Here is a 55,901-nt window from a genome sequence, read left to right as displayed (position 1 = left end):
AGACGAATCAGTATGTCCGCCCCGAGGATGAGATCTATCGGCGCGAGTTCGGCATCCTGCGCCGGGCGTTCGAGGCGGATGGCCGGATCCTGCGCAATGTCGGCCTCGGCGGCGCGGTGATGGGGCTGGAGCGGGCCGATTACGACACGGTGCTGGCGACGCCGAGGCCTCTCCGCAGGTAGGGATCGGCGATGAGCCCTGCTCGTGCCGCGGCCCGGACATGGGAACGTTTTCGGAGGAGGCTTGGAACGGACAGCCGGTCCCTTTTGCCTCGTGGCTGATGGGTTGTCCAAAATATCGATCGGACAAGGATGTCGTCCAAAAATTGGTATCGCCGATACTTGTAGAACCCACTATGCTCGCCGCCAGCCAGGGATGTTCTTAAAAGAAACACATGTCATGACTTTTCGGCCTGCCGGACGCGGGCGCAGGTTCGCCGTGGTAACGACCTGCAACACCGCAGGATATGAAGCCTATGGGCAGCGCATGGTCGAGAGCTTCGATCGCCATTGGCCCGTCGAGGTGCCGCTTCTGCTGTATTGCGAAGGCTTCGCGCCCAAGCTCTCCGGCGGCCGGATCGAGGTGCGGGACCTGATCGCCAGCTCGCCGGATCTGGCCGCGTTCAAGCACCGCCACGCCGACAATCCGCTGGCCCATGGGCTGACCCGGCGTCCGCGCTTCCGGCTGAGCTACGATCTGGCGAAGCTGCGGTTCAAGCTCGGCGAGAAGCGCTGGGGGGAGGGATACCGCTGGAACGCGGTGCGGTTCGCGCATAAGAGCTTCGCCATCTTCCACGCCGCTGCGGCCTCGGACATCGACGTGCTGATCTGGATCGACGCCGATACCCGATTCTTCGCCGATGTCGGCTGGGGGGAGATCGAGGGATTCGTCCCGGCCGACTGCTTCGTCGGCTATCTGCGCCGCCGCATCCATTCCGAATGCGGCTTCGTCGCCTACAATCTGCGCCATCCGGCGACGCGCGAGATGCTTGCGGAATTCGAGCGGCTCTACACCCGGGACGAGATGTTCCACGAATACGAGTTCCACGACTCCTACCTGTTCGACATCGTCCGCAAGCAGACCGAGCGCCGGGGCCACAAATCCTACGACATCGCCGGCGGGCTGGGCCTCAAGGTGCCGCATGTGCTGATCAATTCCCCGCTCGGCCGGTTCATGGACCATCTCAAGGGCGGGCGGAAGGAGGAGGGCCGGAGCCGGGGCGCCGATCTGGTCCTGGAGCGGCAGGAGGCGTATTGGCGCGAATCCGGCTGAGATCAGGTCGCGTGAAAACCCCGGCCATGCCATCGTTGTGCCCTTCTGTCCGTCCGATAATGCGATGCTGTGGCGCTGGCTGGCCGGCGTGGCGCAAAGCGGATGTGATGCCGGGCACAGTGTGGTATTTCTCGTGCCGCTAACCTGCCGGTGAGTGGTGCGCCAGCAGCGGGAGGTGACAGACGATCGCCGCCGCCTCAAAGGAAATAGGATTTCGGGCAAGACATCATGAGCGGTCATTCACTCAAGAGATTGTCCCGATGGTTTTTAAGACGATTGTCCTTTTCTGTTCTTCTGGAGAATTTGATCGACTCGCGGGCCAGGGTTGCCGTCAAGGACTATCGTTTTCGGATTCGCGGCAACACACCGGACATGGGAACACCGGGGGTTCTGTTTTGCGGCTGTGACGACGGCTACTACAAGAAATTCGCACCGAGTTTCCTCTTGTCCGCCGAACAGCTGGCGGAGCCGCTCCACATCCACATCCATCTGTACGGTCCCTGCCAGGAGACCCTCGACCATATCGACTGGATGCGCCGGTCCCTGTGCCATGTCAGGCTGTCCTTCACATGGGAGGATGAGTCCTACCGACGGCTGTCGCTTCCCCAGCCGGTCTATTTCTCGGCGGCGCGGTTCCTGGTCCTGCATCACCTGCTGCTGGCCTGCAAGGCGCCGATCCTGTGCGTCGACATCGACGGCATCGTCCGCCGGCCGCTGGGCCAGGTCTTCAGGATGATCGAGCGGGCCGACGTGACGCTGCATTTCCGGCTCGGCGAGCGCAGGGTCTGGCGCCGGGTGATGGCCGGTGCCGTCGGCGTCAGCCATTCCAAGGAATCGCTCGGCTTCTGCGAGAAGCTGGCGTCCGTCGTCTGGCGGGCGTTGCATATGCGGCCGACCGACCATATCGACCAGCCGGCGATCTATTATCTCTATGTCATCCGCCGGCGGCTCAAGCCGCGGATCCGGTGGCAGCACATGCCGGCCGGCCTCGTCGATGTCGCGTTCGGCGAGGACAGCTTCATCTGGTCGGCGAAGGGGGCGTTGAAGGAGGGGGCGGTGTTCTCGCGCGCGACCTCGGCGGTCGAGGCGGGCTACGCGCTCGATCTCGAACAGCCGCATGCCATCTATGCCGAGGCTCGCGGCGACGGCACGCATGGCTAGGATCTTCGTGTTCTGGGGCGTGACGATCGGCAAGCCCGGCGCGGCGCTCGCCGAAGGCGCGGCCCGTCTCGGCACCGTCCATATGAGCACGCCGGCCCGGTTCGAGCCGGACGACATCGCGATTCTCTGGGCGCCGTTTCGCGGCACCTTCCGCAGCGACATCTATCGCCAGATCCGGGCGGCGGGGGGGCGGGCGATCATCGGCGAGAACGGCTGGCTGTCGCCGGTCCAGGGGCGGAAATACTTCCAGCTCGCGCTGCATGGCTGGAACGGCACCGGCGACTTCCCGTCCGGTGACGGCAGCCGCTGGGACTCATGGAACGTGCCGCTGCGCGACTGGCGCCGCGGCGGCGAGACCATCCTGGTGGTGGAGCAGCGGCCGAAGGGAATCAATCTCGACCCCCGCGCCATGCCGCCCGGCTGGGCGCAGAGCGTCGTCCCCCGAACCAGCCGCAGGGTGGTGCGGCGGACCCGGTTCACCGAATCGCCGCTGGACCGGCAGCTCGACGAGGCCTTCGCGACGCTGACCTGGACCAGCACGGTCGCGGTCAAGTCCCTGATCCGCGGCGTCCCGGCCTTCTACTGCGGGCCGCACATCAATTGCGGCGAGCTGATGCGACGCGGCCTCGACGTCGACCACCCGATCTATCCGGACCGCGAGCCGGTGTTCCGCCGCTATGCCTGGATGCAATGGACCGAGGAGGAGATCCGGTCCGGCGAGCCCTTCGCACGGCTGCTGTCGCTGCCGCATGACGGCCAGCCCGAGATCCTGATCGATCCCGACGCGGTCCCGTCGGCCTGGACCATGGCCGGACGGGTTCGGGCAGCCGTGGCCGGCCGCAAGCCGTTGGACAGGATCGCGGAACGCCTGATCGGGTAGGAGAGGTTTGCGAATCCGTCGCTTCCCGCGGATCAATCGTCCGACCTGCGCGTTATCAGCCCGCCCGAGCGGATGACCTCGGGTCGTCCCGAGATCTCCTGCCGTCCATGCTGTTCAACTCCTACGCCTTCATCCTTCTGTTTCTGCCGCTGACCTATGCGCTGTGGATGGTGGCGCGCCGCTTTGCCGGAATCTCCTGGGCGATCGCCGCCCTCCTGGCCGCCTCGCTGGTGTTCTACGGGGCCTCCGCCCAGCTGCGGCTGCTGTTGCTGCTCGCAGCGATCATGCTCAACCACCATCTGGCCGGGGTGATCCATCGCCACCGGCTGACGCCGCGCGGGCGGGCCTGGATGCGGCTGGCCGTGGCCGGCAACCTGCTGTTCCTGTTCGTCTTCAAATACACCGGCTTCGTCACCCAGACGGCGGCGGACGCCTTCGGCTGGCCGGCAATCGCAATCCATATCGCCCTGCCGATCGGCATCTCCTTCTACACCTTCCAGCAGATCGCCTATCTCGTCGACGTCGCCCGCGGCGAGGGCGAGCCCTGGCCGCTGCCGCGCTACGCGCTGTTCGTCGTCTTCTTCCCGCATCTGATCGCCGGCCCGATCGTCCATCACCGCGAGCTGATCCCGCAATTCGCCAGCGGCGCCAGGACCGCGCGGCTCGGCGATCTGGCGGTCGGCCTCTCGATCTTCACCATCGGCCTGGCCAAGAAGGTGCTGGTCGCCGACAGCTTCGCCCTGATCGCCTCGCCGGTGTTCAACGCCGCGGCGCAGGGGGCGCAGCCCGGGCTGCTGGACGCCTGGGCGGCCGCCGTGGCCTATGCGCTGCAGATCTATTTCGACTTCTCGGCCTATTCCGACATGGCGATCGGCCTCGGCCGGATGTTCGGCATCCAGATGCCGATCAACTTCGCCTCGCCCTACCGGTCGCTGTCGATCATCGAGTTCTGGCGGCGCTGGCACATCACCCTGTCCCGCTTCCTGCGCGACTATCTCTACATCCCGCTCGGCGGCAACCGGCATGGGCCGGGGCGGCGCTATCTCAACGTCTTCGTCACCATGCTGCTCGGCGGCATCTGGCACGGTGCCGGCTTCACCTTCATCCTGTGGGGCGCGCTGCATGGCCTGCTGATCGTCGCCTGCCAGGCCTGGCGGGGCAGCCGGTTCCATATGCCGCTGCCGGCCGCCCTGGCCTGGCTGCTGACCACCGCGACGGTGATCCTGGCCTGGGTGCCGTTCCGGGCCGCCGACATCGCCACCGCCGGCCGGATCTATGCCGGGCTGCTCGGCATCGCCGGGGATCTGCATGCGCCGGCGTTGGACTACGCCCCGTCGGCGACGCTGGAGATGATCCTCGGCGCGCTGCTCCCCGGCACGGCGTGGAATGTCTGGCTGTCGCTCGGCGCCGGGATCGCCGGGCTGCTGGCGTGCCTGTGCCTGCCCAACGTCCAGACGCTGTTCCGGCGCTACGGCGTCGGCCTGCCCACCCGCGGCTATGCCGATGGGATCGAGCCGCCGGCGCTCGGCGGCCTGGTCCCGGCCTGGCGGCCGCATCCGGTCGCCGCGGCCACCATCGGCCTTCTGCTCGCCGCCTGCATCCTCAAGCTGAACGATGTCTCCGAGTTCATCTATTTCCGGTTCTGACGCGCGCCGCTACCTGCTGACCGGCGCCGCGGCCGCCGTGGCGCTGGTGGTGGCGATCTGCGCGCTGTCGCTGTGGGGCATGCAGAACGGCCTGTCGGAATGGCGGGAATCCGAATTGCTGCGGTACCAGATCGACAAGATCGAGGACGCCCGGCAGGTCGACATCCTGCTGGTCGGCGACAGCTCGCTCGGCAACGGCATCGATGCCCGGGACTGGAGCCGCCGGCTCGGCCTCTCGGTCGTGTCGGTGCCTCTTGTCGGCACTTATGGCTTCGAGGGTACGCTGAACATGCTGAAGCGCGCGGTGCGCGAGACCCGGCCGCGCGTCGTCGTGGTGATGCAGACGCTGGACATGATGCGACGCAAGCCGTCCTGGCCCGGCGCGCTCTACACCGCCGAGACGCTGGGCGATCTCGCCGATGTGCCGCCGCGGGAGATGCTGTCTTCGCTGGCCAGCTGGGACATCCCGGCCGGGATGCTGCAGGCGGCGGCGACCGGCGAGGCGATCGACCCCGCCATCGCCCGGCTCGACTATGTGCCGCAGAACCCGGCCCGCTTCGGCGGACCGCTCTATCCCCGGACCTACGGCCCCGGCGCGGTGCGCAAGGACGCGGCCGCATCGCTGCGCCGCATCGGCGATTTCTGCCGCGGGCAGAACCTGACCTGCCTCTATGCCAGCGGCCCCTATCTGAACCCGCAATGCACGGAGTCCCGGGGCTATGCCGCAGCCATCGCCGATGTCGCCCGGCAGGCCGGGCTGATCCCGGTGATCGGAACCCCGGTCTGCATGCCGCGGCCCGATGTCGGCGATTCCGAGGACCACGTGATCCCCTCCCGCAGGCCGCAATACAGCGAGATCCACCGGGCGCTGATCATGGCGGCGATCGAGCGCGCCGGTGTCGGGATCCGGCGGCGCCCCGTCTCCGGCCCCGGCACCTGAGCGCGGGGCTTGCCCCGGCCGGCGAGTTGTCGGATACAAATTTGTAACATGCCAGCCGCGCTTCGTTTCTTCGTCTATCTGCCCCAGGGCGACCGCAAGCCTTGGCGCGAATGCATCGCTGCCTGCGAGCGCTTCGGGCCGACCGCGGTGGAGCTGCCGGAGCGGTTCGGGCCCGACGATGTCCTGATCACCTGGTCGCCGTTCCGGCTGTCCAAGCGCTGGGCGGCGGTCCGCGACGTGCGCGCGGCGGGCGGCCGGGCCGTGATCCTGGAGAATGGCTGGTTGTCGCCGCCGGGCGGTATCCGCTACTTCCAGTTCGCGCTCGACGGCTGGAACGGCACCGGCCGGTTTGCGGATGGCGGGCCGTCGCGCTGGGCCGCCTGGGGCGTGACCCTGCGGGACTGGCAGCGGCAGGGCGCGCATGTCCTGGTGCTGGGCCAGAAGGCGCAGTCGATCAACGATGCCCGGCGCATGCCGCCGGGATGGGCCCAGAGCCTGCGGCTGAAGACCCGCCGGCCGGTGCTGCGCCGCATGCCGGGTGCCGCCCGCCCGCTGGACGAGGATCTGAGCGGCGCCTGGTGCACGGTGACCTGGACCAGCACGGCCGCGATCAAGGGGCTGGTCGCCGGCATCCCGGCCTTCCATTGCGGCCCGAACACGCTGTGCCCGGAGCTGTCGAAGTCTGGCCTGGATGTCGAGGCGCCGATCTACCCCGACCGCCAGCCGGTGTTCGAGCGCCTCGCCTGGTGCCAGTGGAGCCCGGCGGAGATCGCGACCGGGGAGCCGCTCGGACGGCTGCTGGACCTGCCGCATGACGGCGCCCCGATGCGGCTCGAGGAACCGGCGGCGGTCTGCCCGCGCTACACGCTGCTCGGCCGCGTGCGCGACCTGGCCCTCCACCTGCCGGGGGACCATCCGGTCCGCCGGCGGCTCGGCATGTCCTGACGCCGGGGCAGGGGCGCATGCGCATCTTCATCGTCCTCGGCGACCCACCATCCCCCGGTCAGACCAACGTCAAGCCCTATGACGAGGTGGCGGCCGGCGCGCGCCGGTTGGGCCCGGTCACGATCGGCATGCCCGACCGCGACGCTGGCCCGGACGACGTCCTGATCTGCTGGTCGCCCTTCCTCGGCACCGATCGGCTGGCGGCGCTGCGCACCATCAAGGCGGTCGGCGGCCGGGCGATCGTGATGGAGAATGGCTGGCTGTCGCCGATCGGCCCGCGGCGCTTCTTCCAGGTGGCGCTGGACGGCTGGAACGGCGAGGGACGGTTCCCGCCGGGTGGGGCGGAACGATGGCGCGGCTGGGACGTGCCGATGCGCGACTGGAACCGCGGCGGCGAGCATGTCCTGGTGATCGGCCAGAAGCTGAAGGGGGCCGACCAGGATTTCCGGCGCATGCCCGAAGGCTGGGACTACAGCCTGACCCTGGCGACCCAGCGCCCGGTGCTGCGCCGGACGCGCAAGACGGCGGTGCCGCTGGAGGAGCAGCTGCGCGGCGCCTGGTGCACCCTGACCTGGACCAGCACGGCCGCGATCAAAGGCCTGATCGTCGGCGTGCCGGCCTTCTATTGCGGGCCGACCGTGATCTGCCACGAGTTGTGCCGGCGCGGCACCGATGTCGACCACCCGGCCTATCCGGAGCGCGAGCCGGTGTTCGAGCGCCTGGCATGGTGCCAGTGGACGCCGGAGGAGATCGCGACCGGCGAGCCCTTCGCCCGGCTGCTGGACTTGCCGCATGACCGGGTGCCGCAGGCGATCGCGGAGCCCTTCACACTGCCGGCCGTGGTAACGCCGCGCGGGGTGCTGCGTGAGCAGCTGGACCATGCGCGGTGGCGCTGGCGCCGCCGCCTGGCGCGCTGGAAGGGCTGACTACGATCCGCGGCGCTGCCGATCGGCGGCGATCCGCGCGCGAATGATGCCGGCGATGCGGCCGGCTTCGTCCAGCGGCGCATAGGCGTAGGGCTCGATCGCGCCGGTGAAGGGCCGGGTGAGCCCGAGCGTCTCCTGCATGTCGCGGTGGAAGCGGTGGAACTTCTCGAGATAGGGCCCCGGCTTCTCGTCCAGCGGGATCGAGAACACCGGCTTCCCGGTCGAGGCCGCCTCGCAGGTCATGGTGATCGAATCGACCGTCACCAGCACCGCGTCGGCGATCGCCAGGTACTGGAAGTAGGGGTTCTCGCCGGTGCGGTCCCAGATGAAGCCGTGGTCGCCGGCCAGCGCCTGCTGCAGCCGCGACAGCATGGCGGGGTCGGAGCGGCGCGAGGTCGTGACCAGCAGGCTCCATCCCTCGGCCTGCAGCCGGCGCAACTGGGCGGCGATGGTATCGATGCGGGCGGGGGAATAGCCGTAGCCGGGGTTGGGGCCACCGATCATCACCGCCGCCCGGCGGCCGGGGAGGGCGCCGAAGCGCTGCTCCGCCGCGGCGCGATGGCCGGTGACCAGCGCTGCGTCGACGCGGTGCGGCGCGCCCACCATCGGCAGCACGTCGTCGCGGCCGTCGAACTCCGGCCGCCAGTCGTGCCGGCCGACGAAGCACAGGTCAAACCCGTCGAAGCCGACTGTCGGGATCTGCAGATGCACGGTGAAGATCGAGCCGCGGGACCGGCGCGTCGCCGCCATCACCGCGGGCTCCGCCTGGCGGCCGCAGGAGATCGCGAGGTCCGGCCAGGGGGGCCGGATCCGGTTCAGATGGACGTTGCGGATATGGGTCCAGCGGCGGTTCAGGCGCCGGGCCAGCCCGGACTTGGCCGGATCGGGGCGTTGCACCAGCCGGGTCTCGGTCGTGATGCCCAGCTTCTCGGCCACGCCGCGGCACTGGGCAATGGTGCCGGCCTTGCTTTCGCTGACGATCCAGCAGCGCAGCGCGGAGATGTCGGCCGGGTTTGTCATCGCCGCGTGTGCCGGAACGGTCCGAGAGATCGTTTGGAAACGGGGTGGCGTGAGTCGGCTGGTGGTGGCTTCGAGAACCGGAGCGCAGCGGACATTTGGTCCGTGAGCACCGGAAGCGGAGAAACCGCCATCAGACGGCCGCGCCGGCCCGTTTCCAGACGGTCTCTCAACCCCAGTGCTCGGCCACCCAGGGGGTGGGGCGGACATGCTTGGACCAGCGCCCCGGCCAATGGCCGCTGATCGCGTATTCCGGCTTCGGGTCGCCGTGGAACACCACGATGCGGGCCCCGTCCGGGCGGCGCGGGGTCATGAACCAGTTGAACAGGCCGAACGGGCCGCCGGGCATGCAGTGCTTCTTGAAGCTCACGCACCAGGCGTCGGGCCACCAGGTGATCTCGCCGATGTGGTCGGAGACATAGGTCTGGGAGTTGCGGTAGCGGGCGAAGATCTGGCGGTGGTTGGCGACCAGGTTGTCCAGCACGTCCTGATGCGCCCCGATCTCGAACCGGTAGACCGAGGTGTTGCCGACACGGCGGTCCGGATGGGTCCAGTTGTGGATCACGCAGAACCGGCCCGGATGGTCGAAGAACGGGTCCAGGCTGTCGACGATGACGATGTCGAGGTCGAGGAACAGCGTCGGCCCCTCCAGGTCGCCGAGCGGCTGGCCGAACAGCGTCACCTTGCGCCAGGGCAGGTTGCGGTGCGGCTCCGGCACCTGCAGCACCGGCATCGGGAAATGCTCGACATCGGGCGCGAGGCCGGTCGGATCGTCGGTGAAGCACACGAAACGGTGCGGCCGCGCCAAGTTGCGGCTGACCATCGACTTCAGCCGATTGACGTATTCGGGGCCGTATTTCGGGCCCCATTTCGCGCAGATGACATTGACCATCGGGGAGTGTTTTCCGTTCGCTTGACCGCCGGGTTAGCATGCGGGTCCGGTCCGGCTCAAGCGACGTGCCGCCGCGCCCGGCGGACTAGCCTTCTTCGCATGGCTCCCACCTCCCGCCTCGAACTTGCCTTTTTCCAGCAACATTCCCAATTTTCGCGTTGAGCGAATCCAGATCCCCCGATTTCCGCCGATGCGCGAACTACGCAACAGACTGAAACCCCTGCGGAAGGCATGGCCTCGCCTGGTCCGGAGCCATGTCGTCCATCCGCTGCAGGCAGTCGTGGCCTACACCGCCTACGCGCTGCTGCGCTGCATGCCGATCGACGTCGCCTCGAATTTCGGCTCCTGGGCGGCGCGGACCATCGGCATGCGGATCGGCGCCACCCGGCACGGCGACCGCAACCTGCAGCTGGTGATGCCGGAGCTGACGGCTGCCCAGCGGCGCGAGATCCTCACCGGCATGTGGGACAATCTCGGCCGAGTAATGGGCGAGTATCCGCATCTGCCGACGCTTGGCCGGGCGGAGGCACGCCGGGCCGAGCGGATCACGGTGGAGGGCGCCGAGCATTACGAGGCCGCGCGGGCCGGCGGCCGGCCGGTGATCATGGCGCTGGCCCACTACGGCAACTGGGAGGCCGGCCCGATCGTCGCCACCCGGCATGGCGCCCCCCTGGCCATCTTCGTGCGGCCGCTGAACAATCGGCTGGTCGACCGCCTGGTCCGCGGCATCCGCCTGTCGCTGGGGTCCGAACTGCTGGAGAAGCGCATGGCCGGCAACGACGCCCGCCGGGCGCTCGGCATCCTGCGCAACGGCGGGGTGCTCGGCGTCATGGTCGACCAGCGCTACACCGGCGGGCTGAAGGTGCCGTTCATCGGCCAGGACGCGCTGACCTCGCCGGCCGCGGTCGAGATGGCCTACCACTTCAACTGCGCCCTGCTGCCGATGCGGGTGGAGCGCACCCGCGGCGCCCGTTACCGCGCAGTGATCGACCCGCCGCTCGACATTCCCCGCACCGGCGACCGCAAGGCCGATGTGGAACAGGGCGTGATCCGGCTGAACCGGGCGGTCGAAGGCTGGATTCGCGCCCGGCCCGAGCAGTGGCTGTGGCTGCACAAGCGCTGGCGCCTGACTCCGAAGCGGCCGATCAAGCCGCCGCGGGTGATGCGCCAGTCGTCGCCATCGCCGGCCGCATGAGCATGCTGCCGCCCGGGCCGCTTGACAGGACTCGCCTGCCCCTTACAGTGCCTCGCCCTCTCCGGACGAAAGAACGTGGATAGACTTATGGCCGAGCTGTCGAGCCCTGGCGGCATCGCCATCACCCTGCCCGACGGCGCGGTCCGCCGCTTCGACCGACCGATGTCGGGCGCCGACATCGCCGCCGACATCTCCAAGAGCCTGGCCAAGGCGGCGATCGCTTTGACCATCGACGGCAAGCTCATGGACCTGGCGACCGTGGTCGACCGCGACGCCAAGGTCGGCATCGTCACCCGCAGCTCGCCCGAGGCGCTGGAGTTGATCCGGCACGACGCCGCGCATGTCATGGCCGAGGCGGTGCAGGAGCTGTACCCCGGCACCCAGGTGACGATCGGCCCGGCGATCGAGAACGGCTTCTACTACGACTTCGCCCGCGACGAGCCCTTCACGCCCGACGATCTGGAGAAGATCGAGGCGAAGATGCGCCAGATCATCGGCCGCAACGCGCCCTTCACCCGCGAGGTGTGGGACCGGACCAAGGCGATCGAGTTCTTCAAGGACAAGGGCGAGAAGTACAAGGCCGAGATCATCCAGGACCTGCCGGAGAGCGAGAGCATCTCGGTCTACCGCCAGGGCGCTTGGCTCGATCTGTGCCGCGGCCCGCACATGCCGACCACTGGCGGGGTGGGGCAGGGCTTCAAGCTGACCAAGGTAGCCGGCGCCTATTGGCGCGGCGACCACCGCAACGCCATGCTGCAGCGGATCTACGGCACCGCCTGGCGGGACCAGAAGGAGCTCGACGCCCATCTGCACCAGCTGGAGGAGGCGGAGCGCCGCGACCACCGCAAGCTGGGCCGCGAGATGGACCTGTTCCATCTGCAGGAGGAGGCGGCCGGCAGCGTGTTCTGGCATCCGAAGGGCTGGACCCTGTACCGGACGCTGGAGAACTACATCCGGGAGAAGCTGGCCCGGGCGGACTATGTCGAGGTGAAGACGCCGCAGCTGGTCGATTCCAGCCTGTTCAAGGCGTCCGGCCACTGGGACATGTATGGCGACAACATGTTCAAGGTGGCGATTGGTCAGAAGGAGGACGGCTCGCCGGAGCGGCTGTCCGGCATCAAGCCGATGAACTGCCCCTGCCATGTCCAGATCTTCAAGCAGGGCATCGTCAGCTACCGCGACCTGCCGATCCGGATGGCGGAGTTCGGCAGCTGCCATCGCAACGAGCCCTCGGGCGCGCTGCACGGGCTGATGCGGGTGCGGGCCTTCACCCAGGACGATGCGCACATCTTCTGCACCGTGGAACAGTCGGTGACGGAGTCGGCGCGCTACATCGCCCTGCAATACGAGGTCTATCGCGATCTCGGCTTCCCCGATGTGGCGGTGAAGCTGGCCCTGCGCCCCGACGTCCGGGCCGGGTCGGACGAGCAATGGGACGTCGCCGAAAAGGCGCTGCGCGACGCCCTGGTCGCGGCCGGGCTGGAGTTCGAGGAGCTGCCGGGCGAAGGCGCGTTCTACGGCCCGAAGATCGAGTTCCACCTGACCGACGCGATCGGCCGGACCTGGCAGTGCGGCACGCTGCAGTTCGACTCCGTGCTGCCGGAGCGGCTGGACGCCACCTATGTCGGCGAGGACGGGGCCAAGCACCGGCCGGTGATGCTGCATCGGGCGATCCTGGGGTCGCTGGAGCGCTTCATCGCCATCCTGATCGAGAACTATGCCGGCAAGCTGCCGCTGTGGCTGGCGCCGGTGCAGGCGGTGGTCACGACCATCACCAGCGAGGCCGACGGCTACGCTCAGGAGGTGCATGCGGCGCTGCTCGCCGCCGGCATCCGCGCCGAGATCGACCTGCGCAACGAGAAGATCAACTACAAGGTCCGCGAGCACAGCCTGAAGAAGGTGCCGCTCATGCTCGTGGTCGGAAAACGCGAGGCGGAGAACCGGAATGTGGCGCTGCGCCGCCTGGGCGGCGAGGCGCAGGAAGTCCTTGCCCTGGGCGAGGCGCTTCATAAACTTGTGGAAGAGGCGCGATCACCGTTGACATCCAAGATGGGGGAGGTGCAGACGGGGTCGCAGCAATTGACGGAGGCTATCCATAGCTAGACTACCAACGAATGCCCTGCCGACCCGCGACGGGCCCAGGGTGAACCGCGAGATCGACTCGGCGCAGGTGCGGCTGGTCGGTGCGGATGGCGAGATGATCGGGGTCGTGCCCCTGCGCGAGGCTCTCTGGGCCGCCGAGCAGGCTGGGCTGGACCTTGTCGAGATCTCGCCGAACGCCGAGCCGCCGGTCTGCAAGATTCTCGATTATGGCAAGTTCAAATTCGAAGCGCAGAAGAAGAAGAACGAGGCGCGGAAACGGCAAAAGGTCATCGATGTCAAGGAGATCAAGCTCCGCCCGAACATCGACGACAATGACTATAATGTGAAGATGCGCAGCGCGCGGCGCTTCCTCGAGGAGGGCGACAAGGTCAAGGTGACCATGCGCTTTCGCGGGCGAGAGCTGGCGCACCAGGAAATCGGCATGAACGTGCTGGTCAAGGTGCGCGACGAGCTGCAGGACCTGTCGAAGGTCGAGCAGATGCCGAAGATGGAAGGCCGGCAGATGATCATGGTGCTCGCGGCGAAGTAGCCGCGGGCGCGCATGCGGACGGTGCGGTCCTGCGCCCGGGTGCAGGACCCTTTTCTTGGCGAGATGTCGGGTGGAGGCGGGTATGCGGATCGGCGTCGATCTCGGAGGCACGAAGATCGAGGCGATCGCCTTGGACGATGCCGGGACGGAGCTGCATCGCCAGCGCATCCCGACGCCGCGCCACTATGACGGCACGGTCCAGGCGATCCGTGACCTCGTCGGCGCGGTCGAATCCACCGTGGGCGAGCGCGGCACCGTCGGCGTCGGCATGCCCGGCGTGCTGTCGCCGCAGACCGGCCTGGTCAAGAACGCCAACTCCACCTGGCTGATCGGCAAGCCCTTCGACAAGGATCTCAGCGCCGCCCTGAGCCGCGAGGTGCGCTGCGAGAACGACGCCAACTGTCTGGCGGTGTCGGAGGCGACCGACGGCGCTGCGGCCGGCAAGGGGCTGGTCTTCGCCGTGATCATCGGCACCGGCACCGGCGCCGGCATCGCCGTCAACGGCCGTGCCCATCGCGGCGGCAACGGCGTGGGCGGCGAATGGGGCCACAACCAGCTGCCCTGGGCCACCCCCGAGGAACTGCCGGGCCCGGATTGCTATTGCGGCAAGCAGGGCTGCCTCGAGACCTGGATCTCCGGCACCGGCTTCGGCAAGGACCATGTCCGGGTGACCGGGCAGGAGATCTCCACGCATGAGGTCGTGGCGCGGGCCGAGGCCGGCGACCCGGACGCGTCGGCCACGGTGGAGCGCTACATCAGCCGGCTGACCCGCGGCCTGGCCCATGTCGTCAACCTGCTCGACCCCGACGCCATCGTGCTGGGCGGCGGCATGTCGAATGTCGCGCGCCTCTATGACGAGGTGCCGCTCAGGCTGCCGCCGATCGTGTTCGGCCGGGAATGCGCCACGCCGATCCTGAAGGCCAGGCATGGCGACAGCAGCGGCGTGCGCGGCGCCGCCTGGCTGTGGCGCCAGGGCGAGACCGGCTGAGACTGCACGTCGGCAGCGGACGGCCCGCTGCCGAGCGGCGGCAGATTCGCGCTCAGGGCGTCACATCGATCACGATCTTGCCGCGCAGACCGTACGCCGAGCCGTTCTCCATAAGCTCGTGCGCCTGCGCGATCTGCTCCAGCGGCAGCGTCGCGCCGATCACCGGCTTCACCAGCCCGCGCTCGACCAGCGCGGCCAGCCCGTCGAGCTTGGCCCGGTTCTGCCGCGTGAACAGGAAATGGTAGGTGGCGTTGCGGCCCCAGGCCTCGAGCAGGTTCTGCGGCTGCGCGATGTCGACGATCGAGACGACGCGCCCGAACGGGGCGAGGGCAAAGGGGCCGCGCGACAGCGCATCGCCACCGATCGTGTCGAGCAGCACGTCGACGCCGCGGCCGTCGGTCAGCCCCAGCACCGCCTCGACATAGTCCTGCTGCGTATGGTCGATCGCCGCATCGGCGCCGAGCTCCGCGACGAAGGCATGGTGGCGGGCACGGGCGGTCGTCAGCACCCGTGCCCCCAACGCCTTCGCCAGCTGGATCGCGACTGAACCCACGCCGCCAGCTCCGGCATGGACCAGAACCGTCTCGCCGGCCTGCAGTTGCGCGCGAGTGACGAAAGCCTCCCAGACGGTGCCGCCGACCAGAGTCAGGCTCGCCGCCTCGCGATGGCTGAGCCGCGCCGGCTTGCGCGCCACGATCTCGGCATCGGCAACCTGCAGCTCGGCATAGGAGCCGGGCCCGCCGAAGATCCTCGGCGTGTACCAGACCTCGTCGCCCGGCGTGAATTCAACGATCTCGGCGCCGACGGCTTCGACCACGCCGGAAACGTCATGGCCGATGATCGCCGGCAGCGGCAGCAGGTCGGCATAGTCGCCGCGTCGAATCTGGCCGTCGAGCGGATTCAGAGCCGTGGCGCGAATCCGGACGCGCAGCTGGCGCGGGCCGGGCGGCGGGATCGGGACCTGCCTGATCTCGAACACCTCCGGCCCGCCGAACCGGGGCAGGACGGCGGCTGTCATTGTCTTGGACAAGGTTTTCTCCTTCGATAAATCGGGAATTCTCGATGTGTGCGCACGCGTCTCGGCCGATCGGGCTTGGTAAAATGGAATTCTGGATATCGCGATATTCCGAACTTCCAAGACAAAATCAGATCTCCGTTCGCATCAGCTCCGCCAGCTTTCTGATGCTGTCCTCGTCACGCTTGTAGTAGGTCCACTGGCCGCGCCGCTTGACCGTGACCAGCCCGGCCTTATGCAGGATGCCGAGATAGTCCGAGGTCGTCGACTGCGACAGGCCGATGCCCTCCTGGATGCTGCTGACGCAGACCCCATCGATCTCGACATCGCCTTCATCCTGCGGCGGGAAATGCCGGGCAGGCTCCTTCAACCCGGCCAGAATCTTCAGTCGTACCGGATTGGCAAGCGCCTTGAAGGCTGTCAGAGGGTCCATAAATCAGGAATATCGCAATTCTCCGATATGATCAATCATGCTTGCGCCGAGCGAGGGACGGAAGGCATGCGCATTCCGATGTTCCTTAATTGTTCCCGGGTCTCGCGATCTCACAGCCGCTGAGGTATGATCGGCCGCCATCTGCATCGAGGCCGACATGTCGCCGGAACGCCGCCTGACCGCCATCCTTTGCGCCGATGTGGTCGGCTATTCGCGGCTGGTCGGGCGCGACGAGACCGGCACGTTGGCACGGCTGGATCAGGCTCGAGGCATCCTGCGGACGGCGATCGAAGGGCAGGGCGGCCGCGTCTTCAACCTGGCGGGCGACGGGCTGCTGGCCGAATTTCCCAGCGCCCTGGCCGCGGTGCAGGCCGCGATCGCGGCTCAGGACAGGCTCGGCGACTGGGCTGAGGTCCAGCCCGAGGACGACCGCATGCGCCTGCGCATTGGGGTCAATCTCGGCGACGTCGTGGTCAGCGGCAACGATCTGCTGGGCGACGGCGTCAACTTGGCGGCACGGCTGCAGGAGGTGGCGGTGCCGGGCGGCATCTGCCTGTCCGGCGCGGTCTTTGAGCAGGTCCGCAGCAAGATCGAGACCGGCTTCGCCGATCTCGGCCCGCGCTCGATGAAGAACATCGCCGACCCGGTGCGGGTCTATGCCCTGCGCATCGGGCCGGAGGTGCCATGGGCGGACCAGAAGATCCCGCCTGTCCCGGCCGCCCAGCCCGGGCGCGCGATCTTCGACCGGCTGCGCCGCCGGTTCCTGGGCGCGCTTGTGGTCGTCGCCGTGCTGCTGGTCATCAACCTGATGACCAATCCCACCGATCTCTGGGTGCAATGGCCGGCGCTCGGCCTCGGCATCGCCGTGCTGCTGCCGGTGATCCGCCACCTGCTCTGGGGCCGGCCGCTCGACGCCGGCAGCAAGTAGCAGGCCTCAGGCCTCAGGCCAGCAGCAGGGCATCGTCGTCGAGCTGCTCGCCGCGCACCTTGCTGAACAGCTTCAACAGGTCCGGCACGTCCAGGCCGCTGCGGTCGTCATTGGCGACGTCGAAGGCGACCCGGCCTTCATGCAGCATCACCGTGCGGGTGCCGTGGTCGAGGGCGTGGCGCATCGAATGGGTCACCATCAGCGCCGTCAGCCTCTGCTCCTCGATGATCTGGCAGGTCAGCCGCAGCACGAAATCCGCGGTGCGGGGGTCGAGCGCCGCGGTGTGTTCGTCCAGGAGCAGGATCTTCATTCCGGCCAGCGTCGCCATCAGCAGGCTGACCGCCTGGCGCTGGCCGCCGGACAGCAGGCCCATGGAATCGCCCAGCCGGTTCTCCAGCCCCAGCCCCAGCACCGCCAGCTTGTCTCGGAACACCGTGCGGCGCGGCCCGTCGAGCGAAGCGGCGAGGCCACGCGCCCGGCCACGGGCATGGGCCAGGGCCATGTTCTCCTCGATCGACAGGGCCTCGCAGGTGCCGGCCATCGGGTCCTGGAACACCCGGGCGACCAGGCCGGCGCGCTTCGGCGCCGGCCAGCGGGTGACGTCGACGCCATCGATCTCGACCCGGCCGCGCTCCGCCACCGCGTCGCCGCTGAGCACGTTCAAGAGGGTCGACTTGCCGGCGCCGTTCGAGCCGATGACGGTGAGGAACTCGCCGGTCGGGATGGTCAGGTCGAGGCCGCGCAGGGCGCGGTTCTCGAGTGGCGTGCCGCGGCCGAAGGTGACGTGAACGTCCTGGACCTTGATCATCTCAGGCGCTCCGCCGGAACAGGGTCTTCAAGGGATTGCGGACGCCCGGCAGCATCAGCGCGATGCCGACCAGCACGGCGGTCACCAGGTTGAGGTCCGAGGATTGCAGCCCGAGCCAGCTGGTGTTCAGCGCCAGCGCGATGGCGATGCGGTACAGGACGGCGCCGACCACGCAGGCCAGCAGCATCAGCACGATCGAGCGGGTGCGGAAGATGGTCTCGCCCAGGATCACCGCGGCCAGGCCGCTCACGATCGTGCCGGTGCCGACGGTGACGTCGGCGAAGCCGGCGGTCTGGGCGAACAGGGCGCCGGCCAGGGCCACCAGCGCGTTCGACAGCGCCATGCCGACATAGATGTGCAGCTTGGTCGAGATGCCCTGCGCCCGTGCCATCCGGGGGTTGGCGCCGGTGGCGCGCATCGCCAGGCCGAACTCCGAGGTCAGGAAACGGCCGAGGGCCAGGCCGACGATCAGCACGATGATCGCCAGCACCACCACCTTCAGCGTCGCCCGCACCGGCAGGCCGGCGGTCTCGATCACCGGCGACAGCCAGGTGAAGAGATTGACCACCGTGTCCTGGTTGATCAGGGCGACGTTCGGCTTGCCCATGATGCGCAGGTTGATCGAGAACAGCGCGATCATGGTCAGGATGCTGGCCAGCAGGTGCAGGATGCCGAAGCGGACGTTGAGCCAGGCGGTGACCAGGCCGGCCAGGGCACCCGCCGCGACGCCGACCAGCGTCGCCGGCACCGGGTCGAGGCCGCCGACGATCAGGGTGGCGGTGGTGGCGGCGCCGAGCGGGAAGCTGCCGTCGACGGTCAGATCGGGAAAGTTCAGCACCCGGAAGGACAGGAACACCCCGAGCGCGACGAGGGCAAAGATCAGCCCGATTTCGATCGCGCCGAGAAAGGCGAACAGACTCATCAACACGTCCTGCGGAGCGGCCGGCGGCGGCCGCGGAAACGAGAAGGCCCCGATATACGGGCTCCGTCCGGACCTGTCATGTCCGGACAGCCGCATCGGGGTGTCGATCGTAGGTTGGGTTCGCCATGGCGAATCCAACACCTCGCGGACCACCGACGACCGTATTGGGTTCGCCGACGCGAACCCAACCTACGAGCGGTTCGGCGGACTTACTCGATCACCTTCTTGGCGCGGCTCAGCACCGCCTGCGGGACGGTGACGCCCATCGCCGCCGCCGATTTGGTGTTCACGAACAGGTCGGTGCCGCTGGCGTTCTTGACCGCGATGTCGCCGGGCTTCTCGCCCTTCAGCACCCGGACCACGACCGCGCCGGTCTGGCGGCCGACCTCGAAATAGTCGAAGCCGACCGAGGCGATGGCGCCGCGAACGACGCTGTCGGTGTCGCCGGAGAACACGGGGATCTTGTTCTCGGTGCCGACCGCGATCACCGCCTCGAGCGCCGAGACGACGGTGTTGTCGGTCGGGACGTAGATCACGTCGACCTTGCCGACCAGGCTCTGCGCCGCGCCCTGGACGTCGGCCGATTTGGCCGCGGCGGCGGTGACGATCTCGACCTTCCACTCCGGCGCCATCTCCTGCAGCGCCGCGATCAGCGCCGCCGCATTCGCCTCGCCCGGATTGTAGGGCACGCCGATGGTCTTCACACTCGGCACGATCTCCTTGATCAGGTTCAGATGGTCGGCCAGCGGCGACAGGTCGGAGATGCCGGTGACGTTGCCGCCCGGATGCTCCAGGTTCTTCACCAGCTGGGCACCCGCCGGGTCGGTGACCGCGGTGAACACCACCGGGATGTCCTGGGTCGCCGCGACCACGGCCTGGGCCGAGGGGGTGGCGATCGGCACGATCACATTCGGGTTCTCGCCGACGAATTTCTGCGCGATCTGGGCGGCGGTGGCCGGGTTGCCCTGGGCCGATTCAAACTGGAAGACGAGATTGTCGCCGTCCTTGTAGCCGGCTTCCTCCAGCGCCTTCTTGACGCCGTCGCGGGCGGCGTCGAGGGCCGGGTGCTCGACGATCGCGGTGACCGCGACCGTGACCTTGTCGGCGGCGACGGCCGCCGAGGACAGCAGCGCCAGCGCCGCGCCGGCAGCCAATGCCAAACGGCTGATATGCATGAGGAGCCCCCCGTGTTTGTGTCCCCGACTGACGTCGCCGGGCGTCTGTTGCGCATTAGCGCAGGCGGCCGGGGACCCGTCAAGGAACCGCCGCCCGCCTGCGTTTTGTCGGATTTTTGGCCCGTCAGCTCGGGCCTTAGCCGAGGTCGAAGACGATGCCCTGGGCCAGCGGCAGCTCGCGGCTGTAGTTGACCGTCGCGGTCTGCCGGCGCATGTAGGCCTTCCAGGCGTCCGAGCCGCTCTCGCGCCCGCCGCCGGTCTCCTTCTCGCCGCCGAAGGCGCCGCCGATCTCGGCGCCCGAGGTGCCGATGTTGACATTGGCGATGCCGCAGTCGCTGCCCGCCGCCGACAGGAAGGTCTCGGCCTCGCGCACATCGGTGGTGAAGATGCAGGACGACAGGCCCTGCGGCACGTCGTTGTGCAGCATCAGCGCCTGGCCGAACTCCCGGTACTTCATGACGTAGAGGATCGGCGCGAAGGTCTCGTGCTTGACGATGTCGCTCTGCGCCGGCATCTCGGCGATCGCCGGGCTGACATAGAAGCCGCCCTGCGGCACGCCGGACGTGACCTGCGCGCCGCCGGTGACGGTGCCGCCCTGGTCGCGCGCTGCCGCCAGCGCCTTCTGCATGCCGTCGAACGACGCCTGGTCGATCAGCGGCCCGACCAGCGTGCCCTGTTCCAGCGGGCTGCCGATGCGCACGGCACCGTAGGCCTGCTTCAACGCCGGCACCAGCTTGTCGTAGACGCTGTCATGCACGAACAGCCGGCGCAGCGAGGTGCAGCGCTGGCCGGCGGTGCCGACCGCGCCGAACAGGATGGCGCGGACCGCCATGTCGAGATCGGCCGACGGGCAGACGATCATGGCGTTGTTGCCGCCGAGCTCGAGCAGCGACCGGCCAAGGCGCCGGGCGACGCGCGGACCGACCTCGCGCCCCATGCGGGTCGACCCGGTGGCCGAGATCAGCGGCACCTTCGGGCTGTCGACCAGCTTTTCGCCGATCTCGCGGCCGCCGATCAGGATCTCGGCCAGACCGTCCGGCACGCCGCCGAAGCGCTCGGCCGCCTTGCGGAAGATCGCCATGGTGGCGAGCGCCGTGACCGGCGTCTTCTCCGACGGCTTCCAGATCACCGGGTTGCCGCAGACGAAGGCCAGCGCCGCGTTCCACGACCAGACCGCGACCGGGAAGTTGAAGGCCGAGATGACGCCGACCGGGCCCAGCGGATGCCACGTCTCGGCCATGCGGTGGCCCGGCCGCTCCGAGGCGATGGTCAGGCCGTAGAGCTGGCGGGAGAGGCCGACCGCGAAGTCGCAGATGTCGATCATCTCCTGCACTTCGCCCAGGCCTTCCTGCAGGATCTTGCCGGCCTCGATCGAGACCAGCCGCCCAAGCTCGGCCTTGTGGGCGCGCAGCTCCTCGCCGAACAGGCGCACCAGCTCGCCGCGGCGCGGGCCGGGCACGGTGCGCCAGTTCAAAAAGGCGTTGGCCGCGCGCTCGATCGCGGCGTCGGCATCGGCATCCGTATTCTCGTGCAGGCGGGCGATCTCGGCGCCGTCGACCGGCGACCGGACGACCAGCGTGCCGCCGGTCAGGGCGTCGGGATCCAGCCCGATGCCGCGGATCAGATCGTGCAGCTCCATGAAACACAACTCCGGAGAACTTGAGCGCCGAAGGCGCTGATGGGCGGCATTCGTATCGTTGAGCGGTCCGCGGGGCAAGACCAGTGGCGACGGGTGGGCTTGGCGGGATGCTCTACCAAAAATGGTATTGCTCTCATTTGAAAATAGTGTTTATGGTTTGTTCGTATCCTGAAAATGGTGGTGCGGATGGGTGCGACATTCCTCGATGTGCTTCATGCCGAGGCTGCGGCCATGGTCGTCGCGGTGCGGCAGACCCGCAGCGCCCGCAGCCTGCTCGACGGTTCGGCCGGGATCGCGACCTATGCCAACACCCTGCGCGAGGCCTATCACTACCAGCACGCGCTGCAGCCGGCCCTGGCGCTGGCGGCGGAGCGGATGCTGGATCACGGCCGGCACATGCCGCTGGCGCTGGTGCTGCAGGAGAAGGCGAGGGAGGTGGCGGGGCTGGACCTCCGGGTGCTGGACGACCTCGAGGCGCTCGGCTTCAGCCGGGCCGATGTGGTCACCTCGGTGCCGGTGCCGCCGACCCAAGCCTGGATCGCCTGGTTCGGCTTCCTCGGCCGCAGCGACCACCCCGCCGGCTTCCTCGGCATCGCCTATCTGCTCGAATACCTCGCCGCCACCTGTGCGGGGACGGCGGTCGACGGGCTGCTGCGGACGGCGCGGATCGCCGGTATCCGCCGGGCGCTCAGCTTCCTGCGCAACCGTGTCGAGGCGCGGGAGGGCCATGTGCGGACGCTGGCCACAGCCCTGCCGGCGCTCGACGATCCGGCGGAGATCGACGCCATTCTCACCTCGGCCCGGGTGACCCGGACGCTCTATGCCGGCATGCTCCGCGCCGTCGACGGCATGTCGGCGATGCCGGCGCGGCGGACGGCGGGCTGACGCCGTGATCGGCCGCGGCCTCCGGCGTTCAGACGCAGCCCGTTTCCGCATCGGGTCCGCTGCGGCAAAATACATTGTCGCAGCGGTGCAGAGAGAGGAGGGGTGGGAGATGACCATCACCGCAAGGGGCATGATACCCTTGCTGCATGTCTACGACATGCCGCAGTCGCTGGCCTTCTACCAGGAGGTGCTGGGGTTTGCGATCATCGACGCCTCTGCCGTGATCGAGGCGCCGGAGGGGCGCTTCTCGCACTGGGTGTGGCTGGCGCTCGGGCCGGCCCAACTTATGCTGAACACCGCCTATGACGAAGGTCAGCGCCCTGCCGCGCGGGTCGAGGCTCGGCAGCGCTGGCACAGCGACACCTGCCTCTATTTCGGCGTCGACGATGTCGATGCCGTCTATGGGGCGTTCCGGTCCAAGCTGCCGGATCTGAAGCCGCCGGCCGATGCGCCTTAGGGCATGCGGCAGCTGTATCTCAGTGACCCGGACGGCTACAGCCTGTGCTTCCAGATGCCGATCCGGGAGAGAGTCCGTCCCAGGGTTTGATCCGAGGAATCGCAGCCATCGCAAGGTTGGGTTCGCCCAAGGCGAACCCAACCTACGTCTGTTCCCTTTGTGGTAGAAGCCTGGCTCAGACGATGCAGCCTGGGGGAGGAACCGATGCATGAGGGCGTTGCGCTCAACCGGGCCAATTGGGACGAGAGGGTCGCGGTCCATCTCCGCTCCGCCTTCTACAATGTCGACGGTTTCCGGCGCGGCGAGACCGATCTGGGGCCGATCGAGGCGGCGGAGATCGGGGACATCGCCGGGCTGCGCGTGGCCCATCTGCAGTGCCATTTCGGCATGGACACGATGTACCTCGCCCGGCGCGGTGCGCGGGTTACCGGCCTCGATTTCTCTGCCAAAGCGATCGCCGCGGCCCGGGCCCTGGCGGCCGAGACCGGCAGCGGCGCCGAGTTCGTCGAAGGCGACGTCTATGACGCGCCGCGCCTGCTCGGCGAGGGCGTCCACGACCTCGTCTTCACCAGCTGGGGCACGATCATCTGGCTGCCCGACATCGTCCGCTGGGCGCAGGCGGTGGCGGCGCTGCTGAAGCCCGGCGGGCGGCTCTATTTCCTCGACGGCCATCCGGCGGCGCGGGCGCTGGACCAGGCCGGCACCGAGGCGCCGATGTCTATTTCCGCGACGCGCCGATCGAGTTCGAGGGGCAGGGCAGCTACGCCGACCGCGACGCCGTCTTCACCCACACCCGCTCGGTCGAATGGGACCATCCGCTCGGCGCCATCGTCGGCGCGCTGCTGGCGGCCGGGATGCGGCTGACGGCGCTGCGCGAGCATGACGCCGCCGCCTGGCAGATGTGGCCGTGCCTGATGCAGGGAACGGACGGGCTGTGGCGGATGCCGGCGGACCGGCCGAACCTGCCGCTCAGCCTCACCATCGAGGCGGTGAAGGGCTGACGCCGTCGAGGCCGCCTTGGGGAGGAGCCCGGCCGACTGTCGCCATGGCCGGAGCGGCATCTCGCCGGGGCCTTCCGCATCGCCCCTTCTGCGTGAGACCGGCTTCGCTCAGCCCTGCGCCGCGATCCGGGCAGGCCCCGCCGGGGTCGGGATCTCGATGTCGACCTCGAGCGTCGACACGGAATTGCCGCGGTCGAGCTTGACCTGCACCTTCTCGCGGTCGATCGCGATGTGCTTGGCGATCACCGCCAGGATCTCCTCCTGCAGGATCGCCACCAGGTCGGAGCGCCCGCCGATCACCGACCGCTCATGCGCCAGCAGGATCTGCAGCCGCTCCCGCGCCACCGGGGCGGAGTTGCGCTTGGTGAAGAAGCTGAACAGGCTCATGCGACCCTCCGGCCGAACAGCTTGGCGAAGATACCCTTCCTGTCGCTCGGGACCGTCATCTCGAGGGTCTCGCCCCTCAGGCGCTTCGCCGCGTCGGAATAGGCCCGGGCCGGGGCGCTCAGCGGGGCGTTGAGGGTGACCGGCGCGCCCATGTTCGAGGCCCGCAACACCTCCTCGCTCTCCGGGATGATGCCGAGCAGCGGGATCGACAGGATCTCCAGCACGTCCTCGGTCTTCAGCATCTCGCCGCGCTCGGCCCGCGCCGGGTCGTAGCGGGTCAGCAGCAGGTGCTTCTCGACCCGCTCGCCCTTCTCGGCGCGCTCGGTCTTGGAATCGAGCAGGCCGATGATCCGGTCCGAATCACGCACCGAGGAGACCTCGGGGTTTGTCACCACCACCGCCATGTCGGCGTGGCGCATCGCCAGCACCGCGCCCTTCTCGATGCCGGCCGGGCTGTCGCAGATCACCCAGTCGAACTTCTCCTTCAGCTCGCCGATGACGCGCGACACGCCCTCCATGGTCAGGGCGTCCTTGTCGCGGGTCTGCGACGCGGCCAGCAGCGACAGGGTGTCGATGCGCTTGTCGCGGATCAGCGCCTGCGGCAGCTTGGCGTCGCCCTGGACCACGTTGATCAGGTCGAACACCACGCGGCGCTCCGACCCCATCACCAGGTCGAGATTGCGCAGGCCGACATCGAAGTCGACGACGACGACGTTCTGCCCGCTCTGGGCCAAGGCCGCGCCCAGCGCCGCGGTGGAGGTCGTCTTGCCGACGCCGCCTTTTCCGGATGTCACGACCAAGACCTTGGCCATACTTGCCGCTCTCCTCTTTTGTCTCAGTCCAGGGCCGCCAGAACCATGGCGTCGCCGTCCAGCCAAGCCTGCACCGCCCTGCCGCGCAGCTTCGGCTCCATGTCGTCCGCGGTCTTGTAGAGACCGTCGATGGCCAGCAGCTCGGCCTCGAGCTTGCGGCAGAAGATCCGGGCGCGGCCGTTGCCGGTTGAGCCCGCGATCGCCCGGCCGCGCAGCGTGCCGTACACGTGGATCGACCCGCCGGCGATGATCTCGGCGCCCGATGCGACCGACCCCACGACCGTGACGTCGCCTTCGGGGAAGATCACCGACTGGCCGGAGCGCACCGGACGGTCCAGCAGCAGCGAGGCGGCGGGCCGCGCCTCGGCCGACGGCGCCGCGGCCTGGGCGCCGTCCGGCACCTCGATCATCCCGGCGGGGCGGCTGCCGGTCATCAGCGGCGGCAGGCCCCAGGCCTCGGAGCCGAGCCAGGCCGGGTCGGCGCCCTCGATCCCGATCAGGCGGATGTCGCGCTGCTGCAGGTCCTCGATCAGCGCCGCCAGGTCCTGCTTGCGCATCGGCAGGGCCGACAGGTCGACCACCACCGGTCGGCCCTGGAAGAACGCAGGCGAGCGCTGGATCTGGGCGTCGAGCTCGGTGAGCCAGTCGGTGATCGGCGGCTCCGGCGCCAGGACGAGCGCCATGAAGGAGCGACCACGGAAGCGGATGGCGGGGCGGGTGGTGCGGGCTGCTGTTGTCACGGTCAGGGGCGTAGCCGGGCGCGATCCGGCCGTCAACAAAGGGGTTCGCGACCATTCAACCCGGTTCGATCCGGATATGCAACAGGTTGTGGTTCCCAGCGGCCTGAGCCGCCATGTGTTGTGTCGCGGTCCCTTCTATCCCGCCCGGTTTGCAAAGCTTTCGCCACCCGGGCCGCCGGCGGAGTCGCCTCGCCGAGTCCCGGCGCGGGGATCCTCGGGGGACAGCAAGTCAGCGGGAGCGCCGGGCGACTCGGAGCTGACGGGGATGTGTCGGACGCAATCGTGGCGGACGATCAGTCGGCGGCGCCGGCGTCGAAGCGGCGCAGGGTCTCGGCGAGATGGGGCGGCGGCGGCGCCTCGGCGGCGACCGGCGGCTTCTTCGGGTACAGCGGCACCGACACCGCCCGGGCGTGCAGGTGCAGCGGCGGGGCCTCCGGCCCACGGCCGGCGGTACCGTAGATGGCGTCGCCCAGGATCGGGAAGCCGGAGGCGGAGCAGTGCAGCCGCAGCTGATGGGTGCGTCCGGTCAGCGGCCGCAGCTCCAGCCAGGCCAGGCCCTCGGCGCGGCCCAGCACGCGGAACTCGCTCTGAGCCGGCTGGCCGGCGGGGTCGACCTTCATCCACCAGCCGCGCTGCGCCGACCGCTTGGCCAGCGGCAGGTCGATGCAGCCTTCGTCCTCGGCCGGGCCGCCCTCGACCACCGCCCAATAGGTCTTCGCCACCCGGCCGGAGGCGAACAGCTCGCCCAGCGTCACCGTGGCCTTGCGGTGCCGGCCCAGCACCAGGCAGCCGCTGGTGTCCTTGTCGAGACGGTGGGCGAGGGCGGGCGGATGCGGCAGGCCAAAGCGCAGCGCGTCGAGATGGTGGTCCAGCACCGGCCCGCCCTTCGGCCCGGCATGCACCGGCAACCCGGCCGGCTTGTTGAGGATCAGCATCAGCCCGTCGCGGTACAGCAGGCGGGCCAGGATCTCATCATCGGTCGGGGCGGCGATCATCCCGGCGTCATCGCACCGGGAGATGGCAAGCGCAATGGGAGCAGGAAAGGGTGCCGACGATTCTTCACCGTCATTGCGAGCCCCGAAGGGGCGCGGCAATCCATGTCGCCGAGAGAGCGGCGGGATGGCTTGCTTCGCTGCGCACGCAATGAAGGGGAAAGTCCAGAGTATCCTCGGTTAACTTTAAAATAATGCTATAACAATCTGATAAAAAACGATTGTTAGTCTATCGGCTGCCAGCCGTGCAGCAGGCGTCGATTCTCCGCCGTGAAGGCATAGTGGTGGCCGCCCTGGCCCGCAGGCTGGTCGGCCGCGCGGCTGATCGGCCGGCCCTGCAGATGGCACAGCAGCAGCGCCCCGACGCCGCCATGCGAGATGATGGCAATGTCGCCTTCGGCCGGCGCCCGGCGGAGGACCTCGTCCACCGCGGCGACGATACGGCGCTGGGCGTCGGCCGCCCGCTCCCATCCGCGCACGCTCTCCTGCGGCCGTGCGAAGAAAGCGTCGGCCATCGCTTCGAACTCGAGCTTCGGCAGATAACCGGTTGAGGAACGGTCGTTTTCGCTGAGAGTCTCCAGCTCCGTGACCGGCAGGCCGAGCCCCTCGGCGAGGATGGCCGCGCCGTCACGGGCCTTGCGCTCGGTGCTGCAGAACAGGCTGCGCAGCCGTGGCGCCCAGGGTTGCTCCAGCACCGCCCGCATGCGGCTGCGGCCGCGCTCCGACAGCGGCCAGTCCGACACCGGCACGGCCGGGTCGATCAGCACGTCGGGATGGGTGATGACATGGACGTGCCGGGCCATGCGGTCCTCGCTGCGGAAGGCGCGGCATCATCTCCGATTTGCCAGACCGACGAAATTCCTGCATCGATCGTCATGCGCCGCCTCGGCGCGCATCGATCGGGGAGGGAAACGAATGGTCGAGCTGGGCAAGCTGGCGAAGCGGTACCGGATCGAGGACGGTGACGGCTTCCGCCTGAAGGACTGGGACCCGGCGGATACCTGGCTGGACGACAAGGCGGTGGCGCAGGAGGCGCTGGCCCAGAGCGTCGCCAAGCTGGCGGAGATGCAGGACAAGCTCTACGCCCAGGACCGCTGGTCGGTGCTGCTGATCTTCCAGGCGATGGACGCGGCCGGCAAGGACAGCACCATCAAGCACGTGATGTCCGGGATCAACCCGCAGGGCTGCCAGGTCACCTCCTTCAAGCAGCCCTCGACCGAGGAGCTGGACCACGACTTCATGTGGCGCACCACCAGGCACCTGCCGGAGCGGGGGCGGATCGGCATCTTCAACCGCTCCTATTACGAGGAGGTGCTGGTGGTCCGGGTGCACCCCGCCATCCTGGGCGCCCAGCACCTACCGCCGAAGCTGGTAACCAAGAAGATCTGGAAGGAGCGGTTCGAGGACATCAACGCCTTCGAGCGCTATCTGGCCCGCAACGGCACGCTGGTGCTGAAGTTCTTCCTCAACGTCTCGAAGGAGGAGCAGAAGAAGCGCTTCCTGGAGCGGCTGGACGAGCCGGAGAAGCACTGGAAGTTCCAGCCCTCGGACGTGGCGGAGCGCCAGCTCTGGCCCGACTACATGAAGGCCTATGAGGAGATGATCCGGGCCACCGCCACGCCGCACGCACCCTGGCATGTGGTGCCGGCCGACAGCAAATGGTTCACCCGCCTGGCAGTCGCCGCCGCCATCGTCGACGCGGTGGAGGGGCTGGGCCTCGCCTATCCGAAGGTCGAGCCGGAGCAGGCCGACAAGCTGCAGGCCGCCCGGGCGGCGCTGGAGAACGAATAGCCCCATCGTGAACGACCCTCTGTCGATCGCCGTCTGCGGCTGCGGCCCGGCCGGGCTGGCCGCCGCCTGCTTCCTGCACGATGCCGGCCACCGGGTGCGGCTGCTCGAACGCGTCCCGGAGCCGCGGCCGATCGGCGCCGGGCTGATGCTGCAGCCCGCCGGCCTGGCCGCGCTGGCCGGATCGGCGCGCTCGACGCCGCCCTGGCCTACGGCCAGCCGATCGACGGGCTCTATGCCCGGTCCGAGCCCTCGGGCCGGGTGGTGTTCGACCTGAGCTACGCCGCGGTCGATCCGGCCCTGCACGGCTTGGCGATCCATCGCGCCGCGATCTTCGAGGTGCTGTGGCAGGCGGCCGCCGTGCGCCGCGTCCCGGTTGAGACCGGGGTCGAGATCGCCGCGCTGGCGGCCGATGCGGAGGGCCGGCCCGTGCCGGTCACCGCCGCCGGCCGCCGCCTGCCGGCGGTCGACCTGGTGGTCGATGCCACCGGCAGCGGCTCGGCGTTGCGCCCGCTCGCCCGTGCCCCCGTCCGGCCGCGCCCCTACGCCTATGGCGCGGTCTGGGCGACCGTGCCGGCCGCGGGGCTGTGGCTCGACCGGCTGGAGCAGCGCTTCCGCGCAGCGCGCGAGATGCTCGGCCTGCTGCCGGTCGGGCGGATGCCGGGCGACGACGTCCCGCGCGCCATCCTGTTCTGGAGCCTCAGGGTGGCGGAGCATCCGGCCCTGGTGGCGGCGGGGATCGGGGCGTGGCGGCGTCGGGTCCTCGACCTCTGGCCCGAGATCGAGCCGGTGATCGCCGGCATCACCGACCCGGCCCAGCTGACGCTCGCCCGCTACGCCCAGGCGACGCTGCGCCAGCCCTTCGGCGACCGCATCGCCTTCATCGGCGACGCCGCTCATTCGACCAGCCCGCAGCTCGGTGCCGGCGTGACCATGGCGATGCTGGACGGCGCCGCCCTGGCCGATGCGCTGGCGGCCGCGCCGGACATTCCAGCGGCCCTGGCCGCCTATGCCGCGCGGCGCCGGCGGCACATCCGCTTCTACCAGCGCATGAGCGCGCTGCTGACCCCGGCCTTCCAGTCCGACCAGCGCTGGATCGGGACCTTCCGCGACCTGGCCTTCCATCCGTCGACGCGGGTGCCCTGGCTGCGCCGCCGGATGGTCGAGACTTTCGCCGGCCTCGCCCTCGGCCCCTTCGCGGCCGCGACGCCTGCCGCCCTGGCGGGAATGCCGGACCGGATTTCTGGTCGTGCTCTTGAGGTAAGATGATATAATTATCAATCGAATATGACATATTCCTGATGTGATAGGTGAGTATGGTTGAACGGATGATCGACGTCGTGCCGCGGGTGGCGCTCGCCATGGTCACGATGCTGCTGGGCATCCTGCCCGGTTCCGTCCTGGCGGCCGACGCGGTTGTCCTGGCGGCTCCGGCGGGGACATTCACGATCGACCCGGCGACGCTGGGGGTGTCGTTCCGCCCGGACGGTGGGGAGGAGGCGGCGCTGGCCGTCCCGGCCATGGACCCGGGACAGGTGACGGACCGGACCGGCCAGGGATGGCGGCTCGCGGCGGGCAGCGATGCCTATACGATCGAGGCGGCGGTCGAGGGCGGGGCGCTGCGCCTGTCGATCCGCTCCGACCGGCCGGCGACCCTGGCCTGGCCGCAGACCGCCGACCCGGCGGCGATCACCGCCTATGCCATGCCCTTCGGCGAGGGCAGCTACATCCCGGCCGACGATCCCGCCTGGCTCGACTGGCTGACCCGGCGCTACGAGCCCGCCGACCTGACCGAGCAGCTGTCGATGCCGTTCTGGACCGAGCTGCGGGACGACCACTCGATCACCTGGCTGGTCGAGACGCCGTTCAACACCTGGTTCGCCGTCGTCGAAGACGCCGGCCGGCCGCGACCCGTGCTGGCGCACGACTTCACCCGCCTGGCGCCGGGCGCGCCCTATGTCGTCCGCATCGTGCCGGGGCCGGCCGACCCGCTGGCGGGGGCGAAGGCCTATCGCGCCTGGCTGCAGGCCAGCGGCGGCTTCGTCTCGCTGACGGACAAGATCGCCGCCCCGCCGGATGTCGCCCGGCTCGGCGGCGGCCCGCACATCTATCTCTGGGGCAAGGGGCCGCTGAAGCCGGAGGACGTGCTGCAGTGGCGCGCCTTCGTCCGGCTGGTCCAGCAGAAGAAGGGCGATGGCGCGCATCTGGCCGGCCGGCTGTGGCAAGCCTTCGATGCGGAGGGTCGCCAAGCGTTCGAGGATGCGTTCAAGGACGCCGCCGGCGCCGGCGGCTTCGTCTCGGCCTACAGCCGGGCGGCGCTGACCCGCGCGGTCAACGATGCCCTGCGCCGGGCCGTGCCGATGGCGCCGGTCGATCCGCTGCCGGGCGGGCATGATCCGGCGGCGGAGGCGGCCTGGGCCGCCGGCCCTCTGCGCGCCGCTCTGACCGAGGCCTTCGGCCCGCTGCTGGCGCCGCCGGAGCGCTGGGGCGGCGGGCTGTCGCTCGACACCGTCGCGGCGCTGCAGAAGGCCGGTCTCACCCATGCCTGGCTCGGCGTCGAGGACTGGCGCGATGCGCTGTGGCACCCGGAGGCGGTGGTTGCCGCCAAGGCTGCCGGCTACCTCGTCGGCGCCTATGACAGCTACGGCAGCGCCCATCCGCTGGACCTGCCCGAGACCTGGCCGACGGCGCAGATGGGCGCCGACCTCGCCGCCGCCGGCTATGTCGACAGGAATGGCAAGACCGTCACCGGCTTCGCCGGCCGCGGCGTCTATGCCAGCGCGGTGGCGGCGGAGCCCTACGCCCGGCGGCGGATCGCGGCGGTGGCCAAGGCGGCGGGCCTGGACAGCCTGTTCCTCGACGTCGACGCCGCCGGCCTGGTGTTCGACGACTATGCCCCGGGCCGCGAGACCAGCCAGGCACAGGACGCCGAGGCGCGCCGCCGCCGCCTGGCCTATGCGGCCTCGCTCGGCCTCGTCGTCGGCAGCGAGGGCGGCTCCGCACTGTTCGCGCCGCAGATCGCCTTCGCCCACGGCATGACCACCCAGCCCTTCGCCTGGATGGTGGCGGAGATGAAGGACAAGGGGTCGCCCTTCTACCGCGGCAACTACTGGCCGCCGGAGACGCCGTCGCTCTACTTCAGCCCGGCCAGACTGAAGCCGGAGATCGCGCGCGTCGTCGCCGATCCGCGCTTCCGCCTGCCGCTCTACGAGATCGCGCTGCACGACAGCGTCGTCACCACCCATCACTGGGAATACGGCTCGCTGAAGTTCTCGGACCAGCGCGAGGCCACGGCGCTGCTTCAACTGCTCTACGCCGTGCCGCCGCTCTACCACCTGAACGCTTCGGTGCTGGACGGCGACCTGCCGATGATTGCCGCTTACGACCGGGTGTTCCGGCCGCTGCACGAACGGGTCTTCACCCGGCCGATGACGGATTTCGCGGTGCTGTCGCCCGACCGGCTGCTGCAGCGCTCGACCTTCGGCGACGGCACGGCGGTCACCGTGAACTTCGACACCAAGCCGCGGAGACTGGACGACGGCACGACGCTGCCGGCCCAGGCCGCCCGGATCGCCGCGTCGGGACAGGGGCCGCAGGTGATCGAGGCCGGCCCTCTCTTCCGCTACCCAAAGTAGGCGGATGCGCAAAATCCTGAGCGAATCCGCCTAGTCGGCGTTGGGAGGCGGGCCTACCATCGGCCTGCCCAGCAAACAGGGGGTGCATCCAAATGAGAACAATCCTTCGCGGCGCCATCGCCGCGATCCTGCTCGGCTGCGCGGCCTTGCCGGCCGGGGCCGAGACGCCGAAGGACACGCTGGTCCAGGCCTATCGCATCGACGACATCATCACGCTCGATCCGGCCGAGGTGTTCGAATTCTCGACCACCGAATACGTCAACCAGGTCTATGACCGGTTGATCTACTACAACGCCCAGGATCCGGCGAACTTCCTGCCCGGCATCGCCGAGAGCTGGACCGTCGCCGATGATGGCACCACCTACAGCTTCAAGATCCGCGACGGGGTCAAGTTCCACTCCGGCAACCCGCTGACGGCCGAGGATGCGGCCTATTCGATCCGCCGCGCCATCAAGCTGAACCTGTCGCCGGCCTTCATCGTCGGCCAGTTCGGCCTGACCGCGGAGAATGTCGACGCCATGGTCACGGCGCCGGATGCGCGGACACTGGTGTTCAAGACCGACAAGGCCTACGCGCCCAGCTTCGTGCTGAACTGCCTCAGCGCCACGGTCTCCTCGGTGGTCGATTCCAAGATCGTGGAGGCGAACGCCAAGAACGGCGATTTCGGCCATGACTGGCTGAACACCCATTCCGCCGGCTCCGGCCCCTACGAGCTCGGCGGCTGGAAGCCGAATGAGAGCCTGGTGATGAACCGGTTCGACGACTACTGGCGGGGCAAGCCGGGCTTCAAGCGGATCTTCTTCCGCCATGTGCTGGACCCGACCTCACAGCTGCTGCTGCTGCAGAAGGGCGATGTCGACATCGCCCGCGGCCTTACCGGCGAGCAGCTGGAGTCGCTGAAGTCGAACCCGGACGTCACGGTGCAGGAAGTGCCGCGCGGCACCATCTGGTACCTGTCGATGAACACCCAGACCGAGCCGCTGAAGAAGGTCGAGGTGCGCCAGGCTCTGAAATCCCTGATCGACTACCAGGGCATGGCCGACAGCTTCATGAAGGGCCTCGCGGTTCCGCATGAGAACTTCCTGCCCAAGGGCTTCCTCGGCGCCCTCGACGACATGCCGTTCAAGCTCGACGTCGACAAGGCCAGGCAGCTGCTGGCGCAGGGCGGTTATCCGGACGGCTTCAAGATCAGCATCGACGTGCCGAACGGGTCGCCCTATCTGGAGATGGCGCAATCGATCCAGGCGACCTTCGCCAAGGCGGGGGTGGACCTCCAGATCATCGCCTCGGACGACAAGCAGCAGACCAGCAAGGTCCGGTCCCGCAAATACCAGACCGCAATCGGCCGCTGGGGCCCGGACTACCAGGACCCGCACACCAACGCCCAGAACTTCGGCATGAATGTCGACAACGGCGAAAATCCGCCGATGAAGACGACGGCGTGGCGCACGGCCTGGGACATCCCCGAGCTGACCAAGGAGACCGAGGCCGCGGTGCTGGAGACCGACACCGCCAAGCGCCAGGCGATGTACGGGGACCTGCAGCGCAAGATCCGCGAGACCGGTCCCTATGCCTTCATGTTCCAACAGGTGGAGGCGGTCGCCGCGCGCAAGACCGTCCAGGGCCTGGTCTGGGGCCCGGGCACGGAGAACGACTTCTTCTGGCAGGGGAAGAAGGAGTGATATCGGCGAGCCGGTGATCGGGCTCCCGATCCGTCATTGCGAGGAGGCGAAGCCGACGAAGCAATCCATGTCTCCGCTCTTGCTGCCCTGGATTGCTTCGCTACGCTCGCAATGACGACCTTATTTGGAGGCCCGTTACGCCGCCTCCCGCGCCACCATGTGCCCGCCGCCGACATCGGCGAGGTCGACCAGCACCGGCGTGTGGTCCACCGGCCGCACCGGGCTCGGGACCTCGCCGGACAGGCGCTGGAAATGGTCGCGGCGGCGGCGCGGGTCGGCGATCGGCACGGCCTGCATCAGCGTCCGGGTGTAGGGGTGGCGCGCGTCCTCGAAGATCTGGCGGCGGGTGCCGGTCTCGACGATCTGGCCGAGATACATCACCGCCACCCGGTGGCTGATCTGCTCCACCACCGCCATGTCGTGCGAGATGAAGAGATAGGCGAGGCCGAGATCGGCCTGCAGCTCGTGCAGCAGGTCCAACACCCGGGCCTGGACCGAGACGTCGAGGGCGGAGACGGATTCGTCGGCGATGATCGCCTTGGGCGACAGGCTCAGCGCCCGGGCGATGCAGATGCGCTGGCGCTGGCCGCCGGAGAATTCATGCGGGTGGCGGTGGCGCAGCTCCGGCTCCAGCCCGACCCGGCGGAACAGCCATTCGACGCGGTCGGCCAGCTCGCCGCCCCTGGCCAGGCCGTGGATCACCAGCGGCTCGGCCACCAGCCCGCCCACGGTCATGCGCGGATCGAGCGAGGCGTAGGGATCCTGGAACACCATCTGGATGTTCCGGCGCAGCGGCTTCAGCGCGGTCGGCCCGAGGCCGGCGGCCTCGGCCCCGGCGATGCGGATCGAGCCGCGCCAGGGCACCAGCCCCATCAGGGCCTTGCCGGTGGTGGACTTGCCGCAGCCGCTCTCGCCGACCAGGGCCAGCGTCTCGCCGGGATTCAATGTGAAAGAGAGGCTCTCCACGGCATGCACGCGCTTGACCGTGCGCTGCAGCAGCCCGCCGGCGATATCGAAGCGGACGGTCAGGTCCTTGACCTCGATCACCGGCTGGTTCGCCGCGGGCAGGGCAGGGGCGTCGGCGCGCAGCGGCGCATCTCGGCCGGCCAGCTGCCCCAGCTTCGGCACGGCGGCCAGCAGCTGCCTTGTGTAGTCCTGGCGCGGCGCCTCGAACAGCGGCACCACCGGGCCGCTCTCGACCACCCGGCCCTGGTGCATCACCACCACCCGGTCGGCCATCTCGGCCACCACGCCCATGTCATGGGTGATCAGGATCAGGGCGGTGCCGAACTGGCGCCGCAGGTCTCGCATCAGCTCCAGGATCTGGGCCTGGATGGTGACGTCCAGCGCCGTGGTCGGCTCGTCGGCGATCAGCAGCTTGGGCCGGCAGGCCAGCGCCATGGCGATCATCACCCGCTGCCGCATGCCGCCGGACAGCTCGTGCGGATGCTGCCGCAGCCGCCGCTCGGGCTCGGCGATGCGCACCGCCTCCAGCGCTTCCAGGGCCAGCCGCCGGGCTTCGGCACCGTCGACCTGGCGATGCGCGCGGATCGCCTCGGCGATCTGCCGGCCGACCGACATCACCGGGTTCAGGCTGGTCATCGGCTCCTGGAAGATCATCGCGATCTCGCCGCCGCGCACCCGCCGCATCTGCCGTTCGGGCAGCGCCAGCAGGTCCCGGCCCTCCAGCAGCACCTGGCCGCCGGCGACCCGGGCCATGGGCTGCGGCAGCAACCCCATGATCGACAGCGAGGTCATCGACTTGCCGCTGCCCGATTCCCCGGCGACGCACAGCGTCTCGCCGGGGTCCAGGTCGAAGCTCAGATCCTCCACCACCAGCTTCGGCCCCGCCGGCGTCGCCACCTGGGTGCTGAGATTGCGGACCTGGAGGAGGGGGGAACCTGGTCCGGTCATGGCGCGCGGATTCCGTCGATGCGGTCCCGGGACGCCTCACTCCTAGTCCCCCCTCCCCTTGCGGGAGGGGGGTAGGGGGAGGGGGCTCGCGCAGCAGGAACCGGCATAAGGCTTGCGGATGTTCGAGAGCCCCTCGACGGAATTCCCGTGCCCTTCGACCGACAACCCCCTCCCCCTAACCCCCTCGCGCGAGGGGAGGGGGGACTCGGTTGGTTGCGCGGCGAGGGAGCGGACTCCGGCATCATTCGAAGACGATGCGCGGGAAGTAGAACGACACCACCCAGTTCGGCTGGTCGACGATCTCGCTGATCCTGAGGTCGCCGCAGACCGAGCACAGCATGTAGGCGTCGACCGCCGCCATGCCGCGGGTGCGGCACAGCAGCTCGACCATCTCGGCGACGGCGATGCGCGCCCCCTCCATCAGGTCGGGGCCGATCCCGGTCGTCACCTCGTAGCCCTTGGCGTCGAGGTGGCGCGTCACCGGTCCCGGCGTGGCGAAGCGCGGCATCCGCGAGTTGGCGCCCTTCACCAGGTCGAGCGTCAGCGTCACCTTCATCGGGCTTTCGATGGCCGTGCCGCAGACCTCGCCGTCGCCCTGGGCGGCATGGGTGTCGCCGATCGAGAACAGCGCCCCCGCCACCTCGACCGGCAGCCAGAGCGTCGCCCCGGCCGCCAGGTCGCGGATGTCGAGATTGCCGCCGACCCGCCGCGGCGGCACCACCGAATGCAGCCCCGGCTCGGCCGGCGCCACCCCGATGGTCCCGGCGAAAGGCTTCAGCGGCACCTTGGCCAGGGTCGAGAACAGGGCCGGCGTGTCGGCCTGATAGCGCCAGAGATGCAGCGCCGGATCCTTGAACTGGTCCGCCAGCAGGCCGAAACCGGGGATGTTGGCGGTCCAGCCGAAGCCCGACGGCGCATAGTGGTCGAGCGTGATCTTCAGCGCGTCGCCGGGCTCCGCCCCGTCGACCAGGATCGGCCCGGTGACCGGGTTGACCTTGCCGAAGTCGAGCGTGGCGACGTCGGCGACCGTGCTGGAGGCGCTGAGCTGCCCGCCCGCGGCGTCCAGGCAGTCGAACTCCAGCGTCGTCCCCGGCGCCACCGTGGCCACCGGCGGGAAGTCGCGGTTCCAGCCGAAATGGTGGTGCGCGCCGTGGATGGTGTGGTGGTGGTGCGGCTTACTGGGCATCTTTGGCGTACACGTTGTCGTAGTTGATCGGGATGTGGACCGGGTCGACGAACAGGGCGCCGTCGCCGCCCATCCGCTCGGAGCGGATGGTGTAGCGCTGCTCGTTGAACACCGGGGCCCAGGGCGCGTCCTTCATGATGTCGAGGAAGATGTCCCGCCACTTGGCCTCGCGCTCCGCCGCCTTGGCCGGGTCGGCGATCGAATCCGCCTCGGCCGCGCGCTTGTCGAGATCCGCGTTGCAGTACCAGGACCAGTTCCAGCCGCCGGGCACCGCGCCGCCGCAGCCCAGGATCGGACCGTAGAAGTTGGACGGGTCCGGGAAGTCGGCGATCCAGGCCATGCCGCCCGACCAGATCATGGTCGACTGCTTTTCGTCACCGCCGGCGGCGATGACGTTGGCCTGGGCCAGGGCCTTGATCTCGGCCTTGATGCCGATCTGGGCCAAATCCTGCTGGATCGCCTGGGCGATGCGCGGCTGCGGGTCGGTGTTGGCGACGTAGAGATCGGTGGTGAAGCCATCGGCCTGGCCGGCATCGGCCATCAGCTTCTTGGCGCCGGCGACGTCATAGGCATAGCCCTTGTAATCGGCGGCGTAGCCCGGCATCGACGGCGGCAACGGCTGGGTCGCCGGCATGGCGCGGCCGTTGATGATGCGGATGATGCGGCTCTTGTTGATCGCCATGTTGACGGCCTGCCGCACCCGCACATCGTCGAACGGCTTGGCCTTGACGTTCATGGTGATGTAGCCGGTGTGCAGCTGGCTGCCCTGGATGATCAGGTCCTTGTAGGCCGGGTCCTGGGTCACCTCGAGGAACTTGGCCGGCGGGATGCCGTCGCCGGCGATGTCGACCTCGCCGCGCTGCAGCCGCAGCAGCGCCACCACCGGCTCCTGCCCGACCTCGAACACGATCTTGTCGAGATGCGGCAGGCCCTTGTGGAAGTAGTCCGGGTTGCGCTCGAACACGATGCGCTGGCCCAGCGTCCATTCGGTCATCCTGAAGGCGCCGGTGCCGACCGGATGCTTGCCGAAATCGGCGCCGTGTTTCTCGACCTCCTCCTTGGGCACGACGTGAGAGAAGTTCAGCGCCATCTTGTGCAGGAAGGGCGCGTCCGGCCGGGTCAGGTGGAAGACCACCGTGTAGTCGTCCGGCGCGGTGACGCCGCTCAGCTCCTTGGCCTTGCCGCCGGAGACGTCGGCGAAGCCCTGGATCGAATCGAAGAAGCCGGCGCCGGGGCTCTGCGTCTCCGGCTGCACCACGCGGTCCAGCGAGTATTTGACGTCGGCGGCCTTCAGCTCGCGGCCGTTGTGGAACTTGACCCCGTGGCGCAGCTTGAAGGTGTAGGTCATCCCGTCGGCCGAGACCTCGAAGCTCTCGGCCAGGTCCGGCACCAGATCGGTGGTGCCGGGCTTGTAGTCCATCAGCCCGTCGAACAGGCTCTTGATCATCGACCAGTTCTGCCAGTCGTAGCCGATGGCGGGGTCCAGGGTCGTGACGTCGTCCTTGTAGGTGACCGTCATGGTGCCGCCCTGCTTGATGTCCTGGGCCATGGCAGGGACCGCCAGGGTCAGGGTGAGGGCGGCGGCGCCGGCGAGCAGCATGGACTTCAGCATGAAACCTCCTGTGGTTCGGCGTTGTTGTGGGCCCGTCACCGCAGCTTGATCCTCGGGTCGATGAACGGGGCGATCAGGTCGGCCAGCAGGTTGCCCAGCACGATGGCGACGGCGGAGACCAGCGTCACGCCCATGATGATCGGAATATCGACGCGCTGGATCGCCTGCCAGGTCAGCTGGCCGATGCCGGGCCAGCCGAACACGGATTCGACGACGACGATGCCGCTCATGAACAGGCCGATGTCGATGCCGATCATGGCGATGATCGGCAGCAGCGCGTTGGGCAGCGCATGCGCCAGCACCACGCGCCAGGCGCCCAGCCCCTTGGCCCGGGCGGTGCGCATGTAGTCCTGGCGCAGCACATCCAGCATCGCGGACCGCATCATCCGCGAATACCACCCCGCGCCGAGCAGCCCGAGCGTCAGCGAGGGCAACACAAGATGCGCGAAGCTGCCGTAGCCGCCGAGCGGGAACCAGGCGAGCTGCCAGGCGAAGACGTAGAGCAGCAGCATGCCGACCACGAATTGCGGCGCCGAGACGCCGATGAAGGAGGTCAGCATCAGCGCGTGGTCGGTGCCGGTGTTCCGCCGCAGCGCCGCGGCCACGCCCATGGTCAGGCCCAGCGCCAGCTCGCAGATGATGGCGCCGACCATCAGCAGCAGGCTGGCCGGCAGGCGGCTCATGATCAGCGTCGCCACCTCGGTCCGCTGCAGGTAGGAGCGGCCGAGATCGCCCTGCAGCAAGGCGCCGAGATAGCGCAGATACTGCTCGTGGAACGGCCGGTCGAGGCCGAGCTGGGCGCGGATGCCGGCCACCACCTCCGGCGTCGCGCTGCGCCCGGCGATCTGCCGCGCCGGGTCGGCCGGCAGCAGGTACAAGAGCACGAAGGTGACCAGGCTGACCCCCAGCAGGATCAGCACGGCCTGGGCCAGGCGGCGGAGCAGATAGGCGCCCATCAATGCCGGCCCTTCTGCGTCGGGTCGAGGATGTCGCGCAGCGCGTCGCCGACCAGGTTGAAGGCCAGGGCCAGGAGGATGATGGCGGCGCCGGGGATGAACACCAGCCACGGCGCGGTCGAGAAGTAGGTCTGGTTCTCGAAGATGATGTTGCCCCAGCTCGGCGTCGGCGGCTGCACCCCGATGCCGAGGAAGGACAGGGTAGCCTCCAACAGCACCGTGGTGGCGATGCCGAGCGTGCCCCAGACGATGGTGGTGGACAGCAGATGCGGCAGCACGTGGCGCAGCAGGATGCGGGCGCGGGAGGCGCCGAGGCCCCATTCCGCCTCGATGAAGTCGCGCTCCGCGATCGACCGGGTCTCGGTGTAGATGATCCGGGCGATCTGCACCCAGTTCACCATGGCGATGACCAGTGCGACGATCCACAGCGACGGCGTGAAGATCGCGGCCAGCACGATCGCCAGCAGCAGCGCCGGGAACGCCATCATCAGATCGGTGAAGCGCATCATCACCGCGCCCAGCCAGCCGCCGGCGAAGCCAGCGACGACGCCGAAGAAGGTGCCGATCAGCACTGCGGCGCCGTTCGCGACGACGCCGATGACCAGCGAGGTCTGGGCGCCGTAGACCAGGCGCGAGAACATGTCCCGGCCCAGGAGGTCGGTGCCCAGCCAGAAGCGGCCGTCCGGGGCCAGGGGGGCGCCCTCCAGCGTCAGCCCGTCGAACAGCTGCTCGTCGGGTGAAAAGGGCACGATCCAGGGCGCGAGCAGGGCCGCGGCCACCACCACCAGGATGACCACGAGCCCGAACAAAGCGAGCTTGCGGCGCAGGAGCTGGCTCAGGATCGCCACGGCTCAGCCTCCGCGCCGGCCGGCGGCCGGGTCCGGGATTCCGGCCGCGAGGTCGAGGCAATGCTCCTCGATGCTGCGCCGGCGCTGCATCGCGGCGCTGCGGATCTCGCGGAAGGCGTCCGCTTCGCTCAGGCCCCGCTGCGCCATCAGCGTCAGGATGGCGCGCACCACCACCGGCCGCAGGCGCAGCCTTGTCTCCAGATCGGCGATCCGGGCCTCGCGGTCGCGGCGCTCGGCGAAGCCGTGCTCGGCGATCACCAGGGCGCTGAACACGCCGCCGGAGGCGACCGGCTTCAGCAGATGGGCGGTAGCGCCCTGGGCCAGCACCCAGTCCAGCCGGCCCGGCGCCTCCGACCCGATCAGGGCGACCAGCGGCATCGGCGGTGACCCGGCCGGCCAGGGGAACTGGCCGTCATGGGCGGTGTCGGCGTCGAACAGCACGAAATCGGCGGAAAGGTCGGCCGCGGCCAGCGCAGGCCAAGCCGGCCGGGCGGCGATGCCCAGCCGCTCGAGCTGGCGCAGCACCGCGGCGGCGGCGGCGTGCGGCCGGTGCAGCACGACGGCGCTGCGGCCGCGGAAGTTCGGGGTGGGGACGCGGCGCATGCTCACTTCACCCGCTTCAGCCGCGGGGCGGCGCCGGGCCCGAGCACCCGCCGGGCCAGGGCCGCGGCGTCGAACTCGACCAGATACGGGTCCGGTGCCACCGGTGCCGCGGCGCGGTCGAGGATGTCGAAGCCGCCATCGGCCCCGATCCGGCCCAGGCAGGGCGTCAGCGCCGCGTGGTTGGTGCGCGGGTCGATGCCGAGCGGCCCCAGCGGCGTGGCGAAGCGGCGGGCGTGCAGCACCGGCCGCAGCGCCTCCGGCGCGTCGCTGCCGGCCTCGCGGATCGCCTCGGCCAGCATCCGCACCGCGGCATAGCCGCCGGCGAGGAAGGCCGAGCTGCGCCGGCCGGCGCCGAAGCGCTGCCGCACCCGGTCGCGGAAGGCGCGGTTCTCGGCGGTGTCGACGCCCTCGAAGTAGATCGCGCTGCTGAGATGGCCGATGCCGGCCGGGCCGATCAGCCCCAGCTCGCATTCGGTCAGGTTGCAGCTGACGATCGGGCAGCGGTCGGGCCCGAAGGCCGGGTCACTGTCGGCCAGCGCCCGATAGGCCCGGAAGAAGGCGTAGCTCGACGGGCCGATCAGGTTGTTCAGGATGAAGTCCGGCCGCTTCTCCCGCACCTGCTGGACCAGCCGGCCGACATCCTCGCTGCCGATCGGCAGGTAGCGCTCGGCCAGCACCTCGCCGCCGCAGGCGCCGATCAGCTCGCGCGCCACACGGTTGACCTCCCAGCCCCAGATGTAGTTCGAGCCCAGCAGGGCGGCGCGGGTGCCCCAGCGCGGCAGCACATGCTGGAACAGCGGCACGATGTGCTGGTTCGGGCTGGCGCCGGTGTAGATCACGGCCTCGCTGCTCTCGAAGCCTTCATAGGGGCAGATGTACCACAGCAGCGCGTCGTGCTTCTCGATCGTCGGCAGCACCTCCTTGCGCGACAGCGAGGTGATGGTGCCGACGATCTGGCGGCAGCCGCCCTCGCGGATCGCCGCCTCGCACAGCGTGTGGTAGCGGTCGATCACGCCTTCGGGGTTGGCAGCGACGGGGGCGAGGGTGAAGCCGAAGGCGTCGTCGGCATTGACCTCCTCCAGCGCCATCACGGCGCCGTCCAGCGCCTCGCGCCCGATCGCGCCATAGGGCCCTGTGGTCGAATAGAGCAGACCGATCGCGTAATTCGCCCGCACGTGCCGCCTGTCCCCTGAACGCACAAAACCCCATCGCCTGCCGTCGCCGGCCTGCGGATGGGGCTTCATTGCCGCTCCTGCCCGTCGGGCAAGAAGAATGTCGAGTTGCTGGCTCCAGGATAAGGCTCGGCCCGTTTCTGTCAATCGCGCTGCAACATTGCGTCCCGGAAGGCAGGCGCGAGAAGCCATTGTCCGCGATCCCGATTCAGAGATAAATTCTCGAATATGAGAGATTCGACGCCATCGCAGCTTCTCGCCGGCCTCGGCCACAACGGCGGCCCGCCGCTGGAGGAGGAGCATCCGGATTCCGCGCCGTCCTGGCGGCAGTTCTGCTGGAGGAAGGCGCATGCCGCCGCCTGGAGGACGCCGCCGCGCGAAGTGGCGCTGCGCCGCCTGGCCCGGGCCGAGGAGCTCGGGATGAGCTATCGCGACTACACGCTGGCGATCATGGACGGCAAGTATCTCTAGCCCGTCGCCAGCAGCAGCACGTAGCAGAGGATGACAATGGCCAGGCACCGGAACGCCCAGGCGACATAGCGGTACTTGGCTTGGCAGATCGCCGCCAGGTTGCGGGCGTTGGCGGTGTATTCCGTGGCGATGAAGCCCGGCTCCGTGCGGCGGGAGGCGTGCTCCAGCCGCTCCCCGGCCTGGGGCCAGGCCGCCCAGTACAGGCAGGCGCCGCCGTTGCGCTTGCGCGGCAGCAGCACCAGCGCCACGCAGACCAGCCCGGCCGCCAAAGCAACCACCAGCATCAGGCACAGCCCCCACTTCGCCGAGGGAAAGGGGACGGTCCTCGCCCAGGTGAAGACCGACCGCATCTCCGGCGACCACGCCACCAGCGCGATCAGGAAGGTGAAGATGTAGGCCGCCTTCTGGTCGGCAATCTTGATCTGCTCGTGGAAGGTCTGGTTGATGGTCTTCAGATAGTCGATGTGTTCGGAGGCATTCATCTGAGTCTGGACGAATTCCACGATAGAAATACCCGGTTGGGAATAAAGGCTGGGCTGGAAAATGGCAAGCCGCCTACACCCTATAGCCCTCTGCGCGCCACTGGCCGGCGGTGCTAGTATTCGATGCCGGCCCGCGGGGCCCAGGCTCCACGTCAAGCGCCTCCCGGTGCCGGACAGGGAGTGCAACCATGGCAACCTACGTCTTGCTCGGCAACTGGACCGAGCCCGGGATTCGTGCCGTTGCCGACTCGCCCAAGCGGCTCGACGCGGCCAAGTCTCTGCTCCAGGAGATGGGCGGCCAGTTCAAGGCCTTCTACATGACCATGGGCGAGCACGACTTCGTGCTCGTCTACGAGGCGCCGGACGATGCCGTCGCGGCCCGCTTCACGCTGATGAGCGGCCGCCAGGGCTTCATCCGGACCAAGACGCTGAAGGCGTTCCCGGAAGCGGCCTATCGCGAGATCATCAACTCGCTCGGCTAGCCGGCCGAGCGCTCGCGAGCCGATGTCGATGGCGCGGCGCGGAAGTGCCGCGCCATCAGCAGGGCGATCGCGGCGGCGGCGGCCAGGCTCGCGGCCAGCAGGGCCATGCCGGCGGTGAAGCTACCGGTCGACTCCCTGATCCAGCCGACCGCATAGGGCCCGACGAAGCCGCCGAGATTGCCGATCGAGTTGATCAGGGCGATGCCGCCGGCCGCGGCGGTGCCGCCGAGGAACACCGGCGGCAGGGTCCAGAACGGCCCGAGCGTGGCGTAGATGCCGACCGCGGCGACGCCGAGGAAGACCAGCGACACCACATTGGAGGAGGCGGCGATGCTGGCGGCGAAGCCGATGGCGCTGACCAGCGCCGGCAGGGCGACATGCAGCACGCGCTCGCCGGTGCGGTCGCTATGCCGGCCCCAGACCAGCATGGCGCCGGCGCTGACCAGATAGGGCAGGGCGATGATCCAGCCGGTCTGGACGGTCGAGAAGCCCATGCCCTTGACGATCTGCGGCAGCCACAGGCCGATGCCGTAGAGGCCGATGACGATGCCGAAATAGACCACGCCCAGCAGGATCACCCGCGGGTCGGCCAGCGCCGGCCACAGCTCGTGCAGCGGCGGGTGCGTCGCGGCCGCACGGTCGCGGGCCAGGTCCGCGGCGATGGCGGCGCGCTCGGTGTCGTCGAGCCAGGGCGCCTTCGCCGGCCCATCCGGCAGCCACGCGAGGACCAGCAGGCCGAGCAGGCAGGCCGGCAGCCCCTCGATGATGAACAGCCACTGCCAGCCCTTCAGCCCGAACCACAGATGCGTGGCGTCGAGGATCAGGCCGGAGACCGGCGCGCCGATGGCGCTGGCCAGCGGCACCGCGGCCATGAACAGGGCGACGAAGCGGGCCCGCCGCGCCGCCGGGAACCAGTAGGTGAGGTACAGGATCATGCCGGGCAGGAACCCGGCCTCGGCGGCTCCGAGCAGGAAGCGCAGGACGGTGTAGCCCCAGATCCCCTGGACGAAGGCCATGGCAGCCGAGATCAGGCCCCAGGTCACCATGATCCGGCAGATCCACAGCCGGGCGCCGACCTTCTCCAGGATCACGTTGCTCGGCACCTCGAACAGGAAGTAGCCGAAGAAGAACACCCCGGCGCCCCAGCCGAAGACATAGGGCGAGATGCCGAGGTCGGCGTTCATGGTCAGGGCGGCGAAGCCGACATTCACCCGGTCGAGGAAGCTGACCAGGTACAGCAGGATCATGAAGGGGATCAGGCGCAGGCTCACCTTGCGGTACAGCGCCTCGCGATCGGCGTCCGGCACGTCTGTCCTCCCCTTCGGCACGCAGCTCCTGCGACTCGCTGGCGAGGGTAGGAACGGATCGCCTATCAAGGAAGCCAAAACCGGTGATCCTGCCTATAACGGGACGAGATCGGACGGCGGCGGCCGAATCCGGAAGACGGGAGGCGATGATGGGGGAGCTGCGCTGGTCGGCGGCGGCGGAGGCGGCGGCCGGGATCGCCGCGGCCTGGGGCCCGGGCGACCCCGGCGGCGGCGTCGCCGTGTTCGACGCGCGGGAGATCCGGGCCGAGGCCTGTGGCGGCGTCGACAGCCTGGCCGGCGGCAACGCCTTCTCCGGCGACACCGTGGTGCGCTACGCCTCGGTCACCAAGCATGTCTTCGCGGCCCTGGCGTTGTGCCAGGACGGCATCGGCCTGGACGACCCGCTCGGCGGGCTGCTGCCGGGGCTGCGCGGCGACCTGGCCGCGGTCACGGTCGGCCGCGCCCTCGACATGACCGGCGGCCTGCCGGACCTGCGCGAGACCCTGTCGCTGCTCGGCGTGCCGCAGGGCGCGGCGGTGGGGCGGGAGGAGAGCCTCGACTTCCTCTTTCGCCTGACCGGGCTGAACTTCCCGTCCGGGCACGAGATCTCCTACTCCAACACCGGCTACCGGCTGGTCGACGCGGCGCTGTTGCGCCGGGGCCTCGGCTTCGCCGGGCTGGTGCGCGACCGCATCGCCGGGCCGATCGGCATCGGCTTCCGCGTGCCGGAGACCTGGTTCGACCCGATCCGCGGCCTCGGCCCCGGCTACTGGAAGGACGGCAGCGGCGCCTGGCAGCTTGCCGCCTCGGGTCAGCATCTCTCCGCCTCCGGCTGCCTGACCGGCAGCCTGCACGACCTGGTGCGCTGGCAGCAGGCGGTGCTGGCCGATCGCGGGCCGGGGCAGGGCGTGCTGGCCCGGCTCGGCGCGCCGCGCCATCTCGCCGACGGAAGGCCGACGGGCTACGGGCTCGGCCTCGCCTGGTCGCGGCTCGGGGCGCGCCGGCTGGTCGGGCATGGCGGCTCGCTGCTCGGCTACAAGACCTATTTCCTGCTGGATCCGGAGCAGGGCGTCGGTACCGCCGTGGTGTCCAACCGCGAGGACACCATCTCCCACGGCACGGCGCTGACGCTGATGGCGGCGCTGCTCGGCGAGGAGCTGCCCCAGCGCGGCACCGCGATCCCGGACGGGCTCTACGTGGCGGAGCAGGGGCCGGACTGGCTCGAGCTGAAGGACGGCGTCGCCAGCTTCCTCGGCACCGGCGAGACGCTCTATCGCGGCGAGGACGGCTGGTCGGTCTCGCTGTCCGCCCATCTGCCGATGCGGCTGCGCTGGACGGGCGAGGCGGTGGAGGGCGAGATCGGCCATGCCGCGCGCCGCTTCCGGCCGATCGCGCCGGATGGCGTGCTCGACCGGGTGCAGGGCGAATGGCGATGCCCCGAGTTCCATGCCGGCTTTACCATCGCCGGCGAGCGGATGGAGATGGGCGCCGGACCGATCCGGTCCTCGGCGGCGCTGGTGCCGCTGGGCGGCGGCCGGCTGCTGGCCGAGGGCCGTGACGAGCCCTGGCCGAAGCGGATCGGCCTGGCCTTCGACGGCGACACCGCCCGGCTGGTGCTCAACCGCAGCCGGGTGCCGCGCTTCCGGCGGGGGTAGGCGCGCGGAACGGCGGGGCGCCGCGCCCCGTTTCCTGGGCGGAGAAGCTGCCGAGGAGACGATGCGATGCAGCAGGCCCGTCAATGGAACGTCACCGCGCTGTTTGACTCTCGGAAGGATGCGGAGGATGCGGTCGAACGGCTGATCGCCGCGCGCATCCCGAAGGACCGGATCCGCCTGGTGCCCGGCAACGAAATCGATCCGAAGGATGATCCCGACGTCTGGAACGAGGAGGTGCCCACGCCGCAGCAGCGGATGGGGATCCTGGAGTCCCTTCGCGGTCTGTTCTTCCCGGACGACGAGCGCTTCACCTATGGCGAGCACCTCCGCCGCGGCTCCTGCATGGTCTCGGTCCAGGTCACGGATGCGGAGCACGACCGCGCGCTCGACATCCTGGACGACGAGGGCACGGTCGACATGGATACGCGTGAGGACCGCTGGCGCGCCGGCGGCTGGGCCGGCCCGGTGGTGCCGCTGACCGCGGCCAACGAGGACGCTTCGGTCTGGCGCCGCGACCCGAAGCGCAGCCGGCCGCGGGTCCGCTCCTATGTCGGCGGCGCCCCGCGGTAAACATTGGCGGCCGAGCATCCCATGGCGCGGCGGCCGGTCACGGTGTTCGGCGGCACCGGCTTCCTCGGCCGGCGTGTGGTGCGGCATCTGGCGGATCAGGGCTTCCCCGTCCGGGCCGCGTCGCGGCATCCCTGCCGCGCCTCGCCGCGAGCCGATGACGGCACGGTCGAGCCAGTCCAGGCGAATGTGGCCGACGACCACTCGGTGGCCGCGGCCGTCGCCGGCGCCGGGGCCGTGGTCAACGCCGTCAGCCTCTATGTCGAGCGCGGCACGGCGACCTTCCGAGCCATCCATGTCGACGCCGCCGCCCGAGTCGCGCGGCAGGCGCAGCGAGCCGGCGTGGCCACCCTGGTCCATCTCTCCGGCATCGGCGCGGATCCTGCCTCGCGCTCTCCCTATATCCGCAGCCGCGGCGAGGGCGAACAGGCGGTGCGCGCGGCCTTTCCCAAGGCGATCATGATCCGGCCCGCCGCCATGATCGGGCCGGACGACGCTTTCCTGGTGCCGCTGGCCCGGATGTTGCGCCGGGCGCCGGTCTTCCCGCTGTTCGGCAGCGGCCGGACCCGGTTGCAGCCGGCCTATGTCGAAGATGTCGCGGCGGCAATCGTCCGGGCGATGGCGGGGCCGGGCGGCGTCGCCTACGAGCTCGGCGGCGGTGCCGTCTATAGCTATCGCGAGCTGGTCCAACTCGTCGCTCGACATGTCGGCCGACGGCCGCTGCTGCTGCCGGTGCCCTTCCCGGCCTGGCAGGTGCTGGCCCTGGTCGCGGAGCAGCTGCCACAGCCGCCGATAGCGCGGAACCAGGTCGAGCTGATGGAGCACGACACTATCGCCGACCCGGGCATGCCGGGGTTCTCGACCCTGGAGATGACGCCGCTGTCCGCGGGGCAGGTCCTGCCGCTGATCGTTCGCTCGGCTGAGGGTTCACGGCCCCCTCGGATCGCGCCATGATCCTCCGGCCGGCCTGGAAGGGGCGGCTGCCGGCAGAGTGGAGGAGATCCGATGAAACAGACCATCGCCGTCATCGCCCCCGGGGCGATGGGCAGCGGCATCGCCCGGCGCCTGACGGAGCACGGCGCGACCGTGCCGACCCTGCTCGACGGGCGCAGCGCCGCGACCGTGGCCCGGGCCGAAGCAGCCGGCATGCGGGCGGCCGACGAGGCGGCGATCGCCGCCGCCGACGTCATCCTGTCGATCGTGCCGCCCGGCGAGGCGGCGGCCCTGGCCGAGCGGCTGGCGCCGGCCCTGCGCGCCGCGCCGCGCAAGCCGGTCTATGTCGACTGCAACGCCGTCAACGTCCAGACCGTGCAGGCGATCGCCGCCGCGGTCGCGCCGACCGGCGCCGGCTTTGCCGATGGCGGCATCATCGGCGGGCCGCCCGCGCCCGGCGGACCCGGAGGGTCCGGGCCGGTGCTGTATCTGGCCGGCGCGGATGCGGTGCGGCTCGGCGTGCTCGGCGATCTCGGCCTGCGCATCCGCGTGCTCGACGGGCCGGTCGGCGCCGCCTCGGCGCTGAAGATGAGCTATGCCGGCATCAACAAGGGCCTGACCGGGCTGGCCGCCGCCATGATCCTGGCAGCCGAGCGGGCCGGCGCCGGCCCGGCGCTGCATGCCGAGCTGGCGGACAGCCAGCCGCAGCTCCTGGCCAAGTTCGAGCGGTCGGTGCCGGACATGTACGCGAAGGCCTATCGCTGGGTCGCCGAGATGCGCGAGATCGCCGATTTCCTCGGCCCCGACGACCCGGCGCGCCTGATCTATGAAGGCATGGCCGGGCTGTATGAACGCCTGGCCGCCGATGTCGCCGGGGAGAAGCAGGACATCGCCGCGCTGGATGCCTTCCTGGCGATCCGCAAGGCCGACGCGGCGGCGTAGAGCAGGGCCGGTCGCCCTGGCTCGTTTCCGCCACCATTCCCGGTGAAGGTCGCCCCGAGATCGATTGAGACCGCTTCGGGGCCGTCGTAACGGACGGTGTCGATACCGGCGCCGCCGATCAGCGTGTCCGCGCCGACGCCCCCGACCAGGACATCGTTGCCGTCGCCGCCGTCGAGCAGGTCGAGGCCGCCGCCGCCGATGATGAGGTCGATGCCGCCGAGCCCCCTCACCGTGTCGTTGAACGCTGTCGTTTGGGCAATATCGGTGTAGCCGGGCGGAGCGATCATCCCGTCACCGGCGACATGGATCAGGTCATTCCCCGCGGTTCCATCGACAATGGCCATGATCGATTTCCTGGACTGAAGGGGTCGAGACACGCCCGATCCTGCCCCCAGCGCGCCTTGTCTCGGCCTGACGGCATCGGACGAACGGAAGTTGCGCGGCCGCTGCGGTATCCCATGCCGGGTTGCGCTTCGTAAGCAGGGTCACCCCCTACGGCCTCGTCGGCACGAAGAAGGACGCGGTCGATCGAGGTCAGGGACTGCACCCTTCTTGCTGCCGTCGCGAACGCAGTTGGAATTGGGAGCGACGCGCCTTCGTCGAACTCCTGGAGAGTCCTCCCGTCCACAATCGCGGCCGATTCACCATACGCGCCACGGCGGCCGTGCTCTTCGGTGCCATCACCCAGGTTTGGCAGAAAGGCTTCCTGCGTTTGACTACGGCATTCCTAAGTTTCGAAGGAGAGAGGCGCCCTGGCGGCCGACAAGAGCCACGGCTCGCCACGTATGCGCAGGAGGACTTCCATCCGGTTGGCGGCATTGAATTTGCCGAGCACGGCTGAAACCTGGTGTTCGATCGTGCGTGGTGATCGCGATAGGCTTCGCGCGATTTCCTTGTTGCTCTTCCCCTGGGCAATCAAGGCGAGCACCTGCTGTTCGGTCTGGGTCAGGCCCAGCGGATGATGGCGGGCGGCCGTGTATGGCCCCCGACGCGCCTTTGGCAACTGGACCGCGACACCCAGGCGTTGGGCAAGCTTTCGGGCCAGTGCGCCTGCGGAACGCGCCTCGATCGCCTCGAACATTGTCACTGCGCTTGCCAATGCGGTCCCGGCATCGGCTCCCCGGACCTGCATCAGGGCGATCGCCGCCTCGTAGGGAAGGCCCAGGCGGGTCCATTCCGTCGCGGCTGCAGACGGATCGCCGCGGAGTTCAGCCGACCGTGCCTCGATGATCCGGATTTTGGGCACCGGCAGCGCCTCCGGCATCCCGCATCGTCGCCACCAGACCGCCAGTTCGCCGACGTCCCAAGGACTGAAGGTGTCGAGCCCCATCGCGGCGAGGGCCCCCAGTTGCTCGCGGCCGGCGTCGAGATCTTCGGCAAGCCAGGCGGCCTCGGTCAGCGCCAGCCGGACCGGTATGATCCGCTGGGGCTCGCCGGTCGGCAGTCCTTCCTGGAGTGCCTGCTGCAGCAGGGCGGTGCCGCCGGCCTGGCCCAGCCGCACGCGCACCCTGCCAAGCACGGTCAGGGCCGGCAGATGCATCACCACCGGCAGGCGTTCCAGATTCATGACGCCCTGGGCTATGGTCTCCGCTTCGCGAAAACGGCCTTGCTCCATCCGAAGCTGCGCCTGCCGGCCGAGCAGATACTGGGCCGCTGAATCGAGGTCATGCCGGCTGCAAAATGCAATTCCTTCGGCGAGCAGCCGCTCGGCCAAGGCGAAGTCCTTCGACACCACCGCATATTCGGCGAAGTTGGTGTAGGCTCGCGCTGCATGATCATGAAACCCGTGATCGAGCGCCAGCGAGAGGCCTTCTTCCAGCCGCTCGCGGCCGCCGGGGCGGTCGGCGAAGAGAAGCGCGGTGCCGACATTGTTCAGGGCGTGGACACGCGTTTCGATCTCGCCCAGCTGATCGGCAAGCGTGATCGCGCGCAGACCCCAGTCAATGGCATCGTCAAATCGATAGTGCAGCATGTGAAGCTGCGAGCGCGTGCTGTAGGCCATGGCCAGTTCCGGCCCCGGCGGCATGCCTTCCGCCTCACGGACCGCCTCGTTGGCGAAATGCTCCGCCTGCTCGCCTTCGCCGCGGCGCCAATGGAGCCGCGACAGCCAGCGCAGATTGAGGGCGACCTTGTCGATCCGTCCGAGGTCCCGCCAGATCGCGATGGCGCGGTGCCGTGCCTCGATGATCTCGTCATACACGAGCAGCACCAGTCCGGCCTCGTAGGCCCAGTCTTCGTAAAGCTGGGCCGCCAGCGCCGGTGGCGCTTGCGCAACATAGGTGAGTGCCGTGGCCAAGTGCGAGGCTGCTTCTCGATGGGCGCCCATGCGCGAGGCCTGCGCGGCGGCTTGCGGCGCGAGCTCGAGAACGCGCGCGCCGTCGCCGGCTCCAGCGGCGTGGTGCATCCGGCGAGAGAGCAGGGCGCTCGCCTGGGCCGTCAGGAGCCGTGATATAGCCGCTTCCACCTTCGCATGAAGTGACCGCTGAAGGCTCGGCGACAACCGATCAAGTGTCGCCTGCCTTGCGAGTTCGTGGCGGAACGTAACGGCACCTTGACTGTCTCGCCGCAGCAATCCGCGGGCTACACACTGGTCCACCAGGATTTCGGCGTCGACTCCGAGAAGCGCCCGGATCAAGCCCGGTTCGGCGCTTCCCGGAACGATGCTCATCACTTCCAGCACCTCGCGTTCGCCGGCTGTCAGGCGTGACAGCCGGGACCACACCGCGTCGCGCACGGAATCCGGAATTTGCCCTGACTCGATCTCCTTGCTCGACAGCAGCTCAGAGACGAAGAACGGGTTGCCCTCCGTGATTCGGTGGAGATCCGCACCGGAGCGGCCCGCCTGCTCTGCCATTACGGCCACTGCTCCGGGAGAAAGCGGTTCAAGCCTGATGCGGGTTACTGATGCCGGCTGCAGATCGCCGCGCACATGCGTCAAGGGGTGATCAGCGCCGACTTCCTCGCTGCGCGTGCTGAGCACCATCATCGTGCGAAGTACCGAAACACGGCGGCCAAGGTACTTTACGAGATCAAGCGTCGCGTTATCGGCCCAATGCACGTCCTCAAAGACGAGCACCGTCGTGCCTTCCGCGTCCTGAAGGGCATTCAGCAGCGCAGGAAACAGCCGCTCGGGAGTTGCCGCCTCATCGAGCAGCACCGCCACGCGCGGGTCAAGTGACCGCGCCATATCCTGCAATGGGCCGAGCGGGCGCGGAGTGAAAAGCGCCTCGCACCAGCCCCATAGCACCCGGCAGCCTTCGCCCGCACGGACCGCGAATTCTTGCAGGAGGGATGTTTTCCCTATGCCTGCTTCGCCCTCGAGCAGCACGGTGCGGCCGACCCCTGCCGCAGCACTTCGGGCGGCCGCCAGCAACGCTTCAAGTGGACCCTCTCGCTCGAGCAGCATTGGGCGCGACCGTCTCCAAGCACCGGCGAGCATACCGCGCCGAGGATATCTTTGGCACGCGCGAGTTGAAGACAGCATCATGGCAATAATGGTCACGACGGTCATTGTTCGCTTCCGACGATGCCGTGCTGTCCTCTTGTGATTGCTCCAGGCGTCAGCGATCGCTGTCCTGTCCGAGCCGCGCGCCGCTATGCAAAGGCGCGCCCGGCTGGACCGGCACCAGATGCCCGGCCGCTGCGCGCAGCAGCAGGACCTCCTGCAGCAGGCGCGACCGCTCGGGATCCTCGCGCGCCCCGTCCGGCGGCGGAGCGGCGGCGGGCAGGGCGGCGCCCCGGCGCAGGGCCTCGCCCAGGGCCGCGGTCTCGGCGCCGATCCACCGCCCGAACTCGGTGTCCCCGGCCCGCGCCTCCGGCCGGTGCAGCCAGGCGGCAGCGGCGGCGCCGGCCAGCTGCCTCGCCAGGATGACGATGCTCAGCGCCGCGTCCAGCGCGTCGCGCTGCCACCACGCCTCCAGCAGGGTCCGGCCATGCACGGCCTCGGCGTTGCCGCTGGCGAGGCCGGCGGCGCGGCGGGCGGATTCGATCGCCGCCTCGTCCCGGTCCGGCGCGAAGGCCAGGGCGGCGTAGCGGCCATTGGCCTGGATCGCCGCGGCCAGGGCCGGCCGCAGCTGGCGCCCCTCGCGGCTCGGCCACAGCAGCAGTCCGCCGAGCACGCCGATGGCGCTGCCCAGCACGTTGTAGAGCGCCCGCATCCAGGCCAGGGCGGGCTCGCTGGTTCCCGGCTGCGACAGCTCGATCACCAGCACGAAGAGCGGCGTCAGGAAGAAGACGAACAGGCCGTAATTGACCGAGCGCACCGCCATGGTCGCGATCGCCAGTGGGAACACCGCGGCGGTCAGGGCGAGGGGCGTGTGCAGCACGAGGCCGAGCAGGGCGGCCAGCGCACCGCCGAGCACGCTGCCGACCGCCCGCTCCAGCGCCCGCGGCCAGGTCGTCGCCACCGAGGGCTGCAGCACCAGCACCACCGCCATCGCCATCCAGTAGGCATAGGGCAGGCCGAGGATGTGGCTGAGCATCACCGCCCCGGCGGTGGCGACGGCGCAGCGCAGGGCGTGGCGCAGGGTCTCGGACCGCCAGCTCACCTGCGCCCGCAACGGCGCCAGCCAGGACCGACGGGCGGCGGGCCGGATCTCCGGCGTCTCGCCGGTCGAGTGCAACTGGTCGACGATCGCGCGCAGCCCGGCCGCGACCGGACCGTCGCCCAAGGTCCCGACCAGCCTGTCCAGCCGGTCCAGCGACCTCCGCCACGGCGCCTCCTCCTCGCGCCCGGCCGCGAGGGCATGGGCCTGGCGGTACAGCACCATGGCCAGCCGGCGCAGCGCCAGCCGCTCCTGCGGCCCGGAGCCGGGCGCATGCTGGCGCAGGTCGCTCACCGCGATCAGCCGGGCGAACACCCGCTCCGCCCGGTCCAGCGCCAGCAGCAGCCGCTCCAGCGGGGCGGCCAGGCCGCGGCCGCGCAAGGTACGGTCCAGCGTCGCCCGGCCGGTCTCGATGGCGCTGCGCACGGCGTGGCGATAGCGCTGCGCGTGCAGCACCCAGCCGCGCGGGGCGGCGCCCGCATCGAGGCGCGCGAGACCGGCGGTCATGGCGGCGAGGCTGCGATAGACTGTGGCGACGCCCTCCCGGGCCGGCCGGAACGGGTGGATGCGCCAGATCGACAGGGCCAGCAGCATTGCCCAGGCGCAGCCGCCGAGATAGGCAGCGGCGAACTCGCCCAGTGCCGCCGGCGTCGGCGTGTGGTGGTCGACCGCGACGACGCAGGCCACCACCGCCAGCATGCCGATCTGCCGCGCGGCGGCGCCGTAGACCCGGACCAGGCTGCCGATCAGGGCGCACAGGAACACGGCCGCCGTGGCCCAGGGCCAGCCCTGGGCGGAGGCCGCGGCGCCGGCGATCGCGAAGGCGCCGGACAGGAGGGCGAAGCCGGCCAGCGCCCGCACCCGGTCGCGGTTCGGCCCGCCGGGATCAGCCAGGCAGGTCCAGAACGCCGCGATCGCGGCCCAGGCCAGGATCGGCGCCTGCAGCAGGCTGCCGACTGCGACCACGACGGCGCAGGAGGCGGCGGCGCGCAGGCCTTCGCCGAGGCTGAGGCTGCGCGGCGAGACGGCGATGGCGGCGCGGATCAGGGAGGTGCTCAGCGCTGTCGTCTCCATGCTGGCGGCATGCCGCCGGTTCCGCGCTCCTCCCCGATCTTGTCGAGTCAGGATAGCCTGACCGGCGGCCGATCGGCTGCGGCGACGAGACACGGCTGCGTTGCGATCGACGGGCAGCGCGAGGGTGCCGTTTCGGGCCATGATCGCGGTCTCGCGCAGGTGGAAGGAGAAGGCCGATGGACTACCGCAACCTCGGGCGCAGCGGGTTGAAGGTGTCGCCGCTCTGCCTCGGTACCATGATGTTCGGCGGCCCGACCGACGAGCCGGCCGCGACCCGCATTGTCGACCAAGCGCGGGAGGCGGGGATCAACTTCATCGACACCGCCGACGTCTACACCGGCGGGAGGTCGGAGGAGATCGTCGGCCGCGCCATCGCCACCCACCGCTCCTGGTGGGTGCTGGCGACCAAGCTGGCCAACCCGACCGGCGACGGCCCGAACGACCGCGGCCTGTCGCGCCGCCGCGCCTTCGACGCGGTGGAGGCCAGCCTACGCCGCCTGGGCACCGACACGGTCGACATCCTCTATCTGCACAAGGAGGACGCGACCACGCCGCTGGCCGAGACGGTGTCGGCGCTGGCCGACCTGATCCGCCAGGGCAAGATCCGGTATTTCGGCGTGTCGAACTACCGGTCCTGGCGGGTGGCGGAGATCTGCCGGCTGTGCGACCAGGCCGGGATCGAGCGGCCGGTGGTCAGCCAGCCCTACTACAACCTGCTGAACCGGATGCCCGAGGCGGAGCACCTGCCGGCCTGCGCCCATTTCGGGCTCGGCGTGGTGCCGTACAGCCCGCTGGCCCGCGGCGTGCTGACCGGCAAATACGCGCCAGGGGCGACGCCGGGCGAAGACACCCGCGCCGGCCGCGCGGACAAGCGCATCCTGGAGACGGAATGGCGGCCGGAGAGCCTGGCGATCGCGGCCGAGCTGGCGGAGCATGCGCGCGGCCGCGGCATCACCCCGGGCCAGTTCGCGGTGGCGTGGCTGCTGAACAACCGCATCGTCACCGCCCCGATCGCCGGCCCGCGGACCGAGGAGCAGTGGGCCGACTACCTCGGGGCGCTGGACTACGCCTTCACCGCGGAGGACGAGGCGCTGGTGAACCGTCTGGTCGTGACCGGCCACCCGTCGAGCCCGGGCTACAACGACCCGGCCTATCCGATCGAAGGCCGGGTGCCGCGGGTGGGGTAGGGGAGAGGCTCGGCGATCGTGTAGATCCGACCTGCAAATCCCAGACCCCCAGGCTACGACATTCACACATCGTCTCTTATGAGTCCCCCCTCCCCTCGCGGGAGGGGGGGCTCTCGGATCGAGCCGGCCCAGACTGTCGCAAACCGGCATGGACGGCGAGTTCGGTGCCCTGC

General features: G+C 69.5%; 54 protein-coding genes (1 of these 54 running past the window's edge). 29 read left to right on the top strand and 25 right to left on the bottom strand.

All coding sequences use genetic code 11. From position 1 onward, the window contains the following. From AAHM41_RS02875 to AAHM41_RS02840, 8 genes are all read left to right on the top strand, one after another. Window positions 1-182, top strand: the end of a protein-coding gene (locus tag AAHM41_RS02875) for a hypothetical protein (protein WP_342234997.1). The gene continues 565 nt to the left of window position 1, outside the view; 182 of the gene's 747 nt are visible here — the last part of the coding sequence; its start codon lies beyond the left edge, outside the window; its stop codon occupies window positions 180-182. A gap of 304 nt (window positions 183-486) precedes the next feature. Further along, window positions 487-1,272 (top strand): hypothetical protein, encoded by a 786-nt coding sequence (locus tag AAHM41_RS02870; protein ID WP_342234996.1) that lies wholly within the window; start codon window positions 487-489, stop codon window positions 1,270-1,272. Window positions 1,273-1,500: 228 nt separating this feature from the next. Then, window positions 1,501-2,433 (top strand): hypothetical protein, encoded by a 933-nt coding sequence (locus AAHM41_RS02865; RefSeq protein ID WP_342234995.1) that lies wholly within the window; start codon window positions 1,501-1,503, stop codon window positions 2,431-2,433. Then, complete coding sequence (locus AAHM41_RS02860; protein WP_342234994.1) at window positions 2,426-3,313, top strand: hypothetical protein; 888 nt, start codon at window positions 2,426-2,428, stop codon at window positions 3,311-3,313. Before AAHM41_RS02865 ends, AAHM41_RS02860 begins: the two co-directional genes overlap by 8 nt. Window positions 3,314-3,420: 107 nt before the next feature. Further along, complete coding sequence (locus tag AAHM41_RS02855; RefSeq protein ID WP_342234993.1) at window positions 3,421-4,959, top strand: MBOAT family O-acyltransferase; 1,539 nt, start codon at window positions 3,421-3,423, stop codon at window positions 4,957-4,959. Next, window positions 4,928-5,899 (top strand): hypothetical protein, encoded by a 972-nt coding sequence (locus AAHM41_RS02850; protein WP_342234992.1) that lies wholly within the window; start codon window positions 4,928-4,930, stop codon window positions 5,897-5,899. The genes AAHM41_RS02855 and AAHM41_RS02850 overlap by 32 nt, the downstream gene beginning before the upstream one ends. A gap of 48 nt (window positions 5,900-5,947) precedes the next feature. Continuing rightward, window positions 5,948-6,844, top strand: a complete 897-nt coding sequence (locus AAHM41_RS02845; protein ID WP_342234991.1) for a hypothetical protein — start codon at window positions 5,948-5,950, stop codon at window positions 6,842-6,844. A gap of 17 nt (window positions 6,845-6,861) precedes the next feature. Further along, window positions 6,862-7,770 (top strand): hypothetical protein, encoded by a 909-nt coding sequence (locus AAHM41_RS02840; RefSeq protein WP_342234990.1) that lies wholly within the window; start codon window positions 6,862-6,864, stop codon window positions 7,768-7,770. Here the strand turns inward: AAHM41_RS02840 and AAHM41_RS02835 are convergent, their stop codons facing one another. Together AAHM41_RS02835 and AAHM41_RS02830 are read right to left on the bottom strand one after the other, a co-directional pair. After that, the gene (locus AAHM41_RS02835; RefSeq protein WP_342234989.1) at window positions 7,771-8,790 is read right to left on the bottom strand and encodes a mitochondrial fission ELM1 family protein; all 1,020 of its coding nucleotides are present in this window, start codon (window positions 8,788-8,790) and stop codon (window positions 7,771-7,773) included. It abuts the gene before it with no gap. A 166-nt stretch (window positions 8,791-8,956) separates the two neighbouring features. Then, window positions 8,957-9,679, bottom strand: coding sequence for a glycosyltransferase (locus tag AAHM41_RS02830; protein WP_342234988.1), 723 nt, complete (start codon window positions 9,677-9,679; stop codon window positions 8,957-8,959). Window positions 9,680-9,959: 280 nt separating this feature from the next. Between AAHM41_RS02830 and AAHM41_RS02825 the strand changes: the two genes are divergently transcribed. The 4 genes from AAHM41_RS02825 (at window position 9,960) to mak (ending at window position 14,494) form a co-directional block, all read left to right on the top strand. Beyond that, entirely contained in the window at window positions 9,960-10,874 is a 915-nt protein-coding gene (locus tag AAHM41_RS02825; RefSeq protein ID WP_342234987.1) for a lysophospholipid acyltransferase family protein, read from the top strand. Between the two features lie 87 nt (window positions 10,875-10,961). Beyond that, entirely contained in the window at window positions 10,962-12,977 is a 2,016-nt protein-coding gene (gene thrS / locus AAHM41_RS02820; RefSeq protein ID WP_342234986.1) for a threonine--tRNA ligase, read from the top strand. Window positions 12,978-13,017: 40 nt separating this feature from the next. Beyond that, window positions 13,018-13,506 (top strand): translation initiation factor IF-3, encoded by a 489-nt coding sequence (gene infC / locus AAHM41_RS02815; protein ID WP_342234985.1) that lies wholly within the window; start codon window positions 13,018-13,020, stop codon window positions 13,504-13,506. Between the two features lie 82 nt (window positions 13,507-13,588). Further along, window positions 13,589-14,494: a fructokinase gene (gene mak / locus AAHM41_RS02810; protein WP_342234984.1), complete on the top strand. Its 906-nt coding sequence runs from the start codon at window positions 13,589-13,591 to the stop codon at window positions 14,492-14,494. Window positions 14,495-14,546: 52 nt separating this feature from the next. Here mak and AAHM41_RS02805 read toward each other — a convergent pair whose 3' ends face one another. After that, on the bottom strand, window positions 14,547-15,524 hold the full coding sequence (locus AAHM41_RS02805) for a zinc-dependent alcohol dehydrogenase family protein (protein ID WP_342234983.1): 978 nt from the start codon (window positions 15,522-15,524) through the stop codon (window positions 14,547-14,549). Window positions 15,525-15,639: 115 nt separating this feature from the next. Beyond that, window positions 15,640-15,942, bottom strand: a complete 303-nt coding sequence (locus AAHM41_RS02800) for an ArsR/SmtB family transcription factor (RefSeq protein ID WP_342234982.1) — start codon at window positions 15,940-15,942, stop codon at window positions 15,640-15,642. A 157-nt stretch (window positions 15,943-16,099) separates the two neighbouring features. On the opposite strand from AAHM41_RS02800, the gene AAHM41_RS02795 reads away from it, so the two are divergent. Next, a complete protein-coding gene (locus AAHM41_RS02795; RefSeq protein ID WP_342234981.1) occupies window positions 16,100-16,870 on the top strand; it encodes an adenylate/guanylate cyclase domain-containing protein in 771 nt (256 codons plus the stop codon). 13 nt (window positions 16,871-16,883) lie between these two features. Here the strand turns inward: AAHM41_RS02795 and AAHM41_RS02790 are convergent, their stop codons facing one another. From AAHM41_RS02790 to amaB, 4 genes are all read right to left on the bottom strand, one after another. Further along, the gene (locus tag AAHM41_RS02790) at window positions 16,884-17,678 is read right to left on the bottom strand and encodes an ABC transporter ATP-binding protein (RefSeq protein WP_342234980.1); all 795 of its coding nucleotides are present in this window, start codon (window positions 17,676-17,678) and stop codon (window positions 16,884-16,886) included. Window position 17,679: 1 nt separating this feature from the next. Then, window positions 17,680-18,600: an ABC transporter permease gene (locus AAHM41_RS02785; RefSeq protein ID WP_342234979.1), complete on the bottom strand. Its 921-nt coding sequence runs from the start codon at window positions 18,598-18,600 to the stop codon at window positions 17,680-17,682. A gap of 209 nt (window positions 18,601-18,809) precedes the next feature. Continuing rightward, a complete protein-coding gene (locus AAHM41_RS02780; RefSeq protein ID WP_342234978.1) occupies window positions 18,810-19,775 on the bottom strand; it encodes an ABC transporter substrate-binding protein in 966 nt (321 codons plus the stop codon). Window positions 19,776-19,911: 136 nt separating this feature from the next. Beyond that, window positions 19,912-21,414 carry an L-piperidine-6-carboxylate dehydrogenase gene (gene amaB / locus AAHM41_RS02775; RefSeq protein ID WP_342234977.1) on the bottom strand — a complete coding sequence of 501 codons (1,503 nt, stop codon included), beginning with the start codon at window positions 21,412-21,414 and terminating at the stop codon, window positions 19,912-19,914. 186 nt (window positions 21,415-21,600) lie between these two features. Between amaB and AAHM41_RS02770 the strand changes: the two genes are divergently transcribed. From AAHM41_RS02770 to AAHM41_RS02755, 4 genes are all read left to right on the top strand, one after another. After that, a complete protein-coding gene (locus tag AAHM41_RS02770; RefSeq protein WP_342234976.1) occupies window positions 21,601-22,299 on the top strand; it encodes an iron-containing redox enzyme family protein in 699 nt (232 codons plus the stop codon). A 109-nt stretch (window positions 22,300-22,408) separates the two neighbouring features. Further along, window positions 22,409-22,756, top strand: a complete 348-nt coding sequence (locus AAHM41_RS02765) for a VOC family protein (protein ID WP_342234975.1) — start codon at window positions 22,409-22,411, stop codon at window positions 22,754-22,756. 204 nt (window positions 22,757-22,960) lie between these two features. Continuing rightward, window positions 22,961-23,620, top strand: coding sequence for a class I SAM-dependent methyltransferase (locus tag AAHM41_RS02760; RefSeq protein WP_342234974.1), 660 nt, complete (start codon window positions 22,961-22,963; stop codon window positions 23,618-23,620). After that, window positions 23,611-23,757, top strand: coding sequence for a hypothetical protein (locus AAHM41_RS02755; RefSeq protein ID WP_342234973.1), 147 nt, complete (start codon window positions 23,611-23,613; stop codon window positions 23,755-23,757). The genes AAHM41_RS02760 and AAHM41_RS02755 overlap by 10 nt, the downstream gene beginning before the upstream one ends. A 108-nt stretch (window positions 23,758-23,865) precedes the next feature. Here AAHM41_RS02755 and minE read toward each other — a convergent pair whose 3' ends face one another. From minE to AAHM41_RS02730, 5 genes are all read right to left on the bottom strand, one after another. Further along, window positions 23,866-24,144, bottom strand: coding sequence for a cell division topological specificity factor MinE (gene minE / locus AAHM41_RS02750; protein ID WP_342234972.1), 279 nt, complete (start codon window positions 24,142-24,144; stop codon window positions 23,866-23,868). Then, window positions 24,141-24,956 carry a septum site-determining protein MinD gene (minD, locus tag AAHM41_RS02745; protein ID WP_342234971.1) on the bottom strand — a complete coding sequence of 272 codons (816 nt, stop codon included), beginning with the start codon at window positions 24,954-24,956 and terminating at the stop codon, window positions 24,141-24,143. Before minD ends, minE begins: the two co-directional genes overlap by 4 nt. Before the next feature lie 23 nt (window positions 24,957-24,979). Next, window positions 24,980-25,696 carry a septum site-determining protein MinC gene (gene minC, locus AAHM41_RS02740; protein WP_342234970.1) on the bottom strand — a complete coding sequence of 239 codons (717 nt, stop codon included), beginning with the start codon at window positions 25,694-25,696 and terminating at the stop codon, window positions 24,980-24,982. A gap of 293 nt (window positions 25,697-25,989) precedes the next feature. Then, the gene (locus tag AAHM41_RS02735) at window positions 25,990-26,691 is read right to left on the bottom strand and encodes an RluA family pseudouridine synthase (protein WP_342234969.1); all 702 of its coding nucleotides are present in this window, start codon (window positions 26,689-26,691) and stop codon (window positions 25,990-25,992) included. A gap of 221 nt (window positions 26,692-26,912) precedes the next feature. Then, window positions 26,913-27,491: a histidine phosphatase family protein gene (locus AAHM41_RS02730; RefSeq protein ID WP_342234968.1), complete on the bottom strand. Its 579-nt coding sequence runs from the start codon at window positions 27,489-27,491 to the stop codon at window positions 26,913-26,915. 112 nt (window positions 27,492-27,603) lie between these two features. Between AAHM41_RS02730 and AAHM41_RS02725 the strand changes: the two genes are divergently transcribed. The 5 genes from AAHM41_RS02725 (at window position 27,604) to AAHM41_RS02705 (ending at window position 33,793) form a co-directional block, all read left to right on the top strand. Beyond that, complete coding sequence (locus tag AAHM41_RS02725; protein WP_342234967.1) at window positions 27,604-28,479, top strand: polyphosphate kinase 2 family protein; 876 nt, start codon at window positions 27,604-27,606, stop codon at window positions 28,477-28,479. Window positions 28,480-28,486: 7 nt separating this feature from the next. After that, window positions 28,487-28,753 (top strand): FAD-dependent oxidoreductase, encoded by a 267-nt coding sequence (locus AAHM41_RS02720; protein WP_342234966.1) that lies wholly within the window; start codon window positions 28,487-28,489, stop codon window positions 28,751-28,753. Next, window positions 28,738-29,745 (top strand): FAD-dependent oxidoreductase, encoded by a 1,008-nt coding sequence (locus AAHM41_RS02715; RefSeq protein ID WP_342234965.1) that lies wholly within the window; start codon window positions 28,738-28,740, stop codon window positions 29,743-29,745. The genes AAHM41_RS02720 and AAHM41_RS02715 overlap by 16 nt, the downstream gene beginning before the upstream one ends. A 47-nt stretch (window positions 29,746-29,792) precedes the next feature. Then, window positions 29,793-32,111, top strand: a complete 2,319-nt coding sequence (locus AAHM41_RS02710; RefSeq protein WP_342235036.1) for a glycoside hydrolase — start codon at window positions 29,793-29,795, stop codon at window positions 32,109-32,111. A 92-nt stretch (window positions 32,112-32,203) separates the two neighbouring features. Next, the gene (locus AAHM41_RS02705) at window positions 32,204-33,793 is read left to right on the top strand and encodes an ABC transporter substrate-binding protein (protein ID WP_342234964.1); all 1,590 of its coding nucleotides are present in this window, start codon (window positions 32,204-32,206) and stop codon (window positions 33,791-33,793) included. Window positions 33,794-33,928: 135 nt separating this feature from the next. Here the strand turns inward: AAHM41_RS02705 and AAHM41_RS02700 are convergent, their stop codons facing one another. From AAHM41_RS02700 to AAHM41_RS02670, 7 genes are all read right to left on the bottom strand, one after another. Then, the gene (locus AAHM41_RS02700; protein ID WP_342234963.1) at window positions 33,929-35,707 is read right to left on the bottom strand and encodes an ABC transporter ATP-binding protein; all 1,779 of its coding nucleotides are present in this window, start codon (window positions 35,705-35,707) and stop codon (window positions 33,929-33,931) included. Window positions 35,708-35,948: 241 nt separating this feature from the next. Next, the gene (locus AAHM41_RS02695; RefSeq protein WP_342234962.1) at window positions 35,949-36,893 is read right to left on the bottom strand and encodes an acetamidase/formamidase family protein; all 945 of its coding nucleotides are present in this window, start codon (window positions 36,891-36,893) and stop codon (window positions 35,949-35,951) included. After that, window positions 36,883-38,505, bottom strand: a complete 1,623-nt coding sequence (locus AAHM41_RS02690; protein WP_342234961.1) for an ABC transporter substrate-binding protein — start codon at window positions 38,503-38,505, stop codon at window positions 36,883-36,885. Before AAHM41_RS02690 ends, AAHM41_RS02695 begins: the two co-directional genes overlap by 11 nt. A 35-nt stretch (window positions 38,506-38,540) precedes the next feature. Further along, window positions 38,541-39,461, bottom strand: coding sequence for an ABC transporter permease (locus AAHM41_RS02685; RefSeq protein ID WP_342234960.1), 921 nt, complete (start codon window positions 39,459-39,461; stop codon window positions 38,541-38,543). Then, window positions 39,461-40,309, bottom strand: a complete 849-nt coding sequence (locus tag AAHM41_RS02680) for an ABC transporter permease (protein ID WP_342234959.1) — start codon at window positions 40,307-40,309, stop codon at window positions 39,461-39,463. Before AAHM41_RS02680 ends, AAHM41_RS02685 begins: the two co-directional genes overlap by 1 nt. Before the next feature lie 3 nt (window positions 40,310-40,312). After that, complete coding sequence (locus AAHM41_RS02675; RefSeq protein ID WP_342234958.1) at window positions 40,313-40,912, bottom strand: ANTAR domain-containing response regulator; 600 nt, start codon at window positions 40,910-40,912, stop codon at window positions 40,313-40,315. Window positions 40,913-40,914: 2 nt separating this feature from the next. Then, window positions 40,915-42,087, bottom strand: coding sequence for a transporter substrate-binding domain-containing protein (locus AAHM41_RS02670; protein WP_342234957.1), 1,173 nt, complete (start codon window positions 42,085-42,087; stop codon window positions 40,915-40,917). Between the two features lie 225 nt (window positions 42,088-42,312). On the opposite strand from AAHM41_RS02670, the gene AAHM41_RS02665 reads away from it, so the two are divergent. Further along, window positions 42,313-42,555 carry a hypothetical protein gene (locus AAHM41_RS02665; protein WP_342234956.1) on the top strand — a complete coding sequence of 81 codons (243 nt, stop codon included), beginning with the start codon at window positions 42,313-42,315 and terminating at the stop codon, window positions 42,553-42,555. On the opposite strand, the gene AAHM41_RS02660 is transcribed toward AAHM41_RS02665, so the two are convergent. Further along, on the bottom strand, window positions 42,552-43,037 hold the full coding sequence (locus AAHM41_RS02660; protein ID WP_342234955.1) for a Pycsar system effector family protein: 486 nt from the start codon (window positions 43,035-43,037) through the stop codon (window positions 42,552-42,554). The genes AAHM41_RS02665 and AAHM41_RS02660 overlap by 4 nt on opposite strands. Before the next feature lie 188 nt (window positions 43,038-43,225). Here AAHM41_RS02660 and AAHM41_RS02655 point away from each other — a divergent pair, with 188 nt between their 5' ends. Beyond that, complete coding sequence (locus AAHM41_RS02655; protein WP_342234954.1) at window positions 43,226-43,519, top strand: GYD domain-containing protein; 294 nt, start codon at window positions 43,226-43,228, stop codon at window positions 43,517-43,519. Here AAHM41_RS02655 and AAHM41_RS02650 read toward each other — a convergent pair. Further along, window positions 43,516-44,826 carry an MFS transporter gene (locus tag AAHM41_RS02650; protein WP_342234953.1) on the bottom strand — a complete coding sequence of 437 codons (1,311 nt, stop codon included), beginning with the start codon at window positions 44,824-44,826 and terminating at the stop codon, window positions 43,516-43,518. The genes AAHM41_RS02655 and AAHM41_RS02650 overlap by 4 nt on opposite strands. 149 nt (window positions 44,827-44,975) lie before the next feature. Here AAHM41_RS02650 and AAHM41_RS02645 point away from each other — a divergent pair, with 149 nt between their 5' ends. From AAHM41_RS02645 to AAHM41_RS02630, 4 genes are all read left to right on the top strand, one after another. Continuing rightward, on the top strand, window positions 44,976-46,481 hold the full coding sequence (locus AAHM41_RS02645; RefSeq protein ID WP_342234952.1) for a serine hydrolase domain-containing protein: 1,506 nt from the start codon (window positions 44,976-44,978) through the stop codon (window positions 46,479-46,481). A gap of 66 nt (window positions 46,482-46,547) precedes the next feature. Beyond that, window positions 46,548-47,051 (top strand): hypothetical protein, encoded by a 504-nt coding sequence (locus tag AAHM41_RS02640; RefSeq protein WP_342234951.1) that lies wholly within the window; start codon window positions 46,548-46,550, stop codon window positions 47,049-47,051. A gap of 21 nt (window positions 47,052-47,072) precedes the next feature. Further along, window positions 47,073-48,002 (top strand): complex I NDUFA9 subunit family protein, encoded by a 930-nt coding sequence (locus AAHM41_RS02635; RefSeq protein WP_342234950.1) that lies wholly within the window; start codon window positions 47,073-47,075, stop codon window positions 48,000-48,002. Window positions 48,003-48,053: 51 nt separating this feature from the next. Beyond that, on the top strand, window positions 48,054-48,923 hold the full coding sequence (locus AAHM41_RS02630) for a DUF1932 domain-containing protein (protein ID WP_342234949.1): 870 nt from the start codon (window positions 48,054-48,056) through the stop codon (window positions 48,921-48,923). Here AAHM41_RS02630 and AAHM41_RS02625 read toward each other — a convergent pair. The 3 genes from AAHM41_RS02625 to AAHM41_RS02615 all read right to left on the bottom strand — a co-directional run bounded on the left by AAHM41_RS02625 (window position 48,806) and on the right by AAHM41_RS02615 (window position 54,541). Further along, complete coding sequence (locus tag AAHM41_RS02625) at window positions 48,806-49,267, bottom strand: hypothetical protein (RefSeq protein WP_342234948.1); 462 nt, start codon at window positions 49,265-49,267, stop codon at window positions 48,806-48,808. The genes AAHM41_RS02630 and AAHM41_RS02625 overlap by 118 nt on opposite strands. A gap of 383 nt (window positions 49,268-49,650) precedes the next feature. Then, window positions 49,651-52,434: an ATP-binding protein gene (locus AAHM41_RS02620; RefSeq protein WP_342234947.1), complete on the bottom strand. Its 2,784-nt coding sequence runs from the start codon at window positions 52,432-52,434 to the stop codon at window positions 49,651-49,653. Between the two features lie 49 nt (window positions 52,435-52,483). Further along, window positions 52,484-54,541 (bottom strand): FUSC family protein, encoded by a 2,058-nt coding sequence (locus AAHM41_RS02615; protein WP_342234946.1) that lies wholly within the window; start codon window positions 54,539-54,541, stop codon window positions 52,484-52,486. A 176-nt stretch (window positions 54,542-54,717) separates the two neighbouring features. On the opposite strand from AAHM41_RS02615, the gene AAHM41_RS02610 reads away from it, so the two are divergent. Then, a complete protein-coding gene (locus AAHM41_RS02610; RefSeq protein ID WP_342234945.1) occupies window positions 54,718-55,728 on the top strand; it encodes an aldo/keto reductase in 1,011 nt (336 codons plus the stop codon). The last annotated feature ends 173 nt before the right edge of the window (window positions 55,729-55,901 follow it).

It is taken from the genome of Inquilinus sp. OTU3971 (assembly GCF_038440215.1).
This window is presented reverse-complemented; position numbering and strand designations above follow the sequence as displayed.

Bases quoted from the DNA above. Each gene is read 5' to 3' on its own strand.
- AAHM41_RS02870 (WP_342234996.1), top strand. From the start codon at position 487: ATGGTCGAGAGCTTCGATCGCCATTGGCCCGTCGAGGTGCCGCTTCTG.
- AAHM41_RS02865 (WP_342234995.1), top strand. From the start codon at position 1,501: ATGAGCGGTCATTCACTCAAGAGATTGTCCCGATGGTTTTTAAGACGA.
- AAHM41_RS02860 (WP_342234994.1), top strand. From the start codon at position 2,426: ATGGCTAGGATCTTCGTGTTCTGGGGCGTGACGATCGGCAAGCCCGGC.
- AAHM41_RS02855 (WP_342234993.1), top strand. From the start codon at position 3,421: ATGCTGTTCAACTCCTACGCCTTCATCCTTCTGTTTCTGCCGCTGACC.
- AAHM41_RS02850 (WP_342234992.1), top strand. From the start codon at position 4,928: ATGTCTCCGAGTTCATCTATTTCCGGTTCTGACGCGCGCCGCTACCTG.
- AAHM41_RS02845 (WP_342234991.1), top strand. From the start codon at position 5,948: ATGCCAGCCGCGCTTCGTTTCTTCGTCTATCTGCCCCAGGGCGACCGC.
- AAHM41_RS02840 (WP_342234990.1), top strand. From the start codon at position 6,862: ATGCGCATCTTCATCGTCCTCGGCGACCCACCATCCCCCGGTCAGACC.
- AAHM41_RS02835 (WP_342234989.1), bottom strand. From the start codon at position 8,790: ATGACAAACCCGGCCGACATCTCCGCGCTGCGCTGCTGGATCGTCAGC.
- AAHM41_RS02830 (WP_342234988.1), bottom strand. From the start codon at position 9,679: ATGGTCAATGTCATCTGCGCGAAATGGGGCCCGAAATACGGCCCCGAA.
- thrS (WP_342234986.1), top strand. From the start codon at position 10,962: ATGGCCGAGCTGTCGAGCCCTGGCGGCATCGCCATCACCCTGCCCGAC.
- mak (WP_342234984.1), top strand. From the start codon at position 13,589: ATGCGGATCGGCGTCGATCTCGGAGGCACGAAGATCGAGGCGATCGCC.
- AAHM41_RS02800 (WP_342234982.1), bottom strand. From the start codon at position 15,942: ATGGACCCTCTGACAGCCTTCAAGGCGCTTGCCAATCCGGTACGACTG.
- AAHM41_RS02795 (WP_342234981.1), top strand. From the start codon at position 16,100: ATGTCGCCGGAACGCCGCCTGACCGCCATCCTTTGCGCCGATGTGGTC.
- AAHM41_RS02790 (WP_342234980.1), bottom strand. From the start codon at position 17,678: ATGATCAAGGTCCAGGACGTTCACGTCACCTTCGGCCGCGGCACGCCA.
- AAHM41_RS02785 (WP_342234979.1), bottom strand. From the start codon at position 18,600: ATGAGTCTGTTCGCCTTTCTCGGCGCGATCGAAATCGGGCTGATCTTT.
- AAHM41_RS02780 (WP_342234978.1), bottom strand. From the start codon at position 19,775: ATGCATATCAGCCGTTTGGCATTGGCTGCCGGCGCGGCGCTGGCGCTG.
- amaB (WP_342234977.1), bottom strand. From the start codon at position 21,414: ATGGAGCTGCACGATCTGATCCGCGGCATCGGGCTGGATCCCGACGCC.
- AAHM41_RS02770 (WP_342234976.1), top strand. From the start codon at position 21,601: ATGGGTGCGACATTCCTCGATGTGCTTCATGCCGAGGCTGCGGCCATG.
- AAHM41_RS02765 (WP_342234975.1), top strand. From the start codon at position 22,409: ATGACCATCACCGCAAGGGGCATGATACCCTTGCTGCATGTCTACGAC.
- AAHM41_RS02760 (WP_342234974.1), top strand. From the start codon at position 22,961: ATGCATGAGGGCGTTGCGCTCAACCGGGCCAATTGGGACGAGAGGGTC.
- AAHM41_RS02755 (WP_342234973.1), top strand. From the start codon at position 23,611: ATGCGGCTGACGGCGCTGCGCGAGCATGACGCCGCCGCCTGGCAGATG.
- minE (WP_342234972.1), bottom strand. From the start codon at position 24,144: ATGAGCCTGTTCAGCTTCTTCACCAAGCGCAACTCCGCCCCGGTGGCG.
- minD (WP_342234971.1), bottom strand. From the start codon at position 24,956: ATGGCCAAGGTCTTGGTCGTGACATCCGGAAAAGGCGGCGTCGGCAAG.
- AAHM41_RS02735 (WP_342234969.1), bottom strand. From the start codon at position 26,691: ATGATCGCCGCCCCGACCGATGATGAGATCCTGGCCCGCCTGCTGTAC.
- AAHM41_RS02730 (WP_342234968.1), bottom strand. From the start codon at position 27,491: ATGGCCCGGCACGTCCATGTCATCACCCATCCCGACGTGCTGATCGAC.
- AAHM41_RS02725 (WP_342234967.1), top strand. From the start codon at position 27,604: ATGGTCGAGCTGGGCAAGCTGGCGAAGCGGTACCGGATCGAGGACGGT.
- AAHM41_RS02710 (WP_342235036.1), top strand. From the start codon at position 29,793: ATGGTTGAACGGATGATCGACGTCGTGCCGCGGGTGGCGCTCGCCATG.
- AAHM41_RS02705 (WP_342234964.1), top strand. From the start codon at position 32,204: ATGAGAACAATCCTTCGCGGCGCCATCGCCGCGATCCTGCTCGGCTGC.
- AAHM41_RS02700 (WP_342234963.1), bottom strand. From the start codon at position 35,707: ATGACCGGACCAGGTTCCCCCCTCCTCCAGGTCCGCAATCTCAGCACC.
- AAHM41_RS02695 (WP_342234962.1), bottom strand. From the start codon at position 36,893: ATGCCCAGTAAGCCGCACCACCACCACACCATCCACGGCGCGCACCAC.
- AAHM41_RS02690 (WP_342234961.1), bottom strand. From the start codon at position 38,505: ATGCTGAAGTCCATGCTGCTCGCCGGCGCCGCCGCCCTCACCCTGACC.
- AAHM41_RS02685 (WP_342234960.1), bottom strand. From the start codon at position 39,461: ATGGGCGCCTATCTGCTCCGCCGCCTGGCCCAGGCCGTGCTGATCCTG.
- AAHM41_RS02675 (WP_342234958.1), bottom strand. From the start codon at position 40,912: ATGCGCCGCGTCCCCACCCCGAACTTCCGCGGCCGCAGCGCCGTCGTG.
- AAHM41_RS02665 (WP_342234956.1), top strand. From the start codon at position 42,313: ATGAGAGATTCGACGCCATCGCAGCTTCTCGCCGGCCTCGGCCACAAC.
- AAHM41_RS02660 (WP_342234955.1), bottom strand. From the start codon at position 43,037: ATGAATGCCTCCGAACACATCGACTATCTGAAGACCATCAACCAGACC.
- AAHM41_RS02655 (WP_342234954.1), top strand. From the start codon at position 43,226: ATGGCAACCTACGTCTTGCTCGGCAACTGGACCGAGCCCGGGATTCGT.
- AAHM41_RS02645 (WP_342234952.1), top strand. From the start codon at position 44,976: ATGGGGGAGCTGCGCTGGTCGGCGGCGGCGGAGGCGGCGGCCGGGATC.
- AAHM41_RS02640 (WP_342234951.1), top strand. From the start codon at position 46,548: ATGCAGCAGGCCCGTCAATGGAACGTCACCGCGCTGTTTGACTCTCGG.
- AAHM41_RS02635 (WP_342234950.1), top strand. From the start codon at position 47,073: ATGGCGCGGCGGCCGGTCACGGTGTTCGGCGGCACCGGCTTCCTCGGC.
- AAHM41_RS02630 (WP_342234949.1), top strand. From the start codon at position 48,054: ATGAAACAGACCATCGCCGTCATCGCCCCCGGGGCGATGGGCAGCGGC.
- AAHM41_RS02625 (WP_342234948.1), bottom strand. From the start codon at position 49,267: ATGGCCATTGTCGATGGAACCGCGGGGAATGACCTGATCCATGTCGCC.
- AAHM41_RS02620 (WP_342234947.1), bottom strand. From the start codon at position 52,434: ATGACCGTCGTGACCATTATTGCCATGATGCTGTCTTCAACTCGCGCG.
- AAHM41_RS02615 (WP_342234946.1), bottom strand. From the start codon at position 54,541: ATGGAGACGACAGCGCTGAGCACCTCCCTGATCCGCGCCGCCATCGCC.
- AAHM41_RS02610 (WP_342234945.1), top strand. From the start codon at position 54,718: ATGGACTACCGCAACCTCGGGCGCAGCGGGTTGAAGGTGTCGCCGCTC.